Source organism: Amycolatopsis sp. NPDC114505 (assembly GCF_055633615.1).
Genome location: NZ_JBVKDV010000002.1, coordinates 333,081 through 387,964, shown reverse-complemented (window position 1 = coordinate 387,964; position 54,884 = coordinate 333,081). Strand labels below are relative to the sequence as shown.

The following is a 54,884-nucleotide window of genomic DNA, read 5'->3' as shown; positions in this document are numbered from 1 at the left end:
GTCGCCCGCGGCGTTCGCGGGCCCGCGGCGGCTGCACGAGCCGCCGGTGGCGCTGTCGGACGTCGGCCGGGTCGACGCGGTGGTGATCTCGCACGACCACTACGACCACCTGGACCTGGCGACGATCCGCGATCTGGTGACGTCGACGTCGGCGCCCTTCCTGGTGCCGCTCGGCGTGGGCGCGCACCTGGAGCGCTGGCACGTCCCGGCGTCGCGGATCATCGAGCTGGACTGGCACGAAGAGGCGACGGTGGCGGGCGTCCGGTTCGTGGCGACGCCGGCCCAGCACTTCTCCGGCCGCGGCATCTCGAACGACAGCACGCTGTGGACGTCGTGGGCCCTGCTGGGGCCGTCGCACCGGGTGTTCTACAGCGGCGACACGGGGTACTTCGACGGTTTCGCTTCGATCGGCGAACAGCACGGCCCGTTCGACGCGGCCCTGATCCAGATCGGCGCGTACGCCCCGCAGTGGTCCGACATCCACATGACGCCGGAGGAAAGCGTCGCGGCGGGCATCGACGTCCGGGCGAAGCTGCTGGTCCCGGTCCACTGGGCGACGTTCCAGCTGGCGATGCACCCGTGGGGCGAGCCCGCGGACCGGGTGTGGCGCGAGGCGAAGGCGGCGGACCTGGCGCTGGCGATCCCCCGCCCGGGCGAGCGCATCGACGTCGACGAGCCGCCGGCGGTCGACGGGTGGTGGCAGGCGCTGTGACCGGCGAGCACGAGCGGTACGCGCGCTACCTGCTCGAGTTCGCCAACGTCACGGAAGCCGACGAGCCGGAGCTGGTCCGCGCGGTGCTCACCGACCCGGACCGGGTGATGGCCGAGTCGGCGGTCGTGTGCCACCTCGACCTGCGCGCGGCGGCCCTCCTGACCGGCCCCGGCTTCCCCGCGTGGGCGGCCCGGATGAGCGAGCTGGTCGGCGACCGGCGGTTCCCGGCCCGGCGGCTGCGCGAGTGGACGTTGCTGCACGCGGTCACCTCGGGCGAGGATTGGCGGGAAAGCGACCTGACGAGCGCGTCCGACTGGCTGCAGCGGCGGGCGTGCGCCGAACCCGCCGTCCCGGCGGCGCTGACGGTCCTGGCCGAGCAGGGCCGCACGCGGCGCGTCCGGGCGGCGGCGCTGCGAGCACGGGAGCGCGTGTGAAGCTGAAGCTGGACCTCCACGACATCTACAACCGCGGCGGGGAGATCGACCGGGCGTTGCGCGCGATCATCGACGAGGCCGTCGCCAAGAAGGCGCCGCTGGTCGAGATCATCCCCGGCAAGGGGTCGGGTCAGCTGAAGAAGCACGTCCTGCGGTTCCTCGAGCGCAAGGACGTCAAGGCGCTCTACCACCGGATCGAGAAGGACAAGGACAACTTCGGCCGGGTGTTCGTGCACTTCCGCTGGAAGTGATCAGAACCGGCTGTCGTGGCGGGCTTCGGCCCAGGCGCGGTCCCACGCCGCCGAGTGGAGGCGGCTCACCGCGAACCGGCCGATGCCGTACAGGCCGGCCAGCGCGCCCGTGATCGCGACCCACAGCAGGATCGCGGCGAACACCCCGTCGGCCGCCGAGGTGGACGGCGAGAGCGGCTCGTTCGTCAGCTCGCCGCGCTGGTCCAGCCACACGGACACGTGCGTGCCCACCGGGCTGCCCGCGTCGGCGAGGACGTCACCGGTGTGGCGGGCGCCGCGCGCGTCGAACCAGGCGGCCTGGACCGTCGTCTGGTCGGCCGGGGCTCCCGCGCCGTCGGTGCTGTAGGTCTGGCTCGGCGCCGCGGCCAGGGAGACGGCCGTCGCCGGGTGGCGGGTCGTGCGTTCCTGCTCGGCGCGGGCGGTCTGCGACGCGTAGGTTTCGGAGCCGAACGCCGCCGCGAACGGCAGCGCCAGGAGTGCGCCCGCGAAGACCAGCACCAGCAGGGCGGCTTCGACGCGGTCGCCGAGTCTGGTCAGCGGGTTGCGGCCGGGGTGCAACCGGCGCCGGAACCGGGCGATCCGTCCGCTGGGCCCACGCATGCGCGACTCACTCCTCCCAGGAAAACGTCATCTCGATAACAGTGTGCGCTCAGGGGCTCGACTTTCTCTCGTGAATGGGATGCGGCCCACCTGTGAACCCGTCCACAACCACCCGGTCGCGCTAACTCGTCGCGATCGCCGACCACAGCGCGTGAGCGATCTGCGGCCCGCAGACGTCGGTGTGGCCGCGCACGAACCGGTCGGCCCGCAGGTTGTGCGGGACACCCGGCTGCCAGCGATAGGTCCCGTCCACCGGCAGGAGCTCCGCCGTGACGGCTTCGGCGGTCCGTTGCGCGCCGTTGGCGCCGATGCCGCCGTAGGGGCTCGACGCGTCGCCGGCGATCCGGGACGCGATGGCGAAGGCGAGCCCGGCCGCGAGGTCGTTGGCGGTGTGCGTGACGAGGATCGGACCGGTGACGACGCGCTCGTCGAGCACGCCGCGGAACGCGCCGGGCCGGCCGTCGTCCCAGTCCGCGGCGAAGCCGTGGTGCGAGAACGCCGCCTGCAGCAGGGTCAGCGTCGCCACCGACCCGGCCGGCCGCGCGTTCGCGGCCGCCGTCACGAGCCGGCCGCCGAAGCTGTGGCCGACGAGGTGGATCCTCGGCCCGTGGAAGCCGGCCAGCAATGGCGCGAGGCCGCGGACGCCGATCTCGCCGGCGCGGGCCTTCATTTCGTAGTAGGCGAGGAAGTCGAGGAGGTGCGCCGCCGCGTCGGTGAAGCCGGTCGCGCCGAGGCGGTCCATGACGGTGCCGCCGGGGAGGGTGAACAGCTGCGCCGAAGCGTCCTCGCGGTCGTCCGCGCCACGGGCGGCCACCGAGAGCAGCGCGGCGGCGAAGGCGGTGCGCGCGGTCGCGCGGACGGTCAGCGCCGGCACCAGGTCGGCCGCGGCGTCGATGGTGAGCCGCTGGCCGGGAACGAGGTCCCGCAGCAGGTCGAGACGCTCGGCGAGGCCGGCATCCGGTTCCAGGCCGGCGAGCTTCCGCGACGGCCACAGCACGCAGGCGAACCCGATCCGCCGATCGGGCCGGCCACCCATCACCGAGCGCATGGACCCGGCGAGAGCGGAGTAGAGCAGCCGCGCGACGAGGTGGTCGTCGTTCCAGCCGTGGCAGAGGACGACGAGATCGGTGACCGCCGGATCGGCCGCGAGCGCGCGCACGGCCGCCCCCCGGTCCCCGACGAGCTCACCCACCCGGTCGAACTCGACCTCGGCGGCGGGGAACCCGCACAACTGCACGGTGGCCTCCTCGGGCGACGACTCCCGGGAAAGTCGCCCGCGGCGGGGTGGCCGTTACGCGAAGCGGGCGGTCCGTCGACGGTTCGGCCACGGTATGCCGGCTGCGAGGACTGCACCGCCGCCTCAAAGCCGGTCGTCCGGGCGCGGCCAGAGCAGCAGCGAGTCCCGGGCCAGCCCGCAAGCCGGCGCCGCCTCAGAGCCAGTCGTCCGGGCGGGGCCAGGGCATCAGCGCCGCCAAGGCGTCCCGGGCCGGCTCCGTGACCGCGTACCGGCCGCGGTGGAACAGCAACGGCCGGGCCTCCGACGGCTCCCCCAACGCCGTCACCCGGCCGATCACCACGTAATGGTCGCCCGCCTCGTGCACCGCCTCCAGCTCGCAGTCGATCCACGTCAACGCGCCGTCGAGCAACGGCGCTCCCGACGGCGACGATGTCCAGCCGACCCGGGCGAACTTGTCCTCGCCTCGGGCGCCGAACACCGCGCTGATCTCCTGCTGGTGCTCGGCCAGCACGTTGACCGCGAACCGGCCCGCCGCCGCCAGCACCGGCCACGTCCGCGATGTCCGGGCCGGGCAGAACAACACCAGCGGCGGGTCGAGCGAGAGCGCCGCGAACGACTGGCACGCGAACCCGGCCAGTGTGTCGCCGTCGCGGCCGGTCACCACCGTGACGCCCGTGCAGAAGTGCCCGAGCACACTGCGGAACGCGGTCTGGTCGACCGCCACCGAGGTCATGACCCCGGGGGCCGCGCCCCGACCGAGAAGTCGTGGCCCCACAGGGAAACCGCGGTGCTCTCGCGGGCGATCCAGTTCTCGTCGTCGACCTGACGGCCCTCGCAGCCGAACTCGACGTCGAAGCCGCCGGGGGTCTTCATGTAGAACGACAGCATCAGGTCGTTGACGTGCCGGCCGAGCGTCGCCGACATCGGGACCTTGCGCCGGATCGCGCGGTCGAGGCACAGCCCGACGTCGTCGGTGCTCTCCACCTCGACCATCAGGTGCACGATCCCGCTCGGCGTCGGCATCGGCAGGAACGCCAGGCTGTGGTGCCGCGGGTTGCAGCCGAAGAACCGCAGCCACGCGGGCGGGCCGTCGGCGGGCCGGCCGACCATCTGCGGCGGCAGGCGCATCGAGTCGCGCAGCCGGAAGCCCAGGACGTCGCGGTAGAACCGCAGCGACGCCTCGTCGTCCTTTGTGGACAAAACCACATGACCCAGGCCCTGCTCGCCGGTGACGAACTTGTGGCCGTACGGGCTCACCACCCGCCGGTGCTGCAGCGCGACGCCGTGGAAGACCTCCTGGGTGTTGCCGGACGGGTCGTCGAAGCTGATCAGTTCGTCGACGCGCCGGTCGGCCAGCTCCTCGGGCGTGCCCTCCTTGTACGGCACCGACGCACTGTCCAAACGCGACCGCAGCTCGGCCAGCTCGCCCGCGTGCGCGACCTCCCAGCCGGTGACGGCCAGGCGGTCCGCCGAACCGGGCGACACGACCAGGCGCGCCGGAAAGTCGTCCATGCGCAGGTAAAGCGACTCCGGGTCGCCGCCCTTGCCTTCGACCATGCCGAGCACCTTGAGCCCGTACTCGCGCCACGCGGCCATGTCGGTGGCTTCGATGCGGAGGTAGCCCAGTGACCGGATGCCCATCAGGAACTCCCGAGGAAGTCGAGGGCCAGCCGGTTGAACTCGTCGAACTTCTCCAGCTGGGCCCAGTGCCCGCAGCCGCCGAACACGTGCAGCTGCGCGCGCGGAATCGTCTTCAAGGCCACCAAAGCGCCGTCCAGGGGATTGACGCGGTCCTCGCGGCCCCAGATCAGGAGGACGCGCTGGCGCAGCCGGTGGGCTTCGCGCCAGAGCATACCTTCCTCGTACGTGTCGGGTCGCGCGAACGACATGCCCATCGCGCGCATCGCGGCGAGCGACTCGGGCATGTTCGCCGCGGCGAACCGGTCGTCGACCAGCTCGTCGGTGATCAGCCCCTGGTCGTGGACCATGATGCGCAGGAACGCCTCCATGCGCTCGCGCGACGGCTTGGCCGCGAACCGGCCGAGGTTCTTGACGCCCTCGGTCGGGTCGGGCGCGAAGAGGTTGACGCTCAGCCCGCCCGGCCCCATCAGCACCAGCCGGCCGGCGCGCTTGCCGTGGTTCAGCGCGAGCCGGACCGCGGCGCCGCCACCGAGCGAGTTGCCGATGAAGTGCGCGGTTTCGATGCCGAGCGCGTCCATCAGACCCACGACGGCGTCGGCGCTGTGGCGGAAGTACTGCGGGTGCTCGGTCGGCTTGTCCGAACGGCCGAACCCGGGCTGGTCGACGGCGATCGTCCGGTAGTGCTTGGCGAACTCCGGCAGGTTGCGCCCGAAGTTGCTCCACGCCGACGCGCCGGGCCCGCCGCCGTGCAGCAGGATCACCGTCTCGGCGTGTTCCGCACCGGCCTCGTGGTAGTGCAGTTTCAGCGAGCCGGCCTGGACGTACTTGCCTTCGGGAGCGGCCATCAGTACATCGCGTTCTCGACGGGCAGCCCGAAGGCGCCGGTGCCGAACATGACGTACGCGCGTTCGGCGTCGTTGGCCGCGTGGACGCGGCCGGCGTGCGCGTCGCGCCAGAAGCGCTGGATCGGCGTGCCCCGCTGGATCGCGCGGCCGCCGGAGTTCTCGAAGAGCCGGTCGATCGCGCTGATCGCGCGTTCGGTGCCGCGCACCTGGTCACGCCGGACGCGCAGCCGCAGGTCCACGGGCAGCCGCTCTTCGCGCTTGGCCATCTCGTAGAGCTCGTCGATGTTGCGGGTCAGCTGCAGCCACGCGGCGTCGATCTCGCTGGCCGCCTCGGCGATCCGCACCTTGGCGAACGGGTCCTCTTTGGACTGTTCACCGGCGTACGCGGCCCGCACCCGCTTGCCCTGGTGCTCCACGTGCGCGTCGTAGGCGCCCTGCGCCATGCCGATGATCGGCGCGGTGATCGTGCTCGGGTGCACCGAACCGTAGGGCAGCCGGTACAGCGGCCCGGGGTTGACGGCCTGGCCGGGCACCTTGCACTTCGACGTCGCGATGAAGCTCAGCGCGCGGTGCCGAGGGATGAAGACGTCCTCGACGACGATGTCGTTCGACCCGGTGCCGCGCAGGCCGATCGTGTCCCAGACGTCCACGATGGAGTAGTCGGCGATCGGCAGCAGGTAGGTGCAGAAGTCGACCGGCTTGCCGTCCTTGAACGCCGGTCCGCCGAGCAGCACCCACGTGCAGTGGTCGCTGCCGGAGGAGAAGCTCCACCGGCCGGTCAGCCGGTAGCCGCCCTCGACGACCTCGGCCTTGCCCATCGGGGCGTAGGACGACGAGATCCGCACGTCCTGGTCCTCGCCCCAGACCTCCTGCTGCGCCTGCGCGTCGAACAGCGCCACGTGCCACGGGTGGACGCCGAGGATGGAGGCGACCCAGCCGGTGGACCCGCACGCGCTCGCGATCAGCTTGACCGCGGTGTAGAAGCTCACCGGGTCGGTTTCGAGGCCGCCGTGCGACTTCGGCTGCAGCATCTTGAAGAACCCGGTCTCCTGCAGGGCCTTGACGGACTCCTCGGGGACGCACCGCGCGTCCTCGGTGTCCTGGGCCCGTTCCCGCAGGACCGGCAGGAGGTCCCGGACCCCGGCGATCACCTGCTCACTCATGCGCAGTCCTCTCTCGGTTCCACTTCCGAGAAGACTAGAACACGTTCTCGTTTTTGTCGAGAACACCCTGCGCCAGGGCACTGTTGATCCCTGCCCTGCGGCCGGAAAACACGCAGTCGGCCAGGGACAGCCCGCTCACGTACGACCTGGAACAGATTCCCACCGCGGTGCGCCCGGCCGCGTACAGCCCGGCGATCGGCTCCCCCGCCGCGTTCCGCACCGCGCCGGTGTCCTCGTCGACGACCAGGCCGCCGAGGGTGAGCATCGGCGTCGGGTACCCCAGGTTGGGCCGCACGGAGATGTCGATGAGCGAGAACGGCGGGTGCTCCAGCCGGCGCGCGAACTCGGCGGGCTTGCCCATCGGGTCCTCGGCGCCGTGGTAGGCCTCGACGCTCGCGCGCAGCCCCTGGGGGTCGACGCCGGCCTTGCGCGCCGCCTCCTCGACCGTCGCACCGGTGACGCGGCCGCGTCGCAGCAGATAGCGCAGCTGAAGCCCCTGGAACCACTGGCTTTGCGCTTTCGTGTCCCGCCGGGCCGCCGCCACGATCGGCGCGTCGACGAGGAGCCAGCCCTTGCTCCCGTGGCCCTCGATGAGCTTTTCGCCGACCGCGGCGCCGTACCGGGACTCGTCGATGACCCGCCGGCCGCCGGCGTCGACGATGACCCCGCCGAGGAACGCGCTGGGTGGCGTGATGAAGCGCCACGCGGAGATCCGGCCGAGCTCCCCCGTCGCGGCCCCGGCCTCGACGCCGAGCCGGATGCCCGAGCCGTCGTCGGCGGACGTGCCGAGCGGCAGCCCACCGCGGTAGGCCGGCGCGTGCTCGCGGACCAGCTCCCGGTTGGCGATGAACCCGCCCGCGGCGAGCACGACCCCGCGCCGGGCGGTGATCCGCAGCTCACGGGCGTGCGCGCGCTCCAGCCGTTCAACGCGGCGGTGCAGCGACTTGCGTAGCGACGGCACGTAGATGCCGGGCTTCGCGGAGTACTGCGAGAGCCGCCGATGCCGCGCGCGCACCCCCGCGGGCGCGTCCCGCAGCGTGTCGACGACGAGCCCGGTGACGCGGCCGTCCTCCTGGATCAGGGACCGCGCGTTCGTCTGGGTCAGCACCCGGATCTCGCGCTTGCGCACGGCTTCCGCGAGCCGCGTCATCAGCATCTTCCCCGAGGTCCCGGGCCCCTTGACGCGGTGACCGCGCGGGGCGGGCTTCGCCGCGTCCCGGAAACCGCCCGCGGCTTCGCTGCCGGAGTAGTACAGGTAGTGCGCGTCGCTCGGGTACGACGTCTTGTAGGGGCACAGGCTGCCTTCGAACGGCACGCCGTTGCCCTCCAGCCAGGTGATCATCTCGCGGCTGCCTTCGCAGAAGCGCCGCAGGGTCTGCTCGGAGACGACGTCCCCGGCTTCGAGCCGCAGGTAGGCGTACATCGCGTCGACGGAGTCGTCGACGCCCGCGTCGAGCTGCTGGGCGGTGCCGCCGCCCGCGTAGACCACGCCCCCGCTGACCGCGCTCGCGCCGCCGCCGGAGAACCGTTCGACGAGAATGACGTCGGCGCCAGCGTCGGCCGCTTCGAGGGCGGCGCAGGCGCCGGCCGCGCCGAACCCGACAATGATGACGTCCGCGACGAGTGCGTCCATGGGCACCACCCTAGAACTGGAACACGTTCTCGTCTATGGTGAGCGAAAGTGGCTCTCAACTGGATACTCGTCGAGTGGAACACGTTACAAGTGAGGTGGCATGACGGAGCAGTTCGACGTCGTCGTCGTCGGCAGCGGCGCTGCCGGGATGACCGCCGCGCTGGCCGCGGCGAAAGCCGGTCTGAGCGTCGTCGTCCTCGAGAAGGCGGCCTGCTTCGGCGGCTCGACCGCCCGCTCCGGCGGCGGGGTCTGGCTGCCGGGCAACCACGCGCTGCGCGCCGCCGGGATCGACGAACCGCCCGAGTGGGCCCGCGAATACCTGGCCTCGATCGTCGGCGACGTCGTGCCGGCCGTCCGGCGTGACACGTTCCTCGCGCACGGCCCCGAGGTGCTGAAGTTCGTGTGCGACCACACGCCGCTGAAGTTCCGCTGGGTCCGGAACTACAGCGACTACCACCCCGAGGCCCCCGGCGGACGCTCCGGCGGCCGCTCGGTCGAGCCGATGGCCTTCGACGGCAAGCTGCTCGGCGACGACCTCGCCCACCTCGAAGCGCCGTACAGCGCTCCCCCGCTCGGCGTGCCCATCACCCAGGCCGACTACCGCTGGCTGAGCCTGCTCGCGCGACACCCGCGCGGGGTCGTCCGGATGCTGTCGCTGGGCGTCCAGTGGCTGGTCGGGAAGGTCCGCGGACAGCGGCTGCTCAGCATGGGGCAAGCGCTTGCGGCCGGGCTGCGGGTGGGCCTGACCAGGGCGGGCGTCGACGTCCGGCTGAACACGCCGCTGCTGGACCTGCAGTTCGAAGGCGACCGCGTCACCGGGGTCGTCACCGCGGACGGAGTCGTCGGGGCCCGCCGCGGCGTGATTCTCGCCAGCGGCGGGTTCGAGCAGAACCTCGAGATGCGCGAGAAGTACCAGCGCGCGCCGATCGGCATCGACTGGACCGTCGGCGCGGCCGCCAACACCGGCGACGGCATCACCGCCGGCCTCAAGCTCGGCGCCGCGCTCGACCTGATGGACGACGCCTGGTGGGGACCGTCGCTGCCGCTCACCGGCGGCCCGTGGTTCGCCCTCGCCGAGCGCTCGCGGCCGCGCTGCATCATGGTCGACGCCCGCGGCGAGCGGTTCGCCAACGAGTCGGCGCCCTACGTCGAGGCCGTGCACGCGATGTACGGCCCCGGGGACGGGCCGGGCGAGCACATCCCGACCTGGCTCGTGTTCGACCAGAAGTACAAGGACCGGTACATGTTCACCGGCGTCGGGCCGCGTCAGCCGCTGCCCGGCCGCTGGTTCAAGGCCGGGATCGCGGTGAAGTCGTCCACCCTGGCCGGACTGGCCGCGAAGATGGACGTCCCGCCGGACGGCCTGGAAGCCACGGTGACGCGCTTCAACGGCTTCGCGCGCAACGGCGTCGACGAGGACTTCCAGCGCGGCGTCAGCAAGTACGACCACTACTACGGTGACCCGCGCAACAAGCCCAACCCCAGCCTCGGCCCCCTGGACAAGGCGCCGTACTACGCGGTGAAGATCGTGCCGGGCGACCTCGGCACCAAGGGCGGGCTGCGGACCGACGAACAAGCACGAGTCCTGCGCGAGGACGGCTCGGTCGTACCGGGCCTCTACGCCGCGGGCAACGTCAGCGCGGCCGTGATGGGCCGGACGTACGCCGGGCCGGGCGCGACCATCGGTCCCGCCATGGTGTTCGGCTACCTTGCGGCCACGCGGCTGGCGCACGAAGATCAAGGGACCACGGGAGGCGAGCGATGACGCAGGAGTCCGTACGCACCATCTACGCCGGTGAGCCGCCGGCCCGGTTCGCGCGCGGCTGGCACTGCCTCGGCCTGGCCGAGCGGTTCCGCGACGGGAAACCGCACGCGGTCACGGCGTTCGGCACCAAGCTGGTCGTCTGGGCCGACTCGAAGAGCGAGCTGCACGTGCTCGACGGCTACTGCCGGCACATGGGCGGCGACCTCACCCAGGGCAGCGTCAAGGGCGACGAGGTCGCGTGCCCGTTCCACGACTGGCGCTGGAGCGGCAAGGGCAAGTGCGTCTCGATCCCCTACGCCAAGCGGGTTCCGCTGCGCGCGCGGACGCGGTCGTGGACGGCGTCCGAGCAGAACGGCCAGCTCATGGTCTGGCACGACCCGGAGGGCAACCCGCCGCCGGCCGAGCTGGCGATCCCGCACATCGAAGCCGCCGACAGCTCCGAGTGGAGCAACTGGACGTGGGACTCGATCTTCATCGACGGCTCCAACTGCCGCGAGATCATCGACAACGTCGTCGACATGGCGCACTTCTTCTACATCCACTACGCGTACCCGACGTACTTCAAGAACGTGTTCGAGGGCCACATCGCGACGCAGTACCTCAACACCAAGGGCCGCCCGGACATGGGCATGGCGTCCAACTACGGCGGCGAGGACAACCTGCTGCGGTCGGAGGCGTCGTACTTCGGGCCGTCGTACATGATCAACAAGCTGGTGAACTCGTTCCAGGGCTACGAGATCGAGAGCGTGCTCATCAACTGCCACTACCCGGTGACGCCGACGTCGTTCGTGCTGCAGTACGGCATGAAGGTCAAGAAGCAGCACGGGCTGACCGACGAGCACGCGGACAAGATCGCGGCGAAGCTGGCGAAGGGCATCGGCGCCGGGTTCCTGCAGGACGTCGAGATCTGGAAGCACAAGACGCAGATCGACAACCCGCTGCTGTGCGAAGAGGACGGTCCGGTCTACCAGCTTCGCCGGTGGTACCAGCAGTTCTACGTCGACGCCGCCGACGTCACCGACGACATGACCCAGCGGTTCGAGTTCGAAGTGGACACCACGAAGGCCAACGAGGCGTGGGCGGCCGAGGTGGCGGAGAACCTGGCCCGACAGAAGACCGAGGCGGAAGTGTGACCACCGCCGAGACCGTCGAGTTCCTGACCGGCGGGCTGCGGCCGCACGAGTGCCGCAGCTGCGGGACGTGCGTGCTGGTGAAGAAGAACAGCATCCAGCACACGAGCATCCAGTGGACTTCGCGGCCCGCCGAGACGTGCCCGGTGTTCGCCGACGCGGACGGCCCGTCGGCGCTGCTCGACACGTGCCCGAAGCTGGCGGACAGCATCGGCGACGCCGTCCGCGAGGGCTCGCTGGCGGTGGCCGATGGGTGAGCGGGTCTACACGCTGACGGTCGCCGACGTCGTCGTCGAGACGCCGGACGCGCGGTCGGTGGTGTTCGAGATCCCCGCCGAGCACGCGCCGGCCTTCGCCTACTCCGCCGGGCAGTTCCTGACGCTGCGGATCCCCAGCGAGCGGACGGGTTCGGTGGCGCGGTGCTACTCGCTCTCGAGCGCGCCGCACGAGAACCGCGTGCAGGTGACGGTCAAGCGGACCGACGGCGGGTACGGCTCGAGCTGGGTCTGCTCGTCGCTTCGCCCCGGGATGCAGGTCGACGTGCTGGCGCCGGCCGGGGTGTTCTGCCCGACGTCGGTCGACGAGGACTTCCTGCTGTTCGCCGGCGGCAGCGGCATCACGCCGGTGATGGCGATCCTCAAGACGGCGCTGGAGCAGGGGTCCGGCCGGGTCGTGCTGGTCTACGCGAACCGCGACGAGAGCTCCGTGATCTTCGCGGGTGAGCTGGCTTCGCTGGCGAAGCGCTACGGAGACCGCCTGGTCGTGGTGCACTGGCTGGAGAGCGTGCAGGGCCTCCCGGACGTCTCGCAGCTGCGCGGGCTGGCTTCCGTGTACACCTCGTACGAGGCCTTTCTGTGCGGGCCGGCGCCGTTCATGGCCGCCGCGCGGGAGGCGCTCGGGCAGCTCGGGGTGCCGCGGGACCGGGTGCACGTCGAGAAGTTCACGTCGCTGACGGGGAACCCGTTCGAGGCCGCCGTCGCGGAGGAGCCCGAGCCGGAATCGGACGAAGCGCCCGCGTCGCTGACCGTGACGCTCGACGGCGACACGCGGGAGCTGGCCTGGCCGCGGCAGCGGAAGCTCCTCGACCAGCTGCTGGAGGCGGGGATGGACGCGCCGTACTCGTGCCGCGAGGGACAATGCAGTGCGTGCGCGTGCCGGATCACCTCAGGTGAGGTGAAGATGCTGCACAACGAGGTCCTGGACGCCGAGGACATCGCGGACGGCATCGTGCTGGCCTGCCAGTCGCTGCCGGTCACCGACGACGTCACGATCAGCTACGAGTAGGAGTTCCCGCGTGCCCATCGACCCCGCCGTCGCCATCGGAGCCGAGATCGGCGAGGTGCACTTCGCCTGGACGTCGTCGGACGTGCTGCTCTACCACTTGGCTTTGGGTGCCGGCCCGGACGAGCTGCGCTACACCTACGAGCAGGACCTGGTGGTGCTGCCGACGTTCGCGACGGTCGCGGCGAACCTGCGGGTGTTCGACCCGCCGGCGGTGAAGTTCCCCGGGGTCGAGATCGACCTGGCGAAGGTGCTGCACGGCAAGCAGGAGGTCACCGTGCACCGGCCGATCCCGACGTCGGGGAAGGCGGTGGCCCGCTCGCGCATCGCGGACGTGTTCGACAAGGGCAAGGCCGCGGTCGTCGTCCAGGAGGTCGCGGTGACCTCGTCGGCCGGGGATCCACTGTGGACGGCCCGGTCGAGCATCTTCGCCCGCGGTGAGGGCGGCTTCGGCGGTTCACGAGGTCCGTCGGATCGCATCGAGTGGCCGGCGCGCGAGCCGGACGTCGTGCTGGAGACGCCGACGCTGCCGCAGCAGGCGTTGTTGTACCGGCTGTGCGGCGACCGGAACCCGCTGCACGCCGACCCGGCGTTCGCCGCGGCGGCCGGGTTCCCCGCGCCGATCCTGCACGGGCTGTGCACGTACGGGATCGTGGCGCGGGTGCTGGTGAACGAGTTCCTCGACGGCGACCCGGCGCGGGTGGCGTCGTTCGCGACGAAGTTCGCCGGGGTGGTGTTCCCCGGCGAGACGCTGCGGATCAGCGTGTGGCGCGAGGACGGCAGGCTGCTGGTGACGACGACGGCGGTGGAGCGCGACGACGCCCCGGTGCTGGCGGACACGGTATTGGTGCCCACTTCGTGAGAAGGCTCCGGCGATCGCCCGCTAACGTGGAGGGGTGACTTCGGAATACTTCGTGGTGCGGGGCGCGGTCGAACACGGCGACGAGCGAGGCCGTGAGCTGGGCTTTCCGACGGCCAACATCGCGCTGAGCGACCAGTCGGGGTCCGTCGGAGACGGCGTGTGGGCGGGCTGGGTGGGCCGCCCCGACGGCTCCCGCATCCCGGCGGCGATCTCGGTCGGCCGCCGCCCGACGTACTACGGAGCGGACGGGTACCGCCTGCTGGAGGCCCACCTGCTGGACTTCACGGGTGACCTGTACGACGAGACGCTGGTGGTGTGGCTGGGCTCCCACCTGCGCGACCAGCAGGCGTACGCCTCGGCGGAGGACCTGATCACGGCGCTGAAGAACGACATCGCGGCGGCGACCCAGTGGACGGCCGACCACCCGGCGGCCGCGCTCCCGGCCGCCGGGGAAAGCCCCTTGGGCGAGGTCCGCCGAGTCACGGGCTGAGGGTCTGCCGCGGCTTGTCGTGAGTGAGAAACAGTGTTCTAACCCTGTTTCCCACTCACGACCGGTTCGTCACAAGGCCGAGGCCAGCAGCATGTAGCCCATCCCGGCCCCCATCACCGCCCGGCAGACCGCGCGCGACGCCTGCCCGGGTCCGGCCACCGCCACCGCCGATCCGCGCACCACGAGCGCTCCGGACCACACGGCGTCCACCACGAAGTACCCGGCCGCCACCACCGCGACCAGGGGAAGCGCCAGTCTTGAGTCCATTGTGGACATCGTCAGCCACGGTCCGTGCGTCATACCGCCGTGGGGCATCGCCGTCACCATGTAGAGCATCGCCGCCGCTGACAGAGCGTGGTGGGCGCAGCCCGCCCGGCCGCGCCACCACGCGACCGCGAACCAGCCCGCCGTCAGCACCAGCACCGCCTGCCAGCCCGCCGCCGGGATCGGGCCGCCGACCGGGGAGAACATCGCCACCATCGCGACCACCAGCAGCAGTTCGGCCAGGTCACCGTGGCGGACGCCGTCGCCCAGCCGCCCGTAGTCGAGGCGGACGAGCCGCAGGACACACGGCAAAGCCAGCGCCGCGAACACCGCGGTGAGCGCCCAGTCGACCGCCATCGCCAGCCGGCCTCACTCTCCGTCGTGGGTGGTGTCTCCACCGTGACAGCCACGACGGCCGGGCACCAGCCGTCAATGAGGTGACGCCCTAGTCACCCGTCAGGACGAGTCCACTGGTCGGCACGCCCGTCCCCGCCGTGACCAGCACCCGGGACGCACCGCCGACCTGGTTGACCGCCGTCCCGCGGATCTGCCGGACGCCCTCCGCGATGCCGTTCATCCCGTGGATGTACGCCTCGCCGAGCTGGCCGCCGTGCGGGTTCAACGGCAGCACGCCGTCGAGTTCCAGGGCGCCGTCGGCAATGAAGTCCTTCGCTTCCCCGCGACCGCAGAACCCCAGCTCCTCCAGCTGCATCAGGACGTACGGCGTGAAGTGGTCGTACAGCACCGCGACGTCCACATCGGACGGTCCGAGCCCGGACTGCGCCCACAGCTGCCTGCCGACGACGCCCATCTCGGGCAGCGCGGCCAGGTCGTCGCGGTAGTAGCTGGTCATCACGTACTGGTCCGGCCCGCTCCCCTGCGCCGCCGCCGCGATCACCGCCGGCGGCCGCGCGAGCGCACGCGCCCGTTCGACGCTCGTCACGACCAGCGCCACCCCGCCGTCGCTCTCCTGGCAGCAGTCGAGCAGGTGCAGCGGCTCGGCCACCCAGCGCGACGACTGGTGCTCCTCGAGGGTGATCGGCCGCTCGTGGAACCACGCGTTCGGGTTGGTCGCCGCGTGCTTGCGGTCGATCACCGCGACCCGCCCGAAGTCCTCGCTCGTGGCGCCGTAGTCGTGCAGGTAGCGCCGCGCGACCATGGCCACCGTCGCCGCCGGCGTCGCGATGCCCATCGGGTAGTGGAACGCGTTGTCCACTCCGGACGAGTTGACCTGCCCGGCCGCGGCCGAGGACACCTGGCCGAACCGCATGCCCGAGCGTTCGTTGAACGCGCGATACGCGACGACGACGTCCGCGACGCCGGTCGCCACCGCCATCGCGGCCTGCTGCACGGTCGCCGCGGCCGCGCCGCCGCCGTAGTGGATGCGGCTGAAGAACTTCAGCTCGGGGATCCCGAGCTCCCGCGCCACCGCGATCTCGGCGTTGCCGTCCATGGTGAACGACACGAGCCCGTCCACATCGGACGGTGTGAGCCCGGCGTCCGCCAAGGCGTGGGAGATGCATTCGGCCGCCAGCCGCAGTTCGCTGCGCCCGGAGTCCTTCGAGAACTCCGTCGCGCCGATCCCGGCGATGGCGGCCTTGCCCGAGAGCGTCACGGCAGCGTCACCTCCACGGTCCCGGCGACGTGCTCGCCGAGCGAGTCCACACCGGACACCGCCACGACGACGTCGTCGCCGTCACGGGAGACCACGCGGCCGGTGAACGTCAGCGTGTCGTAGGCGTAGCAGGGTACGCCCAGCCGGATCTTGATCGACCGGATCAGCGCCTCCGGGCCGGCCCACGCCGACACGAACCGCTGCACCAGGCCGGTGTCGGTGAGGATGTTGAGGAAGATGTCCTTCGAACCGCGCGCCACCGCCGAGTCCCGGTCGTGGTGCACGTCCTGGAAGTCGCGGGTGGCCAGCGCCGTGCTGACGACGAACGTCGGCGTCGCCTCGATCGTCAGCGGCGGCAGCTCGGTCCCTTCGGTGACGGTCATCGCGCCACCTTCCAGGCCGGCAGCGTCAGGTCGTCGTCGACGCGGACGAACGCCGCCACCACCGGGAGTCCGATGTGGACCTCCTCGGCGGACGCGTCCAGCAGCTCGGCCATCACGCGAACCCCTTCTTCCAGCTCGACCAGGGCCACGACGAACGGCATGTCCTTGCCCGGCACCGGCGGGTGGTGGTGCACGACGTAGGAGAACACGGTCCCGCGGCCGCTGGCGACGACGTAGTCCGGCTTCGTGTCCAGCGCACCGTCGGGCGGCATCGGCCCCGGCGGGTGCCGCAGGGTCTCGCCCCAGCGCTGGATCCGCAGCTCCCCTTCGCGCAGGCCGTCCCAAAAGAACTCCGTGTCGCGGCTGATCACCGGCCGCAGGACCGGCGCCGCCGGCGGTTCCGGCGCGGGCGGGCGGAACTTGAGGACGCGGAACATCATCTCCGCGACGGCCTCGTCCCCGACGTACCAGGTCATCCGCGTGGTGACGAACCAGCCCTCGCCCAACGCGGTCCGCTTCGGGCCGACGACGTTCTCCAGCCGGGTCCGCGCCTCGACCTGCTCGCCGGGCCGCAGGTAGCGGTGGTAGGTCTGCTCCGAGTTCGTCGCGACGACGGACGTGAACCCGGCCTCGTCGAACAGCTCCATCATCAGGCCGAGCGGGTCGTCACTCCCCCGCGGCACGTTCAGGCCGCCCATCGTCCACACCTGCGCCATCGCGGGCGGTGCGACCAGTCCCTTGTGGACACTCTTCGCGGCGAACTCCGGGTCGGTGTATACCGGGTTGTCGTCGCCGATCGCCTCGACCCAGTTGTTGACCATGGCCTGGTTCACCGGGTCGCGCGCCAGGCGTGGCGCGCATTCGCCGCGCGCGATGACCTTCTCGGCGGCTTCGATGATGTCCTTGTCGTTCATCGCGGCACCCTCGGCAGGCCCAGGCCGATCGACGCGATCAGCTCCCGTTGGATTTCGCTGACGCCGCCGCCGAACGTCAGCACGATGTTGCGCTTCGCGGCGACGTCCAGCCACTCCGCCAGCTCGGCGGTGTCCGGATCGGACAGATCGCCGTGGCGCCCGACCAGCTCCTCGAGGTTCCGGCCGATGCGCTGGATGACCTCGGAGCTGAACACCTTGGTCGCCGACGCGTCCCCGACGGCCACCGGCGCGCTCGCCGAGGACACCGCGACCTGCCAGTTCAGCAGCTCGTTCACCCGCGTCACGGCCATGGCCTCGGCCAGCACGGCCCGGACGTCGGCGAGGTCGAGCAGGCCGTGGGCGGCGGCCCAGGCGCGGACGCGGTCGTACAGCCCGCCGATCCGCCCGGCCGGGCCGAGCATGACGCGCTCGTGGTTGAGCTGCGTCGTGATCAGCCGCCAGCCTTCGTTCTCCTTGCCCACCAACCGGTCCACCGGCACGCGAACGTCCGAATAGTACGTCGCGTTGACGTGGTGGGCGCCGTCGCAGGTGATGATCGGCGTCCAGGAGTAGCCGGGGTCGCTCGTGTCCATGATGAGGATCGAGATGCCCTTGTGCCGCGGCGCGTCCGGCGCGGTCCGCACGGCGAGCCAGATGTAGTCGGCGTCGTGGCCGCCGGTGGTGAAGATCTTCTGGCCGTTGACGACGTACTCGTCGCCGTCGCGCACCGCCGTCGTCCGCAGCGCCGCGAGGTCGGTCCCCGCTTCCGGCTCGGTGTAGCCGATCGCGAAGTGGATCTCGCCGGCCAGGATCTTGGGCAGGAAGAAGGACTTCTGCTCGTCGGTGCCGTACTGCTGCAGCGTCGGCCCGACCGTCTGCAGCGTCACCGAGGGCAGCTGGACGTCGGCGCGCACGGCCTCGTCGACGAACAGGTGCTGTTCGATCTCGCCGAAGCCCTGCCCGCCGTACTCGGCGGGCCAGCCGACGCCGAGCCGGCCGTCGCGGCCCATCCGGCGGACGATCTCGCGGAACACCGGCCCGTGCCGCTCGCGCAGCATCGCCTGGCGTTCCGCCGGGCTGATCAGCCCGGCGAAGTATTCGCGCAGTTCGGTGCGCAGTGCTTTCTGCGCCGCGGTCAGTTCGACGTGCATCAGTTCACCGCCACTCGTTCGCCGAGCCGGCCGAGCCGGTGCCCGGCGCCGCCGAGCGCCCGGCCGAGGTCCTTGACCGCCGACGAATACCGGTGCAGCGGGTAGGTTTCGTCGACGCCGACGCCGCCGTGCAGGTGGTGGCAGGTCGCGAGCGCCTTCGGTGCCTCTTCGGCGAGCCAGTAGGCGGCGATGTCCAGTTCGGCGTCCGCGTCCAGGCCGGCCGCGAGCCGCCACACCGCGGACGTCACGGCCAGGTGCACGGTCCGCGAGGCGACGTAGACGTCGGCGATCTGGCCCGCCACCGCCTGGAACGTCGCGAGCGGACGGCCGAACTGCGTGCGCTCGCCCACGTGCTTCACCGTCAGGGCGAGGGCGCCGGCCAGGAGGCCGTCCCCGAGCGCGAGCGCGCCGGCGAGCGCGAACCGGTGCAGCGCCGCGACGGCGCCCCGGTCGAACAGCAGGTCCGCCTCCTCGACGGCGACGCCGGCCAGCCGGACGGTGTACTCCGGCGGCCCGGCCGAGGTCGGCGTCGGGACGAGCGTGACGCCGTCGGCGTGCGGGTCGACCAGGTAGACGGCGGTCCCGTGCCCGGTGCTTACCGGCGTCAGGATGCGGGTGGCTTCGCTCGCGTACGGGACCGCGGTCTTCACGCCGTCGAGCAGCCACTTCCCGTCGCGCGCCCGCGCTGTCGTCGCGGGTTCCGCGACGAGCGGGGCGGACGGCTCGTGCAGGGCCGCGGTGAGCAGCGCGTCTCCCGCGGCGACCGCCGGCAGCAGCTGCGCGCGTTGCTGGGGCGTGCCCAGGGCTTCGATCGGCAGCACGCCCAGCGCGAGGGCGGCGTAGGCGGGCACCGGCGCGGCGGCGCGACCGACCTCGGTCAGGACCTGCGCGACCTCCGCGACGCCCAGGCCGTCACCCTCCAGGTCCGGGGGCAGCGCCAGGGCGAGCAGGCCCGCCGACGCGAGCGCGCGCCACGGATCGTCGACCGCACCCAGCACCTTCGCGGCGAGGGCGGCGATCTCCGTCTGCGTATCGTCAAGGGTGAAGTCCACGCCCGTCCTCCGGATCGGCGCAATACTGAAACCTGTTCTAGTCTTAACCGGAAAGGCCCGGTACGGCAACCCCCGCGGAGGAGTCGAGTGGCGGTGACCGAACGCGGTGGCGCGCGCCGCCGGCGGATCACCGTGCCGCCGACCGCCGGGGTGCCCGACCCGGTCCCGCTCGACCTGCCCGGGCGCGGACGGACCGTGGTCACCGACGTCGGACCGCGGGACGCGCCCGCCATCGTCCTGTTGCATTCGGTGGCCTGCACGGGCCTGCTGACCTGGTATCCGGCCCTCGACCGGCTGGCGCGCGACCACCGCGTCGTCGTGTTCGACCAGCGGTGGCACGGCCGGGGCATCCGTTCGCCGGAGTTCCGGCTCGCCGACTGCGCCGGGGACGTCACCGCCGTGGCGGACGCGCTCGGCCTCGAGCGGTTCGCGCTCGCCGGGTACTCGATGGGCGGGATGGTGGCCCAGCTCGTCGCCCGCGCCGAACCAGAACGTGTTACCGGACTGGTGCTGTGCTCGACCGCGAGCAACTTCCGGCGGGGGCTGCGCCAGAGCGTCGCGCTCGACGTGTTCGGCCGGACGCTGCGGCAGCTGCGCGAGCGCGTGAAGCTGCCCGCCGTGCCCGCCGCCGTCCCGCGCGAGCGCGTCGACGACTACCGGTGGGGTCTGCGGGAGTTCCGGTCGACCACGCCGTGGGAGGTCGCGGTCGCCGTCGACGAGATCGGCCGGTTCGACTCGACGCGCTGGCTCCCTTCCTTGCGGCTGCCCGCGGCCGTCGTCGTGACCACCCGCGACCGGTTCATCGCCCCCGACCACCAGCGGTCCCTCGCCCACCGCATCCCCGGTGCGGCGACCTACGAGGTCGCGGCCGGGCACGCCGCCTGCGTGCTCGCCGCCGACCGCTGGGTGCCCGCCCTGCTCGCCGCGGTCCACTCCCTTTGAGGAAGGAACTCACGATGGGACGTTTCAGCCTGCCCGATGAGAAGCCCGGCGGCCTGGACTCGCCGGTGACGGCGAAGGTCATGAAGTACGGGGCGAAGGCCCAGGTGGCGGTCTTCAAGCTGACCGGCGGCCGCCTCGGCGGCACGTGGCGGGTCGGCGCGGGCTTCCGCAAGCCGGTGCCGACGCTGCTGCTGGAGCACCGCGGGCGCAAGTCCGGCCGGCTGTTCACCACTCCGCTGCTGTACCTGAGCTCCGGAGCGGACGTCGTCATCGTCGGTTCCCAGGGCGGGCTGCCGAAGCACCCGCAGTGGTATCGCAACCTGCTGGCGCACCCCGAGACGCGCATCCACCTCAAGGGCCGGCGGGATGTCCCGGTGACCGCGCGAGTGGCCGGTCCTTCGGAACGCGCCGACCTCTGGCCGCGGCTGGTGGAGCTCTACGCCGACTTCGCGAAGTACCAGGCCTGGACCGAGCGGAAGATCCCGGTCGTGGTGCTCAGCCCGCGGCCTTGAGCAGGTCGGACAGCGCCTCCGGGAGCGCGTCGGCCAGCGGCCACAGGTCCTTGACCAGCTCCTTCGCGCCGAGCAGGCCGACGTGCACCTTGCCGGCGTTGGACAGCACCGTGACGTTCAGCCCGGCGCCGTGGAAGACCGGGCCGAGCGGGTAGAGGCCGGTGATCCGCGCGCCGAGCAGGTACAGCGGCATCGGCGGGCCGGGCACGTTGGAGACGACCAGGTTGTGCACCACCGGGTGCTTCTCGGCCAGGCGCAGCGCCGAGTACGCGCGCACGGCGAGCCCGAACGCCGTCGCGGCCGAGAACTGAGCCCAGTCCTGCAGCATGTCGGCGTCCATGTCGTGGTGGTGGTCCTTCGACAGCCGGTTGGCCTCGGCGAGGAAGAACACCCGCGCGGCCGGGTCGGGCAGGTGCGTCGGCAGGGAGGCGAAGAACGCGGAAACCTTGTTGCTGCCGTGCTCGCGCTCGGTCCGGTCGTGCACCGAGACCGGGACGGTCGCGACCAGCGGGTCGTCCGGCAGTTCGCCGCGCGCTTCGAGGAAGTCCCGCAGCGCCCCGGCGACGAGCGCGAGCACGACGTCGTTGACCGTGACCCCGAAGGCGTTCTTGACTTCCTTGACCTCGTCGAGGTCGAGCTGGGCGAACGCGACGCTGCGGTGGCCGGTGATCGTGCCGTTCAGCGACGTCCGCGGTGCGGTGAACGGGATCGGCATCCCCTTGCCGCGCAAGGCTTTCCCGAACCAGCGCGTGCCGAGCTCCAGCAGGTCCGGCAGCAGCCGCGCGAGCTCGGCAGGACGTTTCGCGACGCTCTCGACGCCGGTGCGGAGCAGGTTCAGCGGCGAGGGCATCGAGGGGTTGCGCGGTTCCTCGATCGCCGGCGCCGGCGCGTCCGGCTCGACGCCGGCGAGGTAGGTGATCAGGCTGGCGCCGCTCACGCCGTCGACGCTGGCGTGGTGCATCTTCAGCAGCACGGCGATCTGGCCGTCGGCCAGGCCTTCGATGACGTGGAGCTGCCAGAGCGGGTGCGCGCGGTCGAGCTGCTGCCCGGCGATGTGCGCGCACAGCTCGGCCAGCTCGGCGCGGTCGCCGGGGGCCGGCACGCCGATGCGGTGCACGTGGTGGTCGAGGTCGAAGTCCTCGTCCTCGACCCACACGGGATGCCCGATGTTCCAGAACGGATTGTGCAGTTTGCGGCGGAACGCCGGAATCAGCCGGACCCGTTCGTCGAGCTTTTCTTGCAGCTTCGCGAAGGTGTAGCCGCCGGGGACGGTCGAGCCGTCGAGGGTGATCAGCCCGCAGACGTGCAGGACCTGCGACGACGTCTCGAGGTAGAGGAAGCTCGCGTCGAGGCCGCTCAGTCTCTGCATGCCGATCAGCGTAAGCCACTTCCGGTGAGCGGCGCGCTACACTACTCGCCGGTATCATCACGCTGGTGCAGCCGAATTTCCTGATCCGTCGCGCGGTCCAGCTCGGCCTCACCGCGAACGCGCTCCGCCCGTTGCGAGCCCGGTCCACGACCATCCCGGCGTTCTTCGCCGGGTGGCTGACCGGGGAGCTCGCGCCCCAGTTCCTGGCGTTGACGGCCGCGGACACTGCGTTGCATGTGGCCAGTCACGGCGTCCGCGACCGGTCGACGCAGGCCGGGCTCGCGATGGCCGCCGCGTCCGCCGCCGGGCTCGCCACGCTGATCCGCACGGGCCACGGCGCCCGCGAGGAGATCGAGAAGGCGCTGACGTCCGCGCTGGGCGAGGACTACGCGTCCGAGCTGGGCCGCTCCGACCTGGGGCTGCCGTGGGGCGAGCTGGCGCTGCCGTTCCGGATGGGCGCGCCGGACGTGCGCGTCGACCGCAACATCGCCTACGCCCCGGGCGGCAAGCGGTTCCTGCTGGACGTGTACCGGCCCGCTGAGCCGGTGACGGGCGCGCCGGTGCTGCTGCAGGTCCACGGCGGCGCGTGGGTGATCGGCAACAAGGAGGAGCAGGGCCGGCCGCTGATGCGCTACCTCGCGCGTCGCGGCTGGGTGTGCGTGGCGATCAACTACCCGCTTTCGCCGACCCATCGCTGGCCCGCGCACATCGTGGCGGCGAAGCAGGCGCTGGCGTGGATCCGCTCTTCGATCGCCTCGTACGGGGGCGACCCGGATTTCGTGGCGGTGACGGGCGGTTCGGCGGGCGGTCACCTGTCGGCGCTGCTGGCGTTGTCGCAGAACGACCCGGCGTTGCAGCCGGAGTTCGAGGACGTCGACACGAGCGTCCAGGCTTGTGTACCGCACTACGGCGTGTACGACTTCGCGGCGACGTCCGGGTCCCGGGCCAGTCAGTACCGTTTGGAGAGCTTGATCGCGCGGCGGGTGTTCGCGGCGGACCGTGATCCGGTGCGGCATCTCGACGACTACATCGCGGCGTCCCCGCTGGACCGGATTTCTTCGGACGCACCACCGTTTTTCGTGATCCACGGGCGCGACGACTCGCTGGTGCCGGTGCGCGAGGCGCGGGAGTTCGTGCGACGGCTCCGGGAGAAGTCCCGGCAGCCGGTGGCTTACGCCGAGCTGGCCGGGGCGCAGCACGCGTTCGACGTGTTCACTTCCGTGCGGAGCGCGCATGTCGTGCGGGGTGTGGCGCGGTTCCTGGACTTCACCTACAACGCTTGGAAGGCCGAGAACCGGTAGCCGCGGCGGCACCGTCAGTACGCGAGGTCGACGGGGCTCGCCGAGGGCGGGCCGTCCAAACGCCACTCGGCTCCCGCACGGATGAAGCGGTACCAGCGGGCGTCACGGCCGTAGCGCAGCTGCAGCTCCCCCTGTGTCAGGCGGTTGCGCCAGACCTTGGGCGTTCCCGGCAGGCCCGCCTCCGTCAGCACCGCCTGGGCCTCCGCCAGTGGGCCCGGCCCCGGCTGCCACGTCTCGCGCACGACCGCCAGGCCCGCGCGGCCGGCTTCGCGCCACGCCTCCGCCCAGAGGACCAGGTCCCGCGCCGGTACCTCGGCCGCGGTCGCCAGCGCCGTGAACTCCGAGCCGGACCGGCTCGCGGCCCGGCGCGCGAGATCCTCTTCGAACGTCAGCTCCGCCGCCGTCGCTCCGGCCGTCAGCAGGTCGCGGGCCAGGGAGGCGGCGTCCGCCGCCAAGCCGGACAGCGCGTCCGCCGTCCAGCCGGTGCTCGGGGGCGGGTCGAGGTCGAGGACCGCCGGTGGGCCGGGCAGCCGTGGTGGCGGGGGCAGGTCGGGGATCGCGCCCGGGCGCCGGGCGTAGGCCGCGCGCGGGGTGAGTCCCTCGTCCACGCGCTTCGGCAGCTTCGGCCGCTCGCCGCGCGCCGGGGCGCGGCGGGACCGCAGCTCGGCCAGGACGTCCGCCCGCGGGCGGCCGCGCAGCAGGAACAGCGTGAACGGGTCGCGGTCCACCTCGTCGGCGACCAGGTAGTACACGGCGGCGACGTGCTTGCACGGGTTCGCCGAGTCCGGGCACGAGCACCGCGGCCGCAGGTCGCCGGGGCCGGGCAGCAGGTCGGCGCCCGCCTCGCGCGCCTGCTCGGCCAGCGCGCCCGGCAGCTCGCCGTCGAGCAGCGCGGCCGCGTGCCCGAGCCGGGTGCCGACCACGCCGAGCAGCGTGTCCCACTCGCCGTCGGTGAAGGTGCGCATGGTGATGGTCACCTGGTACGGCTCAGGCCGGCTGCCCCGCACTCGCGCCGTCATCGCCCCGGCGCCGAAGTGCAGCTCGCTGACCGTGCCCTTGCGCGCGTAGGTCCGCCCGCGGGGCAGCCGGTTGGGGTCGAGCTTCGCGCGCTGCTCCAGCGCGTCGACCCAGGCGCGTCCCCACCACGTCCGGCCGAAGTTCCGCCTCGGGGGCATCAGCCGCTCCCGAGCCGGACCAGGTCGGCGAGCGCGTCGTCGGACAGCTCGGTGATCCAGTCCTCCCCCGCACCGACGATCGACTCGGCCAGCCCGCGCTTCTTTTCGAGCACCTGCGCGATCCGCTCTTCGAGGGTGCCCTCGGCGATCAGCCGGTGGACCTGGACCGGCCGGTCCTGGCCGATGCGGTACGCGCGGTCGGTGGCCTGGTCTTCGACCGCCGGGTTCCACCAGCGGTCGTAGTGGATCACGTGGGTGGCGCGGGTCAGGTTGAGCCCGACGCCGCCTGCCTTGAGCGAGAGCAGGAACACCGGGATCTCGCCTGCCTGGAACCGGTCGACCATGTCCTGGCGTTTCGCGGGCGAGCTTTCGCCCGAGAGCAGCTCGCTGGGCAGGCCCCGGTCTTGGAGCCGGCGTTCGAGCAGCCGGCAGAGCTGGACGTACTGGCTGAAGACGAGCACGCTCTCGCCCTCGTCGAGGATGACGTCGAGCAGCTCCTCGAACGCGGCGAGCTTCCCTGACCGGCCGGTGAGCGCGCTGAGGGGTTCTTTGAGGAACTGGGCCGGATGGTTGCAGATCTGCTTGAGCTCGGTGAGCAGCCGCAAGACCTGCCCGCGCCGCTCGATGCCTTTCTTCTCGCGAATCTCGGCCAGGTTCTCCCGCACGACGGCTTCGTAGAGCGTGGTCTGCTCGGCGGTGAGCGGGACGAACCGATCGGTTTCGGTCTTGGGCGGCAGCTCCGGGGCGATGTCCGGATCGGACTTGCGCCGCCGCAGCAGGAACGGCCGGACGGTGGCGGCCAGCCGTTCGGTGACGGCCTTGTCCCGATCACGTTCGATCGGGCGCGCCACGGTGCGGCGGAAGCGGTCGAGCGGGCCGAGCAGGCCGGGCGTGGTCCAGTCCACAATGGACCAGAGCTCGGTCAGCCGGTTTTCGACCGGGGTGCCGGTGAGGGCGACCTTGGCCCGGGCGGGGATCTTGCGGAGTTCTTTGGCTGTGGCGGAAAGGGGGTTCTTGACGTGCTGGGCCTCGTCCGCGGCGATGAGTCCCCAGTCCACTTCGGACAGTGTCTCGCGGTCCCGGCGGAGGACCCCGTAGGTGGCGAGCACGACCTCGTCGGGGGCGAGGTCGTCGAGGTGCCGGCTGCCGCCGTGGAACCGGCGGACCGGGACGTCCGGGGCGAAGCGGGCGAACTCGCGTTCCCAGTTGCCGAGCAGCGAGGTCGGGCAGAGGACCAGGGTGGGGCCGCCGGTTGAGCCAGGATCCGCGGTGACCTCAGCCGTGGGAGACCGCCCATCGGCCTCAAGCATCTCTCCCACGGGGAGCGCGGCTGCCTGATCCTCCGATACATCGCCCGCGGCGAGGCGTAGGGGCGCCGAGGCGGCCAGGTCTCGGCGGTGCAGATGCAGGGCGATCAGCTGGATCGTCTTGCCGAGCCCCATGTCATCCGCCAGGCAAGCGCCCAACCCGAGATCGGTCATCGTCGCCAGCCATGCCAGCCCCGCCTGCTGGTACGGCCGCAGCATCGCCTGCAGCCCCGGCGGTGGCGCCACCAAAACGCCCTCCCGATCCCGGATGCGCGAAGCCAGCCCGCCCAGTACCGGGGGCGCCGCGAACTCGACGCGTTCGCCGTCCAGTTCCAGCTCGCCCGTCAGTGCCGCCGCCAGGGCCTCGCCCGCGTCCAGCTTGCGGGTTCGGCTCCGGACCCGCGCGAGCAGCTGCGGATCCACCCGCACCCACTGCCCGCGCAACCGGACCAGCGGACGTTTCGCCTCCGCGAGGGCCGCGACCTCCGCCTCCGTCAGCTGCTCGCCGCCCAGGCTGAGCTGCCAGCGGAACTCCAGGAGGCTCTTCAGCGCGAACTCCGCCTCCGTGACGCTCGCCGGCGCCTGGGTCGCGCTCGCCTTCGCCTTCACCTCGCCGGCGAACAGCCCCTTCTCCCACAGCACCTCGATGCCCGCGCCGCCGAGGTCGCGGCTGCCGTCGGTGAGGAGGTCGACGACGTCGTCGTCCGTCAACGGCAGTTCCGCCGGCGTGGCCTGCTCCAAGACCCGGCCCAGCGGCGCCCACGCCCGCGCGCCGCGGCGGAGGCCTAACAGCAGCTGCGTCTCCACCTGGTCGCCGAGCCGGCTCAGCACCGCGTCCGGCGCGTCCCACAGCGTCGACGCCTCGACCACCAGGCTCGCCTCCGCCATGCTGCGCACCGCCAGCACTCCGGCGAACGTGTCTTCGCCCCGGCCCTCGACCCGCAGCAGCACCTGGACGCCGCGTGGTTCGCGGGCCTCCAGCTCGGCCAGCCAGGCCGCGCCGTCCGGGCCGAGCAGGGCCGGTTCGCGCGCCGCGAACGCCGGGTCGCCGGCCCCCACCGGCGCCGCCGGGCTGCGCGCCAGCAGGTCGGCCGTCGCGTCCCAGAGTGCGCGGACCAGGGAGTCCGGCGAGTGCAGGCGGATGCGTTTCAGCCCGGTCAGCGGCAGCGCGTACGCCTCCGGTGGCAGCGCACCGGCCAGACCGCGCAGCAGCTCTTCGTCGGCCGCGTCCAACGGCCCGATCCGCCAGGCTGCCGCCCCGGCCGGCGAGACGGCGGGCCGCAGCCGCCCCCGCGCGACGAGGTTCACCCCCGCGTTGACGGCCGCCGACCACGCCGCGATGGCCGGGCTGGCCTCCTCCCCCAGCGAGAGCAGGCGCGGTAGCGCGCGTTCGAGCGGGACGAGCTCCGCGTCGACCTTCGTCCGCGCGAACTTCCCGCCCCTGGGCAGCACGAGCTCGATCGTGGTCCCGCCGGCCACGTCGTCGCCCCACAAGGCCAGCACGCCCTCCCGCGGGGGATCCGCGGGAAGGTAGGTGGCCTGGGTGTCTGCGCTGAACTCCACGACGGCAACGCTAGAACACACCCCCGACAGTTTCGGCCCGGGCGTCGCGAACGGTCCTTTCGCGCCGCCCGGGCACCCCGGACCCTCGCGCCCGAAGCCGGATCCCGCGTGACCGAGCGGGCATCACGCGTGATTGATCGGGCATCACGCGTGATTGAGCGGGCATCACGCGTGATCAGAGAGGCATCACGCGTGATTGGAGGGGCGACACGCGTGATTCCAGGGGCATCAGCCGCGCGGGAGGCCCAGGAGGCGTTCCGCGGTCAGGGACCGCAGGACCTGCGTGGTGCCGCCCGCGATGGACAGGCAGCGCGTCAGCAGGAACTCGTGCTGCGCCGGGCTGCCCGCCTCCAGCGCACCCACGCCCGCCAGCTCCAGGGCGAACTCCGCGACTTCCTGCCGGTGCTCCACCCCGAGCAGCTTCCGCACGCTCGACTCCGCGCCCGGGTCCTGTCCCTCCAGCCGCCGCAACGCCGCCCGCAGGTCCAGCACCGAACCCGCGACGCCGAACGCCACCAGCGAACCGAGCCGGTCCAGCGCGACGTCGTCCAGCGCGGCAGGGTCCACTGTGGACACCAGGGACTGCACGCTCTCCCCCACCGCGGACCCGCTCCCGAGGGCCACGCGCTCGTTCGCCAACGTCGTGCGCGCCAGCCGCCAGCCGCCGCCCGGGGTGCCGACGACGTCGGCGTCCGGGACGAACACGTCGTCGAGGAACACCTCGTTGAACACGGCTTCACCGGTGATCTCCCGCAGCGGCCGGGTCGTGATGCCCTCGGCGCGCATGTCGACCAGGAAGTACGTGATCCCCTTGTGCTTGGGCACGTCCGGGTCGGTGCGCGCCAGGCAGATCCCCCAGTCGGCTTCGCGGGCGAGCGACGTCCACACCTTCTGCCCGGTCAGCCGCCAGCCGCCGTCGACGCGCCGCGCGGCCGTCCGCAACGCGGCCAGGTCGGACCCCGCGCCCGGCTCGCTGAACAGCTGGCACCACGTGATTTCCCCGCGCAGCGTCGGACGCGCGAACCGGGACCGCTGCTCGTCGTCGCCGTGCTGAAGGATGGTCGGCACCGCCCACGCGCCGATCACCAGGTCCGGACGGCGGACGCCGGCCGCGGCCAGCGCGCCGTCGATCCGCAGCTGCCCGGCGGCGTCCGCGCCCCGCCCGAACGGCGCCGGCCAGTGCGGCGCCAGCAATCCCGCGTCCGCCAGGGCGACTCGCTGCTCGGAGCTGGAAAGGGCGGCGATCCGCGCGACCTCCTCGCGCAAGGCCGGGTCGTCCCCGACGTCGACGCCCAGCGTCCGCTCGGTCCCGGCGAGAGCCAGCGAAGCCGCCTCACGTCGCCACGGCCCGGAGCCGCCGAGCCACTGCCGCAACGCCACGGCCCGCCGCAGGTAGAGGTGCGCGTCGTGCTCCCAGGTGAACCCGATCCCGCCGAGCACCTGGACGCAGTCCTTCGCGTTGGCGACGGCGGCGTCGAGAGCGACGACGGCCGCGCTCGCCACCGAAAGCGGGTGTTGCCCGGAAGCCGCGTCCCAGGCCAGCGCTTCGGCCGCTTCGGCGCGGCACAGCATTTCGGCGCACAGGTGCTTGATCGCTTGGAACCCGCCGATGGGCTTGCCGAACTGTTCGCGGACCTTGGCGTACTCGACGGCGATGGTCAGGCAGCGACGCGCCACCCCCGCCGCCTCGGCCGAAGCCAGCGTCGCCACCAGCGGGGCGACCGGCGGCAGCGTCAGGACGTCGGCACTGCCGGAGAACCGGACGCGCGCCAGCGGGCGCGAGAAGTCGAACGGCGTCAGCGGCTCCACGGTCAACCCGGGTGTCCCGGGCGCGAGCAGCACGTGACCACCCTCGACCGGGACCACCAGCCAGGTCCCGGAGTCCACGCCGGGCACCGGCCCGGAGACGCCGTCGACCAGCTCGTCCAGCAGCACCGCGACCGTGGCTTCCCCTTCGGCGACGGCTTGGAGCAGCTCTTTCGCTTCCGGCACCTCCGCCAGGAGTAGCCCGCCGAGCGTGGTGCTCAGGACGGGCCCGGGAACGAGTTCTTCGGCCGCCGCGGCCAGCCCGGCGGCCAGGTCGGCGAGGCTGCCGTCGGCCCCGCCGGCCGCCGCGGGCAGGGCGACGCCGAACAGGCCCAGGTCGGCGAACCCCGCCGGCACCCCGGCGCTCGCACCGGTTTCCGCCGCGCGCACCGCCTCGCGCGGGTGGTGCGCGGCGGACCAGGCGTGGATCGCCTCGGCCAGCGCGGCCTGTTCCTCGGTGAGCGCGACCGGCATGGGCCCTCCTCGCGGCATGGGACTGTGTCGGCTATTGCCGACCCGGCCGGCAGTCACGGCGGAACGGGTGCCCGTGAGCGGGATGGCTCCGGAACCGTCTCCGCCTGCTTTCGGCCGGATCGGCAACGCTACTCGCGAGTGTAGAACGTGTTACAGTTTTTCGGCCAGTGGGTCAATTGTTGAACGTTTCGCCAGGACAGGTACTCTACGTCGTGAACTGGAACAAGTTCCGAAGGACGGGGGAATGCCGATGCCCGGCAAAGCCAAAGCGCCGGCGAAGGCACGCGGGAACGGCCTGAGCGCGATCGGCGCCGACGAACTCGGCTCGGCCGCCCAGCGCGACCGCCGCCGCCGGATCATCGACGCCACCCTCGCGCTGGCTTCGAAAGGCGGCTACGACGCCGTCCAGATGCGCGCGGTCGCCGAGAAGGCCGACGTCGCGCTCGGCACGCTGTACCGGTACTTCCCGTCCAAGATCCACCTGCTCGTCTCCGGTCTCGCGCGCGAGTTCGAGCGCGCGCAGGAGAAGCTGGAACGCCAGGCCATCCCCGGCGACACGCCCGCCGAGCGGCTGATGTTCGTGCTCGGCCGCAACACCCGCCTGATGCAGCGCGACCCCCACCTGACCGAGGCGATGGTCCGCGCGTTCATGTTCGCCGACACCTCCGCCGCGGCCGAGGTCGAGCAGGTCGGGCGGCTGATGGAGAACATGTTCGCCCAGGCGATGGGCATCTCCGACCCGACCGAGGCCGACCGCGACATCTTCCACGTCGTCGCGGACGTCTGGATGGCGAACCTGGTGGCCTGGGTGACCCGCCGCGCGTCGGCGGCCGACGTCGCCAACCGCCTCGAGCTGTCGGTGCACCTGCTGCTGGACAAGTGATCCCGGCGGCGGCGGTCGCCGAGGCGCACAGCAGGCTGCACCGCGCGCTCGAACCGCTGACCGACGAGCAGGTGTGCGAGCCGTCGCCACTGCCCGGCTGGACGCGCGGGCACGTCCTCGCCCACGTCACCGACGCCGGGCGCGCGCTCGCCGACCTGGTCGAGAACGCCCTGCGCGGCGTGCTGATACCGCTCTACGACCCGAAGACGCACGACCGCGACGCCATCATCGAGGCCACCGCGGGGCGGAGCGCCGAGGAGCACCGGCGGGACCTGCTGCGGCACTCCGTCCGGCTCGAAGACGCGTGGGCCCGCGTGACGGACTGGGACCAGCACGTCGACTACCGCGACGGCAAGCTGTCCAGCACGGTCTTCGCCCGCTGGCGCGAGGTCTGGATCCACGCCGTCGACCTCGACGTCGGCATCGCCATCACCGACTGGCCCGGCGACTTCTGCGGCCACGCCGTGGACTTTCTCCAGGACCGGCTGCCGGACGGCGTGACGGTCCGCGCCGGCGAGCACCGCTGGGGCTCGGGCGACACCGAGGTCGCCGGGTCCGTGCGCGACCTCGCGGCCTGGCTGTCCGGGCGGGCCGCCGGCACCGAGCTGAGCGGCGACCGGCCAGGACTGGGCCCGTGGCCCGTCAGCGGTGGGCGGCGGCGACCTCCGCCAGCTCGTCCAGGGCCTTGAGCGTCTCGGCTTCGGGCAGCGTCTCCAGCAGGAACGTGTAGCGCTCGACGCCCGCCTCGCGGAAGCCGTCGATCACCTTGCCCTTCGTGTCACCGCCGAACACGGCGAACTCGATGTCCGCACGCCCTTGGTCGGCGAGCCAGCCGCGGACGCGCTTCGCCTCGTCGAAGTGCGTGTGACCGCGTAGGAGCCAGCCGTCGCCGTAGCGGACGAGACGCTTCAGCGCCGCTTCGCTCTCGCCGCCGATGTAGATCGGCGGGTGCGGCTTGCGCACCGGCTTCGGCCAGGCGTAGATCGGGTCGAAGTCGACGTGCTCGCCGTGGAACTCGGCCTCGTCCTTGGTCCAGATCTCCTTGAGGGCGGCCAGCTGCTCGTCGATCAGCGCGCCGCGGGTCTTCGGGTCCGTGCCGTGGTTGCGCATCTCCTCGCGGTTCCAGCCGACGCCGACGCCGAACAGCGCGCGCCCGTCGGAGACCAGGTCGAGCGACGCGACCTCCTTGGCGGTGTGGATCAGGTCGCGCTGGATCAGCAGCGCGATGCCGGTGCCGAGCAGCAGCTCCGACGTCGCGGTGGCCGCGGCGGTGAGCGCCACGAACGGGTCGAGCGTGCGCTTGTACTTCTCCGGCAGGTCGCCCCCGCCCGGGTACGGGGTCTCGCGGCTGACGGGGATGTGCGAGTGCTCGGCCAGGAACAACGAGTCGAAGCCGCGTTCCTCCAGGGCCGCACCCAGCACGTCCGGCCGGATGCCCTCGTCGGTCACGAACGTCGAGATCCCGAATTTCATACCCAACCACTACCACCACACCGGCGGTGCGTGCATGATGGAGTGATCTCATCATACGTTGAATAAGGGGGTAGTCATGGACGTGCAGGACATCGACTTCGAAGAGCTTTACCGGGGCAGCACGCCGATGGGCCGGAAGATGCCGTGGGACATCGGCGCGCCGCAGCCCGCGGTCGTCGCGCTGGCCGACGCCGGCGCGTTCACCGGCGAGGTGCTCGACATCGGCTGCGGCCTCGGCGACAACTCGGCGTTCCTCGCCTCGCGCGGCCTGTCGGTCACCGGGCTGGACGGCGCGCCGTCGGCCATCGAGAGGGCTCGCACCCGCACCCCGGACGTCACCTTCGCGGTGGCCGACGCGACGAAGCTCGAAGGCTACGAAGGACGCTTCGACACGGTCCTCGACAGCGCGCTCTACCACTGCCTGAGCGAGGACGAGCGGCACGCGTACCTCGCCGCCCTGACCCGCGCGACCCGGCCGGGCGCGCGGCTGCACCTGTTCGCCTTCTCGCCGCAGGTGCCGGACGCGTTCCCGGCGCCGTACCTGATCAGCGAGGCCAACCTGCGCGAGACGGTCGGGAAGGACTGGACGATCGAGCGGCTCGAACCGGCCGTCTACACGACGTCGATGACCCCGGAGGAGCTGCGGCAGAGCCTCCGGGAGGTGCTGGACGCCGACGCCACCGGCCTGGACGCGCTGGACACCGACGCGGACGGCCGGGTCCTGGTCCCCGTCTGGCAGCTGAAGGCCGTACGTTCGGCCGGGTGATCGTCGAGACGTCGGTGGTCGCGCGCACCGCCGCCGAGCCGTGCGCCGACCGGCTGGTCCTGGGTGCGCACGTGCTCGGCGTCGTCGATGGCGCGACGAAGAAGCCGTGGGACACCGGCCCGGACGGGGCCGAACTCGCCGAAGCCGTCGCCGGGCACCTGGCCGCCACCGCGGCCGGGTGCTCGGCGCGCGAAGCCACCGACAGCGCGACGGCGTTGGTCCGCGAACTGCTGGGCGACACGGCGCAGGGCGCGGGCTCGGCGGTGTCGTTCTGCGTCCTGCACCGGCCGCGCCGCGAAATCTGGCGAGTGGGCGAAGGCCGCGTCCTCGTCGACGGGACGCCGGTGCCGCCGCGCCCGTCCGGCGAGCGGGTCGTGGCCGAAGCCCGGGCCCTCGTGCTGCGCCGGTACCTCGCCGACGGCGTCCCGGAAGCGGAGCTGCTGGCCGGCGACCCGGGTCGCGCGGCCGTGCGAGAACTGCTGCGCGCGCTGGTCGGGCTCCGCAACCGGCCGGACCCGCGCTACGGCTGCGCGGCCGTCGACGGCCAGGTCGTCCCGGACCTGTTCGTCGAGGTGATACCGGTGCCCGACGGCGCGCGAGAGGTCGTCATCACCACCGACGGCTACCCGTCACCCGCGACGACGCTGGCCGAGGCCGAACGGCTGCTGGCCGAGCGGCTGGCGTGTGACCCGCTGATGATCGAGGACCCGCCGGAGACGAAAGGCCTGCGCCCGGCCGCGAACTCCTTCGACGACCGGGCCTACCTGCGGGTGCGGCTCTAGACGTTGCGGCGGTACTGCCCGCCGACCTCGAAGAACGCCTCCGTGATCTGACCCAGCGAGCACACCCGCGCGGCGTCCATCAGCACCCCGAACAGGTTGCCGCCGCGGGTGGCCGCCTCGCGCAGCGCCTTCAGCGCCTGCTGGGCCTCCTCGTGGTGGCGGTGCTGGAAGTCCGCGAGCCGGTCGAGCTGCGACTTCTTCTCGTCCTCGGTCGCGCGCGCCAGCTCGACCTCGATGTCGTCCTCGCCCTCGCGCGGGTTGCGGAAGGTGTTGACGCCGATGATCGGCAGCGAGCCGTCGTGCTTCTTGCGCTCGTACAGGATCGACTCGTCCTGGATCTTGCCGCGCTGGTACCCCGTCTCCATCGCGCCGAGCACGCCGCCGCGCTCGGAGATCCGGTCGAACTCGAGCAGCACGGCCTCTTCGACCAGCTCGGTCAGCTCGTCGATGACGAACGAGCCCTGCAGCGGGTTCTCGTTCTTCGACAGGCCCCACTCCTTGTTGATGATCATCTGGATGGCCATCGCGCGCCGCACCGACGACTCCGACGGCGTCGTGACCGCCTCGTCGAACGCGTTGGTGTGCAAGGAGTTCGCGTTGTCGTACAGCGCGCAGAGCGCCTGCAGCGTCGTGCGGATGTCGTTGAAGCTCATCTCCTGCGCGTGCAGCGACCGCCCGGACGTCTGCACGTGGTACTTGAGCTTCTGCGACCGCTCGTTCGCGCCGTAGCGCTCGCGCATCGCCACGGCCCAGATCCGCCGCGCCACCCGGCCGAGCACCGAGTACTCGGCGTCCATGCCGTTGGAGAAGAAGAACGACAGGTTCGGCGCGAAGTCGTCGATGTCCATGCCGCGCGCCAGGTACGACTCGACGTAGGTGAAGCCGTTCGAGAGCGTGAAAGCCAGCTGCGAGATGGGGTTCGCCCCGGCCTCGGCGATGTGGTAGCCGGAGATCGACACCGAGTAGAAGTTGCGGACGCCGTGCTCGATGAACCACTCCTGGATGTCGGCCATCATCCGGAGGCTGAACTCGGTGGAGAAGATGCAGGTGTTCTGGCCCTGGTCCTCCTTGAGGATGTCGGCCTGCACCGTGCCGCGCACGTTCTTCAGCGCCCACTCGCGCAGCTCGGCGGCCTCGTCCTCGGACGGGTCGCGCCCGTGCTCGGCCTTGAACGCCTCGACGCGCTGGTCGATCGCGGTGTTGAGGAAGTAGGCCAGGATCGTCGGGGCCGGGCCGTTGATCGTCATCGACACCGACGTGTTCGGCGCGGTCAGGTCGAAGCCGTCGTAGAGGACCTTCATATCCTCGAGCGAGGCGATGGAGACGCCGGACGTGCCGACCTTGCCGTAGATGTCCGGGCGGGTGTGCGGGTCGTGGCCGTACAGCGTCACCGAGTCGAACGCGGTCGAGAGGCGCTTGGCCTCGGAGTCGGCCGACAGCATCTTGAACCGGCGGTTGGTGCGGAACGCGTCGCCCTCGCCGGCGAACATCCGGGCCGGGTCCTCACCGTCCCGCTTGAACGGGAAAACGCCCGCGGTGTAAGGGAAGTATCCCGGCAGGTGTTCGCGGCGCAGGAACGACAGCAGCTCACCGGACTCGGCGTAGCGCGGCAGGGCGACGCGCGGGATCCGGTTGCCGGACAGCGTGTCGCGCCACAGCTGCGTGCGCAGCTCCTTGTCGCGGATCTTGACCACCAGCTCGTCCTGGCGGTACTCCTCGGCCAGCTCGCGGAACCGCGCGAGGAGCTTTGTCGACTCGCCATCCACATCGGACTCGGCGGTGGCGAGCAGCCCGTCCAGCGCGTCGGTCGCCGCGTCCACCTTGGACAGTTCCGCCTTGGCCAGCGCCAGTGCCTCGTGCCTGCGGATCGCGGCGACCTGGGCCTCGGTCTTCGCGTGGTAGCCGCGCACGGTCTCGGAGATCTCGGCCAGGTAGCGGGCCCGGTTGCCCGGGATGACCGTCGAAGCGTCGGTCGAGACCTTGCCCTCGACCTGCGGCAGCGTGCCGGCCGAGACGGTCAGCCCGCGCTCGGCGAGCAGGCCGCGCAGGTGCTGGTAGAGCGCGGTGACGCCGTCGTCGTTGAACTTCGCCGCGCTCGTGCCGTACACCGGCATGTCTTCCGGGCCCTGCGAGAACGCCTCGCGGTTGCGCACCAGCTGGCGCGCGACGTCGCGGCGGGCGTCCTCGGCGCCGCGGCGCTCGAACTTGTTGATCGCGACGACGTCGGCGAAGTCGAGCATGTCGATCTTCTCCAGCTGCGACGCGGCGCCGAACTCCGGCGTCATCACGTACAGCGACTCGTCCACGAAGTCGACGATGCCGGCGTCGCCCTGGCCGATGCCGGGCGTCTCGACGATCACCAGGTCGTAGCCGGCGGCCTTGCACGCCTGGATCGCCTCGCTGAGCCCGGCCGGGATCTCGCCCGACGTCGTGCGCGTCGCGAGCGAGCGGAAGTACACCGGGGAGCCGTCGAGGCAGTTCATCCGGATGCGGTCGCCGAGCAGCGCGCCGCCACCCTTGCGCCGCGACGGGTCGACGGCGAGCACCGCGATCCGCAGCTTGTCCTCCTGGTCGAGGCGGAAGCGGCGGATCAGCTCGTCGGTGAGCGACGACTTGCCCGAGCCGCCGGTGCCGGTGATGCCGAGCACCGGTACCTCGCGCTTGCCGGCGGCCTCGGTCATGCCGGTCAGCAGATCGGCGGGCAGCTGCTCCGCCTGGAGCTGGGTGATGACGCGAGAGAGGGCGGCGACGTCGCCGGAAAGCACCTTGTCCAGCGCCGGGGCCTCGGCCGCGAGGTCGACGTCGCAGGCCTTGATCATCAGGTTGATCATGCCCGGCAGGCCCATCTCGTAGCCGTCCTCGGGCGAGAAGATCCGGGCGACGCCGCGCGAGTGCAGCAGGTCGATCTCCTCGCGCACGATCACCCCGCCCCCGCCGCCGAAGACCTTGATGTGGCCGGCGCCGCGCTCGCGCAGCAGCTCGACCAGGTAGGAGAAGTACTCGACGTGCCCGCCCTGGTAAGCAGAGATGGCGACACCCTGGACATCCTCGGCGATGGCCGCGGTGGCGACCTCGTCGACCGACCGGTTGTGGCCGAGGTGGACGACCTCCGCGCCCTGCGACTGCAGGATCCGCCGCATGATGTTGATCGACGCGTCGTGGCCGTCGAAGAGGCTCGACGCCGTGACGAACCGGACGGGGTGCGCGGGGCGGTACAGCTCACTGCTCATCCCCCCAAAATACTTGGACTTCCTACTATTGGAAACCCGAGGTCTCGTGACCCGGCTCTCAGCGCCCCCTAGGAGAAGCTTGACACCGGCCAGCTCGGCGCTATGTTTAACATGTCCGTTAATTAACAAGGTGCTGAAATGACGACTGACCAGTTGAGCCGGACCTTCTCGGCGCTCGCCGACCCGACCCGCCGCGCCATCCTCGCCCGCCTGTCGGCCGGCGAAGCGACCGTGAACGAGCTCGCCGAGCCGTTCACGATGAGCCTCCCCGCGGTCTCGCGGCACCTGAAGGTGCTGGAACGGGCCGGGTTGATCACCCGCGGCCGCACCCGCCAGTGGCGGCCCTGCCGGCTGGAGGCAAAACCCCTCGAGGACGTCGCCGACTGGGTCGCGACCTACCGGCAGTTCTGGGACGGCGGGTTCGACCGCCTCGAGGAACACCTGAGGAGCCTGACCGGCGATGCCTGACCTGGAGATCACCCGCGTCTTCGCGGCGCCGCGCGAACTCGTGTTCGCCGCCTGGACGCACCCGGACCACCTGGCGAGCTGGTTCGGTCCGCACGGCTTCACCTGCTCCGCCGTCACCCTCGACCCGCGCTCCGGCGGCCGCTGGCGGGCCTGCATCCGCTCCCCCGAAGGCGAGGACCACTGGATGCACGGCGTCTACCGCGAGGTCAGCGTCCCCGACCGGCTCGTGTTCACCTTCGCCTGGGAAGCCCAGGGGCAGGAGACGCTCGTGACGATCGGCTTCGCCGACCTCGACGGCAAGACCGAGATGACCTTCACCCAGACCGGCTTCCCGACGGCCGCCGAGCGGGACGGCCACCACGAGGGCTGGACCTCCAGTTTCGACGACCTGACCGGCTTCATCCGAGGAAAGGACGACCGATGACCGCCACCACGCCCCAGATCGTCTCGCCGGAAGAATGGCAGGCCGCGCGCGACGCGCTGCTGGTCAAGGAGAAAGAGCACATGAAGGCGGCCGACCGCCTGGCCGCCGAGCGCCGGCGGCTGCCGATGGTCCGCTTCGACGCGAAGTACCCGTTCGAAAGCGCGGCCGGGCCCGTCAGCCTGCTCGACCTGTTCGAAGACCGCCGTCAGCTGATCGTCTACCACTTCATGCTGCACCCGGGCGAGGAGGCGGGCTGCCCCGGCTGCTCCCTGCTCGTCGACAACATGCCGCACCTGGCGCACCTGCACGCCCGCGACGTCACGCTCAAGGTCGTCGCGCCGGCGACCCTGGCGGAGATCGAGCGGTACAAGGCGCGGATGGGCTGGGACGTGCCGTGGGTGTCGGCGCACGGAACCGGGTTCACCGAGGACTGCGGCGTCGGCATGGGGTTCGGCGTGAGCGTGTTCCTGCGCGACGGCGACGAGGTGTACCGGACGTACTTCACCACGGGCCGGGGCGGCGAGATGTTCCTGTCCTCTCACCGCTACCTCGACGTCACGCCGCTGGGGCGCCAGGAGGCCTGGGAAGAGGACAGCCACGGCGACGACGCGCCGAGCTCGTGGTGGCGCCGCCACGACGAGTACTGAAGGTTTCGGGCGCGCGCACGACCGGGGCCGGTCGATCCCGCGCTTCCCCGCGCGCGATCGACCGGTGTGGTGCACGCCTTGGGGGCGGCTGGTGCCTTTCCGGCACCGTCCGCTCCCGCGGCGTCAGCGGCTCTTGGCCGCCCGCAGTGCGATCCACTGGCGCATCGCGTACTCGACCAGCGTGATCAGCGTTTGCTTCGTCGACTCGCGGTCCCGGGCGTCGCAGCGGACGATCGGGATGTTCGGGTCGATCGACAGCGCCTCGCGCACGTCGTTGATGTCGTGCTCCAGCACGCCGTCGAACGTGTTGACGCCCACGATGTACGGCAGGCCGCGGTCTTCGAAGAAGTCGATCGGGGCGAACGAGTCGGCCAGCCGGCGGGTGTCCGCCAGCACGACCGCGCCGATCGCGCCGCGGACCAGGTCGTCCCACATGAACCAGAACCGCTGCTGCCCGGGCGTGCCGAACAGGTAGAGGATCAGGTCCGCGTCCAGCGACACCCGGCCGAAGTCCATCGCCACGGTGGTCGTCGACTTGCCCGGCGTGTGGTCGAGGTTGTCGACGCCGACGCTCGCGTCGGTCATCATCGCCTCGGTGGTGAGCGGCACGATCTCCGAAACCGACCCGACGAAGGTCGTCTTCCCCGCTCCGAAACCGCCAGCCACCACGATCTTGGCTGATGTCATGGTCGGGGGCGCGGTGTCCCGCGGTGCCTTAAAGCCGACGGAGTCCACTCAAAACCCTTTCCATCAACACCAGATGTGCCTCGGCGCCGTCATTGCCCGATATCGTCTTGTGCACCGTGACCAGCCCCGCGTCGGCCGCGTCGCTGATCAGCACCCTTGCCACGCCCAAAGGCACCCGCAGGGCCGACACGAGCTCGGCGACCGAACGGGGGGTCCGGCACTCTTCCATGATCGAGATGCACTCGATCTGCTCCGCGGCCACCTCGGGGAAGCCACCGGTGGCAGCATAATCCTTCGCGGAGATCAGTGTCTCCAGCTCCAGGGCGTAGTTCGCCCGGGTGCGGCCGCCGGTCAAAGCGTACGGCCGGACGATCGCCGTCTGATCTTCGGGCGCGAGTGGCTGTTCGAAGACCGCGGGCATGACGAACTCGCCGCTGGGCGGCCCCGGATCGAACAGCCCACCTGGTCTGGGGGCGTCCCCATCGGTACTGCCGGGTGGAGAGACTAAAGAGGTCACTCGATCTCCTTGGTCGGCCGACGGCGCGGGCGCCGGCGGTTCCGCGGCCGCGTGCGCACCGGCGGACGGGGGTGGCGGGGACTCCTTGCTCTTCTTGCGCTTCCGGCGGGCACGGCCGGAATCCAGGGTGAACCCGTTGAGGACGTCGGCGAACGTGCCGTCGTCCCCTGCGCCGGAAGCGGTGTTCCCCGCCTCCGGAGGCTCCCCGAAAGATCCGGACCCCGTGCTCATCGCGCCATCATCCCACCGGTTCGCCGATCAGCGACCCACCCGATCCCTGGAGCTGGGCGCGCAGCTCCGGGGTCAGGATCTGGCCGACCCGATCGACGAGCATCGTCATCTCGTAGGCGACCTGGCCGATGTCGCAGTTCGGGGCGGCGAGCACGGCCAGGCAGGACCCGTCGCTGATCGACATCAGCACCATGATCCCCAGCTCCATCTCGACGACGGTCTCGTTGACCGCCCCCGCCTCGAAGCACCGGGCGGCGCCCTGGGTGAGGCTGACCAGGCCCGAGGCGACCGCGGCGAGCTGGTCCGCCCGGTCGAGCGGCAGCCGGTTGGAAGCGCTCAGCAGCAGGCCGTCCGCCGAGACGACCACGGCGTGGGCCACGCCGGGCACGCGCTCCGCGAAGTCGTTGATCAGCCAGCCGAACTGATTCTGCGGCGGCTGTGCGCTACTCGGCGAGGTCATTCGCCCTCCAGTGTCTCGTGGTTGGTCTCGGCCCGCGCGGTGCGGTGACGCCCGCGTTCGATGCCCTGCTGGAAGCTTCGCAGGCGGCCGCGCACGTCGTGTGCGTCCCGTTGTGGTCGGGGGGCCGTGGCCCCGGTGGGCGGTCCGGCGCTGCCCGGGAGCAGCTGTTCCCCGCGACGGCGCCGGGGCAATCCTGCCGAAGTGAACGTGGCGGGTGCCGACTGGGACACCGCTTGCACGGCTTTCCAGCCTTCATCGGTACCGAAGTTCCATTCGGCGGTGGCCTCCACCGCGGACTCTTCCTGCCGCGGCGCGGGCGTCTCCGGCGCGACGGGGCCCCGCCGGGAGGGCAGTTCCGACGGCGGCTCCCCGGGACGGCCGGTGGCGGCCGGGTCCAGGAAGGCCGGGAAGGACTGCTCAGGGCCTCCGAAGGCGGACGGCCGAGGCGACGGCCGCGGTTGGCGGCTCGGCAGCGGCCCAGGCTCTTGCGGAGCGGCGGGCTCGGACTCGGCCGGGGCACCCTGCTGACCGGGCTCGTGAAGGGCGGCGGGCTGGGCTGGGACGCCTTGTTGACCGGGCTGCGCGAGATCGCCGGGCTGACCAGGCTGCTGGAAGGCACCCGGCTGAGCCGGGGCACCTTGCTGACCAGGCTGCACGAGATCGCCAGGCTGAGCCGCGACACCCTGCTGCCCAGGCTGGAAGGCACCGGGCTGAGCCGGAGCGCCCTGCTGACCAGGCTGCTGGACGGCACCGGGCTGCACCGGCCCACCCTGCTGCCCAGGCTGCACGAGATCGCCAGGCTGACCAGGCTGCTGGAAGGCACCCGGCTGAGCTGCCGGTGCCTGGCCCGGTTGCAGGCCGTCCGGCTGGAAGGCGGCCGGCTGCTGCGGTGCCTGCGCGCCCGGGCGGGGTGCCGGGGTACGCCTGTTCGGCTGCGGGACACCGTTCGGCTGGGCCACGCCGGGCTGCGGTGCGGGTCCCGGCCGGCCAGGCCGCGGCAAGCCGTTCTGCTGGAACGCCGCACCCTGCTGCGACCCGGGCGCGGCCGGCTGCGCTCCGGGCTGCGTGCCCGGGTCGAGCCTCTGGGCGAACGACTGCTGCTGAGCAGCCGTCCCCGGTGCCTGCGACGAGGTGTCGGCAGCGGGAACCCCAGGCTGGAACGCGGCTCCTGGCTGCGCCGCACCCGGCGTCTGCGGGTTCGCCGCTGTCCGGCGCGTCTGCTGGCGCCCCCGGGTCACTCCCTGCTGGAAGCTGCTCAGCCGCCCGCGCACGTCCGCCGGGTCGCGGACCGGGAGGTCCGACCGCACCGGGGCCGGGGTCGCGGGGATCGACGGCGTCGGGGTCGCGCTGCCCGGCATGAGCTGCTCGCCGCGGCGGCGGCGGGGCAGCCCCGCCTCGGTGAACGCCGTCGGTTCCGACTTCGTGACCGCCTGGACCGTGCGGAAGTTCTCGTCGCTCGCGAAGTCCCAGCTGCGGGCTTCCTGCGGCTCGGCGGCCGGCTTCTCCGGAGCCTCGGCGACCGGCTCCGCGTCCGCGGCCTCCGCGACCGGGGCCGGCTTCTCGGCGGGCTTGTCCTCGCGGAACCACGCCGACAGCATCTCGTCGAAGATCGGCGTCGTCTCCGAGCGGTCCGGGGCCGGGGTGGGCGCCGGGGCCGGTTCCGCGGTCGCCTGCTGCCACCAGTCGCTCAGCGTGGTTTCGTTGGCGGAGAACAGGTCCTTGCCCGCCGGCAGGTCGTCGGCGCGCGGCGGGACCGGCACCGGCAGCACCGTGGGCACCGGTGGCAGCGTCGGGCGCGGCGGCGGGGCCGGGTCGTCCTTCGGCAGCGGCGCGAACAGGTCCGTCCCGGAGATCTCCAGGTCCGACGGCGGACGGACGCCGGAAGGCCCGTGGCCGTTCGTCAGCCCGGCGAGGTCGCTCGCCGACGGCCAGCGCTCCTCCCCCATCGCCGGCTGCTCCGGGACCAGCGGCCGCGGCCGGGAGTTGCCGTTGACCTGGCGTCGCGGCAGCGGGTTGCCCGCCGGGGGGCTCGCCAGTGGCTGCCGCGGGCCGCCGATCGGGCCCGTCAGCGGGCCGTCGGTCACCGCCATCACCAGCTCCGCCGGGACGACGACCGTGGCGCGGACGCCGACGATGTCCTTGCCGCCGTGCAGCGACACCCCGATCCGGTGCCGGCTGGCCAGCCGGCCGACGACGAACAGGCCCATCCGGCGCGACGTCGCCAGGTCGATCGACCCGGCCTCGGTCAGCCGGGTGTTCGCCTCGGCGACCTCGGCCTCGTTCATGCCGATGCCCTTGTCGAGGATGTCGACGTTGAGCGAGCCGTCCTCGCCCAGCCGCGACGCGACGGTCACGCTGGTCTCCGGCGCGGAGAACGCCGTCGCGTTGTCCAGCAGCTCGGCGACCAGGCGCATGAGGTCGCTCGCGGCGTAGCCGACGATCCGGGCCGGGGGCGGCGGCTGGACCTGGACCCGCTGGTACTGCTCGATCTCCGACACCGCGGCGCGGAGCATGTCGTTGGTGCCGACCGGCTTGCCGGAGCGGCGGCCCGGCTCGGCGCCGGAGAGCACCATCAGGTTCTCGTTGTTGCGCCGCATCCGGGTGGCGAGGTGGTCGAGCTGGAACAGCGTGGCGAGCTGGTCGGCGTCCTCCTCGTCCCGCTCGAGCTGCTCGATCAGCTGCAGCTGCCGCTGCACCAGGCTCTGGCTGCGCCGCGAGAGGTTGACGAAGACGCTGCCGAAGCCGGTGCGCATCGCGGCCTGCTCGGTCGCCAGCCGCAGCGCCTGGTGGTGCACCTTGTCGAAGGCGCGGGCGACCTCGCCGACCTCGTCCTCGGTCTGCACCGGCACCGGCACGACGTCCGTGCCCTGCGCGCGGCCTTCCTGGATGTTGCGGACCGCTTCGGGCAGCGCGGTCTCGGCGACGTCGAGGGCGCTGCGCCGCAACGCTTTCAGTGAGCGCAGCAGCTGCCGGGTGATGAGGAAGACGACCGCGACGGCGAGCACCATCGCGGCGAACAGCAGCACCGCGAGCAGACCGGCGCCGCTGCTGGCGTCGTTGACCAGCTGGGCCGAGGTGGCCGCCGCCGACGCGCCGAGCCGGTCGGCGACCTGGCTGATCTGCGTCCGCATCGCCGCGGACGCGGTGGCCCAGTCGGCCGCCGACAGGGCGCGGAACGCGTCGTCGAGCGTGTTGCCCTGCGCGTTCAGCACGGACTCGACCATCCGGGCGCGGCTCTGCGCCTGCGTGCCCTCGGCGATCGCCGCGAAGTCGCGCTGCAGCGTGTCGCCCGCCGCGGAGCGGAAGTCGACGAGCCGGTCGGCCAGCCGCAGCTCGGCGGCGCGCAGCGTGGCCAGCTCGCTCGGCGACAGCGCGGCGCGGGCGATGCCGTAGGAGACCAGCGCCTGGCTGACCGACACCTGTTCGCCCGCGACGAGCAGCTCGTGCAGCCCGGCGGGCGTGCCGCCGAGGGTGCCGTCGCCCGCTCCCGCGGTGCCCGCGGTGTCGAGGCCGATCAGCGAACCGGTGATGCCGGAGTAGGCGTTGACGGCCTGGGCCGGGTCGAGCTGGCCGCCGTCGACCTGGCGGCGGAGGAAGCCGAGGTTGTTGACCTGCGCGGTGGCCGCGCCGGCGGCCCCGGCCACGCCGGGCTCGACGTCGGACGCGCGGGACTGCGCCGCGGTGAACGGGCCGACCACGGCGTCGGTGGCCTTGCGGGCCGCGGCCAGCGCGGGCGTGCCGCCGACGGTGCCGTCGGTCAGCATCGCCGCGGTGACCGTGCGCTCCTGCTGCAGCGCGCCGGTGAGCGCGCGGGTCTGGCCGCCGAGCGCGACGAGCCGGTCGAGCCGCTGGTACTCGTCCGAGCGGCCGACCTGGCCGGCGATCGTCGTGATGCCGAGGACCAGCGCGAGCACGATGGGGACGACGGTGACGGCCGAAAGCTTGACGGGCAGGCTCCAGTCGCGCCAGCGCACGAGGGCGCGCCACACGTCCTTCCCCTTGGACCGCCGGGGCGCTCGGCCGAGCAGCTCCCCCACGGGCACCTGACCTTCTCCTGCAACGGTCACGTGAGTGACTCCCTGTCCGGCGTCATGGATCCGCGTCGGCGGCGCGGCGTTCCGGCTCGCGGCGGGCCGCCGGACGGTCGTGCCGCCGGTGCCCTGCCGCGTCGCCGGTGCCCTCGCTCGTCCCCGGCCGCCCGGCCGACCGCGCACCCGCGCAAGTGCTCTCCCGCCGTCCCGTGCAAGGGACTGTGCACGTGCACGGCGCAAGTTGCGGTCTGCACGGTCGTCGAGATCAACTTAATCGGTGCCAATCGATCGCTGCGGTCAGCTGGGCCAAAGAATCGTACCCCCGGCACCCGGACGGTCAATTTTGTTCCCCACTCGGGCGCTGACCTGCGAAAAGTTCTTTGCGGGCCGAGAACTGCCCCCGACATTCGCCCTCACGGCACCCGAAGGGGGAATTCCGGTTACCGGATGCGTCTCACCCAAGCATCCGGCCGTCACCCGATTAGCCCATGCAGGGCAGCATACTAGCTCGGACGATCTACACTCAGTACCCCCAACGGGTGGGTCAAGTCTCAAGATGTGCCCGATGTTGTGGCGTTGGACCGCACCATGACCCGACCTGGTGATTTCTTTCGAGACTGCCTGCTGACCAGTGGATCTTCGCCACCACGCCCGTAGCCGGGCGACACCCTCCGGGGCGATGTGAGCGTTCACGGACACCCTGCGTGATCAGCGCGGATCGACCCCCGACCGGATTAGCTCGTTCGCCGCAGTGTCCGCCGGATGCGACAACGTGGCGTCACAATTCTTTTCATCATGACGGGTGATCTGCCCGTGATCATGCAGCACTACTCCATTCGACGCTTTCGACGAGAAATCGAATACCTCGCCTTCCGCGAACCCTGGACCGACCGGCCGCCCGCGATGTCCGCCGGACGGCGTAGTTACGATGTTCCTCTCGCAGTCCGCAAGGGCGGCCCGGCATCCTGTCCGCAGGCGCCCGGGGCCCCGCCGCCACGGAGGCACACTGCCGGAGGCAACCCACATGTACGACGTCGCGCGCCCCGCGGCGGGCAACCCCCTCGAAGAGACCGGCCAGATGCCGGCCCTGTTCACCGGGGACCGCCCGCCCGCCGCCGCCCAGCACCGCCGGCCCGCTCCCCGCCCGGGTCCCGACTACCCCGCGATCCAGGACAGCCGCGAGTTCGTCTCGCTGCGGCGGCGGTTCCGGGCCTTCGTCTTCCCGATGAGCTTCGCCTTCTTCGCCTGGTACATGACCTACGTGCTGCTGGCCGCCTACGCGCACGACTTCATGAGCACCAAGGTGTTCGGCCAGGTCAACGTCGGCATCCTGCTCGGCATCGGCCAGTTCGCGAGCACCGCGCTGGTCACCTGGCTCTACCTGCGGTACGCGCGCCGCCACCTCGACCCCCGCGTGGCCGAGCTGCGGGCCCGCGCGGGCCTGCCGGAAGGGACCAGCCGATGACCGCGCTCGCCGACGGCGGCACGCCCGCCAGCAACCCGCTGGTCAACACCGCCGTGTTCGCCCTGTTCGTGGCGATCACGCTCTACGTCGTCTACCGGGCCAGCAGCCGGAACTCCTCGACGGCCGACTACTACGCCGCGGGCAGCGCGTTCACCGGCCGCCAGAACGGCATCGCGCTGTCCGGCGACTTCCTGTCGGCGGCGTCGTTCCTCGGCATCGCCGGCGCCATCGCGATGCACGGCTACGACGGCTTCCTCTACTCGATCGGCTTCCTCGTCGCCTGGCTGGTCGACCTCCTGCTGATCGCCGAGCTGCTGCGCAACACCGGCCGCTTCACGATGGGCGACGTCCTGAGCTTCCGGATGAAGCAGCGCCCGGTCCGCGCGGCGGCGGCGACGTCGACGCTGGTGATCTCCTTCTTCTACATGCTGGCGCAGATGGCAGGCGCCGGCGGCCTGGTGGCGCTGCTGCTGAACGTCCACTCCAAGCTCGGCCAGGCGCTGGTGATCGGCGTCGTCGGCCTGGTCATGGTGCTGTACGTGCTGGTCGGCGGGATGAAGGGCACCACGTGGGTGCAGATCATCAAGGCGACCATCCTGCTGCTGTGCGGCGCGCTGCTCACGGTGTTCCTGTTCGGCAAGTTCGGCTTTTCCTTCTCGAACCTGCTCTCCTCGGCCGCGGAGCACAGCCCGCTCGGCGACAAGCTCCTCGAACCGGGCGGCTCGTACGGCAAGAACGCCACCACGAAGCTCGACTTCGTCTCCCTGGCCCTGGCACTGGTGCTCGGCGCGGCGGCCCTGCCGCACGTCCTGATGCGCTTCTACACGGTGCCGAACTCCCGTGAAGCGCGGCGAAGCGTCGTCTGGGCGACGGCGTGCATGTTCCTGTTCTACCTGTGCACGCTGATCATCGGCTTCGGCGCGGCCGCGCTGGTCGGCGCCGACGAGATCAAGGCCGCGCCCGGCGGGGAGAACTCGGCGGCCCCGCTGCTGGCCCTGCACGTCGGCGGGACGCTGCTGCTGGGCATCATCGCCGCGGTGGCGTTCGCGACGATCCTCGCGGTGGTGGCCGGGCTGACGATCACCGCGTCGGCGTCCTTCGCCCACGACGTCTACGCGAACATCTTCAAGCGCGGCAAGGCGGAGCCGGCGGACGAGGTCCGGGTGGCGCGGCTTACCGCGATCGCGGTCGGGGCGCTGGCCATCGTCGGCGGCGTGCTGGCGAACGGGCAGAACATCGCGTTCCTCGTCGCGCTGGCGTTCGCGGTCGCGGCGTCGGCGAACCTCTCGACGCTGCTGTTCTCGCTGTTCTGGAAGCGGTTCAACACGACGGGCACGCTGTGGGGCATCTACGGCGGCCTGGCCGCGAGCCTGCTCCTGGTGCTCTTCTCCCCGGTCGTCTCGGGCGCCCCGGACGCGATCTTCAAGGGCATCGACTTCGCCTGGTTCCCGCTGAAGAACCCGGGCCTGATCTCGATCCCGTTCTCGTTCCTGTGCGGGTTCGTCGGCACCCTCGTGGGCAAGCCGAAGGCGGACCTCGAGAAGCAGGCCGAGATGGAGGTCCGGTCCCTCACCGGGATCGGCAGCTGACCCGCCGACCGACCCGGACGGCCTGCGTCACGCGCGCAGGCCGTCCAGGATCACGCTCAACACCCGTTTCCCGTCCTCCGGGCTGCAGTTGCGCACCGCCATGCCGGCGCCGTGCCCCAGCCGCAGGACGTCCGCGCCGACGACGTCCGCCCGGACCAGCCCGGCCTCCTGCGCCGCCGCGACGAGCACTCCCGTCGCGTCGCGCAGCCGTTTCTGGCAGTACTGGAAGGTCTCCGAGCCGGAGTCGATCGACTCCTTGAGGATCGTCGCGAGCTTGTGCCGCTCGACGACCCAGGTGACCTGCTCGATCAGCCACGCCTCGAGCGCCTCCCACGGCGGCAGCTCGTCGTGCAGCACGTACGCACGGTCGGCGAGCACCGCGATCTCGTCGCGGTAGACCGCTTCGAACAGCTTCTCGCGGGTCGGGAAGTGCCGGTAGAGCGTGCCCGCTCCGACGCCCGCCTTCTTGGCGACGTCGTCGAGCGGCACGTCGGCGCCGTACGCGGTGAAGAGCTCGTTCGCCGTCGCGACGATGCGCTCGTAGTTGCGCCGCGCGTCCGCCCGCATCGGACGCTCCGAGCCCGCTTCCGGCATCCCGGCCTCCTCGCCACTTAACCGGAGAGATTCTCCGAATTCACTTGCGCATCCGGAGACGCTCTCCATATTATCGGATCGCACCAAGTGGAGAACATCTCCGCTTCTTCTCTTACTCCTCGGGGGAGTATCTCTTGTCCCAGCAAACGATCCATCGTGCGGTCGAGCCTGCCCCGGCCCGCCGCGGCGGGCTGGTCCTCGCGATCATCCTGACCTGCCAGCTCATGCTCATCCTCGACGCGACGGTCATGAACGTCGCGCTCCCGCGCATCCAGGCCGACCTGGGGTTTTCGGCCACCGGCCTGTCCTGGGTGATGACGGCCTACAGCCTGGTCTTCGGCGGCCTGCTGCTGCTCGGCGGCCGGGCCGGCGACCTGTTCGGCCGGCGCCGGATGTTCGTCGCGGGCACCGCCCTGTTCACCCTCGCGTCGCTGGCCGGCGGCCTCGCCGGCTCGGCCACGCTGCTCATCGCCGCCCGCGTCCTGCAGGGCGTCGGCGCCGCCATGGCCGGGCCGAGCACCCTGGCCCTGGTCACGACCACGTTCTCCGAGGCCAAGGCCCGCGTCCGGGCGCTGGCGCTGTTCTCCGCCATGTCCAGCGGCGGGTTCGCGATCGGCCTGATCGTCGGCGGCCTGCTCACCGAGTGGATCTCGTGGCGCGCGGCGCTGTTCATCAACGTCCCGTTCGGCCTGGCGATCGTGCTGCTCGCGCCGCGGTTCGTGCCCGAGCCGGCGCGCCGGCCCGCGCGTCTCGACCTGCCCGGCGCGATCACCGGCACCCTCGGCGTCGGCTCGCTCGTGTTCGCCTTCACCCACGCGGCGTCCGACGGCTGGGGCAACCCCGTCACGCTCGGCTCGCTCGCCGGCGGCCTCGCGCTGCTGACCGCGTTCGTCGCGATCGAGGCGCGCACCGCGATGCCGCTGGTCCCGCTCCGGCTGTTCGCCGACCGCAACCGCAGCGCGGCCTACGTCAACTTCTTCCTCGGCCCGATGGCCATGATGTCGATGTTCTTCTTCCTCACCCAGTTCATGCAGGACATCCGGCACTTCGCCGCGCTGGCCACCGGCTTCGCGTTCCTGCCGATGGCGGCGCTGATCTTCACGATGAGCCGGCTCGTGCCGCGGCTGCTCCCGCGCTACGGCCCGAAGCCGCTGGCCATCACGGGGTCGCTGCTGATGGTCTCCGGCGTCGCGTGGCTCGCGCTGCTCACGACGGACAGCACGTACTTCCCCGCGTTGCTGGGCCCGCTGCTGCTGATGGGCCTCGGCGGCGGGCTCGCGTTCGCGCCGCTCAACGTGATCGTGATGGCCACCGTGCCCACCGAGGACGCGGGCGCGGCGGGCGGCGTGCTGCAGACGATGCAGCAGGTCGGCAGCACGCTCGGCCTGGGCGTCCTGATCACGGTGTTCGGGTCGGCGACCCGCTCGTCGAGCGCGACGGGAGCCCAGCTCGTCGTCGACGGCATGACTTCGGCGTTCGCCACGGCCGCGGTGTTCGCGGCCTGCACGTTCCTGGTGGCGCTGACGTTCCGGCGGGTTACAGCTTCTGCCCGGCCTTGACCCGGTGCGTCACCCGGCGCTCGACGAGGAACGAGACGAACGGGACGCAGCCGGCCAGCAGCACCAGCACGGTGCCCTTGATCGACCAGCGGGCCTTGATCGCCAGGTCGATGGTCAGCACCAGGTAGATCATGTACAGCACACCGTGGATCGGCGAGTAGACCGCCGACGGCGTGGGGTTGTCGAAGCCGTACCGCAGCACCATCACGAAGCAGAGGCCGAGCAGGCCGACGCCGGTGACGTAGGCGGCGGTGCGGAACCGGACCAGGGGGCCGGTGAGCGGCACCGCGGTCTGGGCGGCACCTTCGGTGCTGGTGGTCATCGGGACGTCCTCACTCTGCGGCCTCACTCGGCGGCCTGCTGGTCGCGGGCGTTCAGCTCGCGCAGGTAACGGTTGTACGCGGCCAGCTCCTCGTCCTCGTCCGTCGGCCGCACGTCGGGCCGGGGACGGGGAGCGGGCACCTCGGCGACGGGGGCCGGCTTCGGGCGGTCGTCCGCGGTGCCGTCGGCCTCGGCCTTCTGACGGAGCTTGCGGATCCGCCAGAACATGAAGGCCGGGAACAGGCCGAACAGGGGCCACTGCAGGACGTAGCCGAGGTTCTGGAAGGTGCCGTTCGCCGAGGTGAAGCGGTCCCACTGCCACCAGGCGAGCCCGCAGCAGACGAGCAGGCTCACCAGGCACGTCGCGGCGATCGCGATCCGGCGTCCCCAGGGGGAAGCCGCCGGCGAAGGGGAAGCTGGCACGGATCGACGCTAGCACTGGGCCGCTGAGGGGCCGTGGCCGACCGCGTCCCGGGTGGCGCCGCTCTCAGCCCTGTTTACGCACCGATTGGGCGCCCTTGGCGTACCCGTCGGCCAGGCCGAAGACCTTCTGCGCGTACTCCGTCGAGTTGTTGTACGACAGGATCCCGGCCCACCAGCCCGACGGGCTCGCCATGTCGCGTCCGCCCGCGCACAGGTAGCGGGCCGCCGCCAGGGCCGCGTCGTCGATCTGCTGGGGGTCGCCGAGGCCGTCGCCGTTGCCGTCCGAGGCCCACTTGCGCCACGTGCTCGGGATGAACTGCATCGGCCCGACCGCGCGATCCACGCCGGCGTCGCCGTCGTAGCGGCCACCGTCGGTGTCACCGATCGCCTGGACGCCCGACGAACCGTCGAGCGGGACGCCGATGATCGGCTTGGACGGGCGGCCGTCGGCGCCGAGCACCGCGCCCGCGTACTGGCCGTGGTTGGACTCGATCCGGCCGATGCCGGCGAGTGTCGCCCACGAGATCTGGCACTTCGGCTGGTCCGCGCGCATTGCCAGCTCGGCGTTGCCGTACGCCTGCAATGCCCGGGCAGGGACGCTGGTCGCCCCGGCGACCTGGCTCGCCCACTGGGACAGCGTCGCCGGACCCGTGCTGCGGGCCTGCTGGGGAGACGTCTGCTGCTCGGCCCCGCCCGCGACCGCACCGCCGGCCGGCGCGACCGACCCCGGGCGGACGTCGGCCGCCTTGACCTGCAGGGCGGGGATTTCGGTGGTGAGTGGGCTCGCCTCGGGCGTCGACGCGCGGGTGACGAGCCAGATCCCGCCGCCGGCCACGGCCAGCACGGCGAGGACCACGATCAGCCGGGTGAGCACCGCGACGCTCGCGGAGCGCGGCGCCGGTGCCGGTGCGGCGGGGGCGGCTTCCTCGACGCTCGCGTCGACGGGGTCGTCCTCGTTCTTTCCGGTCCTGGTGCGCACGTAACTCCGGTTCTCCAGTGTGGTGTCGACGAAGTGTCAACGAGCCCGCGCAGGTTAGCGTTACGCGGGTCGTCTCGATCGTCTCACCACACCGGTTCACCCGGCCGTGTGGAAGGGTCAGGCGGACTTCTGCTGCCGCGCGAGGCGCGCGACGCACCAGGCCGGGGCACTGCCGCGGCGGAGGTGCTGCAGGACGGTCATCGGCCCGAGCCGTCGGCTCAGGTCGGACGGCGCGAGGCCGGCCGCCCGGTAGTCGAGGGCCCGCTGGTCGAGCGGGCTGAGCCCGGCGTCCCACCACTCCTCGGCCTCGGCGACGCCGCCGACCATCTGCCACCAGCCCGCGGCGGCGGTGAGGAGCTCTTCGGGCACTTCCGGCAGGCGACGGCGCATCGCGTCGAGGTAGCCGGGATCGGCCGACTCGACGGGGACGAACCGCTGCTGCCCGGACCGGGCACGCTGGCCGGGGATACCCGGAGCCTGCGCTGGCGCGTCGGCCAGCCACGCGGACGCGATGCGGTCGACCTCCTGCTCTTCGGGGGTCTGCTCGCGCTCGGCGGCCCATTGCCGGATCAGCGCGTCCACTCCGGGATCTCCGGTCATCCCTGCCTCCTTGTAGGTCCCCGACGGACAGGCCCTGACACCTGTCCCACGCGGTGGTGCCGCACGCACCAACCTGCACCTTGCTGAGTGGAAACTGCCTGCGTACCGGGGTTCTCCGGGGGGATGGCGAACCACCCGATCACGCAATGTGAGCACCGTAGGGCCGGGGTGGTCTTCTTCGCCAGACCCCGGCAGGCACGAATTCGCCGACCTGCGCGTTTTCGGCTGCAATCCACCCGGATGGTCGAGCGTTCGGTCCGAATTCCGGGATTCGTGACACTCAGTGATTTACCGTCCGATAACACACAGGGTGACGGCCGGCGCCGCCCGTCGCGGTGCCGGTCAGAGCGGTTTCCGGTGGTCAGGAGAAGAGCGACCGGAAGAAGGTCACGATCGCTTCGGCGCCGTCCTTGAGCCAGCCGAGCACGCGGTGCACGAAGTCGGCGGACTGGGTCGGCTGGGTGATCAGGAAGAAGAGCACGAGCGCCACCACCCCGACGATGAGAACTTTCTTCATGCCGCTCGACATGCGCTTCCTCCCCGGCTCGCCGTCCCCGTCCTGGGAGTGGCCACGCCAATACTGTAGGGAAGGCGTGCCCCGAAGACACCCCGATCAACCCCCGATCACCCCCACCGGCCCCTGACCGACCTCGAGGAGCGGCGATGACCCGGAACGTGCTGGTCGAACGGGACGGCGAGGTGACGACGGTCACCATCGACCGCCCGGCCGCCCGCAACGCCGTCGACGGACCGACCGCGGCCGAGCTCGCCGAGGCGTTCCGGGAGTTCGACGCGGACCCCGGCGCCGCCGTCGCGGTCCTCACCGGATCGGGTGGCGCCTTCTGCGCCGGCGCCGATCTCAAGGCGATCGGCACCGACCGGATGAACCGCACTCACCCGGACGGGGACGGCCCGATGGGCCCGACCCGGATGCGGCTCGGCAAGCCGGTGATCGCGGCCGTGCACGGGCCGGCCGTCGCGGGCGGGCTGGAGCTGGCGCTGTGGTGCGACCTGCGGGTCGCCGACGCGACGGCGGTGTTCGGGGTGTTCTGCCGCCGCTGGGGCGTGCCGCTGATCGACGGCGGCACCGTCCGGCTGCCGCGGCTGATCGGCCAGTCGCGGGCGATGGACCTGATCCTTACCGGACGGCCGGTCGAAGCGGACGAAGCGTTCTCGATGGGCCTGGCCAACCGTCTGGTGCCGGCCGGCGAAGCGGTTTCGGCCGCGCAGGAGCTGGCGCGGCAGCTCGCGGCGTTCCCGCAGGCGTGTATGCGCGGCGACCGGCTCTCGGCGCTCGAGCAGTGGGGCCAGTCCGAAGAGGACGCGCTCGCGGCCGAGTTCCGGGCAGCGATGGGCGCGGGAGTGCTGGCAGCGGAGGCGGTCGACGGCGCGGCCCGCTTCGCAAGCGGCGAGGGCCGCCACGGCACCTTCACGTGACCAGCCAGGCATCACCCGTGCTTGAAGAGGCATCTCGCGTGATCAGCGGGGCATCACGCGTGATCCGAGAGGCATCACGTGTGATTGAAGGGGCATCGCGCCGATGCCCGCCTGATCACACGTGATGCCCCTCCAGTTACGCGTGATGCCCCTCCAGTCACGCGTGATGCCCGTCTGATCACGGGTGATGCCCGCCCGCGCACGGGGTTTCGGTGGGTTACCGGGCGTGCCTCGACCGGGTGGATCGCGTGGCGGCGGGGTTGTTCCGGTCAAGCGGCCGATAAGGTCGCCCGATGGACGACGATGGTCCCGGAGTCGTGCTCCGGCCCGTGGCCGAAGGCGATCTCGACCTGCTGGAACGGCTGACCAACGATCCCGTCGCGGCCGGGGCGCACCAGTGGTTCGGCTGGCACGATCCCAGCTACCTGCGCCGCCGCTGGCAGGAAACCGGCATGCTCACCACCGAGACCGGCATGCTCGTGCCGACGCTCGGCGGGCGCGTCCTCGGGCTCGTCTCCTGGCACCGCAGCCGGACCGGGCCGACGTCCTACTGCTGGAACGTGGGCCTCGTCCTGGCGCCGGAAGCGCGCGGCCACGGCTACGGCACCGAAGCCCAGCGCCTGCTCGCCGAGTACCTCTTCGCCCACACCCAGCTCAACCGGGTCGAAGCGACGACCGAGGTCGGCAACCGCGCCGAACAGCGCTCGCTCGAGAAGGCCGGCTTCACGCGCGAAGGCGTCCTTCGCGGCTACGGCTTCCGTGACGGCGAGTGGCGCGACAGCGTCGTCTACTCGGTCGTGCGCTCCGACCTCGCGGAGACCTAGCGGGAGACCTAGACGATCGCGCCCGCCGAACGCAGCGCGTCGAGGTCCGTGACGCCGAGCTCGGCGAGCACCGCTTCGGTGTCGGATCCCTTGGTGTGCGGGGCTTCCGGCGTCTCCGGCGGAGTGCGGTCGAACCGCGGCGCAGGCGCTGGCTGGACCAGGCCGCCGATCTCGACGAACGTCCCGCGCGCCGCGTTGTGCGGGTGCGACGCGGCTTCGCCGGGCGCGAGCACCGGGGTCAAGCACGCGTCCGTGCCCTCGGCTCGCGCGACGAGGTCGTCGCGCGTGTACTTGCCGATCGCCCCCGCCAGGATCTCGCGCAGACGCGGCCACTGCGTCTTGTCCACGTGCAGCGGCAGCGAATCCGGGTCCAGCTCGAGGACCTTCACCAGGTCGCCCCAGAACCGCATCTCGATCGCGCCGACGGCGACGTACTTGCCGTCCGCGGTCTCGTAGGTGTCGTAGAACGGGGCGCCGCCGTCGAGCATGTTGTCCCCGCGCCCACCGCCCCAGAGCCCGGCCGCGGCCATGCCGTGCAGGCTCGTGGTGAGCAGCGCCGCCCCGTCGACCATCGACGCGTCGACGACCTGGCCCTTCCCGGACGTGTTCCGTTCGTACAGCG

At 71.8% G+C, this 54,884-nt stretch carries 54 protein-coding genes (2 of these 54 cut by a window edge); 24 read left to right on the top strand and 30 right to left on the bottom strand.

Annotated elements, in window-relative coordinates:
* The 3 genes in view from ACZ7OU_RS19875 to ACZ7OU_RS19865 are tightly spaced (each overlapping or abutting the next) and all read left to right on the top strand, a layout consistent with a single transcriptional unit that may run on beyond the window.
* Positions 1–712, top strand: the 3' portion of a protein-coding gene (locus tag ACZ7OU_RS19875) for an MBL fold metallo-hydrolase (RefSeq protein WP_470256175.1). Its footprint begins 350 nt before the window's first position; 712 of the gene's 1,062 nt are visible here — the last part of the coding sequence; its start codon lies beyond the left edge, outside the window; its stop codon occupies positions 710–712.
* A complete protein-coding gene (locus tag ACZ7OU_RS19870) occupies positions 709–1,146 on the top strand; it encodes a hypothetical protein (RefSeq protein ID WP_470256174.1) in 438 nt (145 codons plus the stop codon). The genes ACZ7OU_RS19875 and ACZ7OU_RS19870 overlap by 4 nt, the downstream gene beginning before the upstream one ends.
* Positions 1,143–1,397: a Smr/MutS family protein gene (locus ACZ7OU_RS19865; RefSeq protein WP_364276168.1), complete on the top strand. Its 255-nt coding sequence runs from the start codon at positions 1,143–1,145 to the stop codon at positions 1,395–1,397. The genes ACZ7OU_RS19870 and ACZ7OU_RS19865 overlap by 4 nt, the downstream gene beginning before the upstream one ends.
* Here ACZ7OU_RS19865 and ACZ7OU_RS19860 read toward each other — a convergent pair whose 3' ends face one another.
* From ACZ7OU_RS19860 to ACZ7OU_RS19830, 7 genes are all read right to left on the bottom strand, one after another.
* Entirely contained in the window at positions 1,398–1,997 is a 600-nt protein-coding gene (locus ACZ7OU_RS19860) for an Rv1733c family protein (protein ID WP_470238593.1), read from the bottom strand. It abuts the gene before it with no gap.
* A gap of 121 nt (positions 1,998–2,118) precedes the next feature.
* Positions 2,119–3,234 (bottom strand): alpha/beta fold hydrolase, encoded by a 1,116-nt coding sequence (locus ACZ7OU_RS19855; RefSeq protein ID WP_470256173.1) that lies wholly within the window; start codon positions 3,232–3,234, stop codon positions 2,119–2,121.
* Positions 3,235–3,427: 193 nt separating this feature from the next.
* Entirely contained in the window at positions 3,428–3,967 is a 540-nt protein-coding gene (gene hsaB, locus ACZ7OU_RS19850; RefSeq protein WP_470256172.1) for a 3-hydroxy-9,10-secoandrosta-1,3,5(10)-triene-9,17-dione monooxygenase reductase subunit, read from the bottom strand.
* Positions 3,964–4,875 carry an iron-dependent extradiol dioxygenase HsaC gene (hsaC, locus tag ACZ7OU_RS19845; RefSeq protein WP_470256171.1) on the bottom strand — a complete coding sequence of 304 codons (912 nt, stop codon included), beginning with the start codon at positions 4,873–4,875 and terminating at the stop codon, positions 3,964–3,966. The genes hsaB and hsaC overlap by 4 nt, the downstream gene beginning before the upstream one ends.
* Positions 4,875–5,720: a 4,5:9,10-diseco-3-hydroxy-5,9,17-trioxoandrosta-1(10),2-diene-4-oate hydrolase gene (gene hsaD, locus ACZ7OU_RS19840; RefSeq protein ID WP_470256170.1), complete on the bottom strand. Its 846-nt coding sequence runs from the start codon at positions 5,718–5,720 to the stop codon at positions 4,875–4,877. The genes hsaC and hsaD overlap by 1 nt, the downstream gene beginning before the upstream one ends.
* Positions 5,720–6,883 carry a 3-hydroxy-9,10-secoandrosta-1,3,5(10)-triene-9,17-dione monooxygenase oxygenase subunit gene (gene hsaA / locus ACZ7OU_RS19835; protein WP_470238598.1) on the bottom strand — a complete coding sequence of 388 codons (1,164 nt, stop codon included), beginning with the start codon at positions 6,881–6,883 and terminating at the stop codon, positions 5,720–5,722. The genes hsaD and hsaA overlap by 1 nt, the downstream gene beginning before the upstream one ends.
* A gap of 34 nt (positions 6,884–6,917) precedes the next feature.
* The gene (locus ACZ7OU_RS19830) at positions 6,918–8,516 is read right to left on the bottom strand and encodes an FAD-binding protein (RefSeq protein ID WP_470238599.1); all 1,599 of its coding nucleotides are present in this window, start codon (positions 8,514–8,516) and stop codon (positions 6,918–6,920) included.
* 100 nt (positions 8,517–8,616) lie between these two features.
* On the opposite strand from ACZ7OU_RS19830, the gene kstD reads away from it, so the two are divergent.
* Genes kstD through ACZ7OU_RS19800 form a run of 6 tightly spaced genes read left to right on the top strand, consistent with a single transcriptional unit; the run spans position 8,617 to position 14,044 of the window.
* Positions 8,617–10,281: a 3-oxosteroid 1-dehydrogenase gene (kstD, locus tag ACZ7OU_RS19825; RefSeq protein ID WP_470238600.1), complete on the top strand. Its 1,665-nt coding sequence runs from the start codon at positions 8,617–8,619 to the stop codon at positions 10,279–10,281.
* Positions 10,278–11,414 (top strand): 3-ketosteroid-9-alpha-monooxygenase, oxygenase component, encoded by a 1,137-nt coding sequence (locus tag ACZ7OU_RS19820; RefSeq protein ID WP_470238601.1) that lies wholly within the window; start codon positions 10,278–10,280, stop codon positions 11,412–11,414. Before kstD ends, ACZ7OU_RS19820 begins: the two co-directional genes overlap by 4 nt.
* Positions 11,411–11,668, top strand: a complete 258-nt coding sequence (locus ACZ7OU_RS19815) for a hypothetical protein (protein ID WP_470238602.1) — start codon at positions 11,411–11,413, stop codon at positions 11,666–11,668. Before ACZ7OU_RS19820 ends, ACZ7OU_RS19815 begins: the two co-directional genes overlap by 4 nt.
* Positions 11,661–12,695: a 2Fe-2S iron-sulfur cluster-binding protein gene (locus ACZ7OU_RS19810; protein ID WP_470238603.1), complete on the top strand. Its 1,035-nt coding sequence runs from the start codon at positions 11,661–11,663 to the stop codon at positions 12,693–12,695. The genes ACZ7OU_RS19815 and ACZ7OU_RS19810 overlap by 8 nt, the downstream gene beginning before the upstream one ends.
* A 10-nt stretch (positions 12,696–12,705) precedes the next feature.
* Positions 12,706–13,554 carry a MaoC/PaaZ C-terminal domain-containing protein gene (locus tag ACZ7OU_RS19805; protein ID WP_470256169.1) on the top strand — a complete coding sequence of 283 codons (849 nt, stop codon included), beginning with the start codon at positions 12,706–12,708 and terminating at the stop codon, positions 13,552–13,554.
* 34 nt (positions 13,555–13,588) lie between these two features.
* Positions 13,589–14,044: a riboflavin kinase gene (locus tag ACZ7OU_RS19800; RefSeq protein WP_470256168.1), complete on the top strand. Its 456-nt coding sequence runs from the start codon at positions 13,589–13,591 to the stop codon at positions 14,042–14,044.
* Between the two features lie 69 nt (positions 14,045–14,113).
* On the opposite strand, the gene ACZ7OU_RS19795 is transcribed toward ACZ7OU_RS19800, so the two are convergent.
* From ACZ7OU_RS19795 to ACZ7OU_RS19770, 6 genes are all read right to left on the bottom strand, one after another.
* Positions 14,114–14,665: a DUF5134 domain-containing protein gene (locus ACZ7OU_RS19795; RefSeq protein ID WP_470238606.1), complete on the bottom strand. Its 552-nt coding sequence runs from the start codon at positions 14,663–14,665 to the stop codon at positions 14,114–14,116.
* A gap of 88 nt (positions 14,666–14,753) precedes the next feature.
* Complete coding sequence (locus ACZ7OU_RS19790; protein ID WP_470256167.1) at positions 14,754–15,923, bottom strand: lipid-transfer protein; 1,170 nt, start codon at positions 15,921–15,923, stop codon at positions 14,754–14,756.
* Positions 15,920–16,306 carry a MaoC family dehydratase gene (locus tag ACZ7OU_RS19785; RefSeq protein WP_470256166.1) on the bottom strand — a complete coding sequence of 129 codons (387 nt, stop codon included), beginning with the start codon at positions 16,304–16,306 and terminating at the stop codon, positions 15,920–15,922. Before ACZ7OU_RS19785 ends, ACZ7OU_RS19790 begins: the two co-directional genes overlap by 4 nt.
* Positions 16,303–17,220, bottom strand: coding sequence for a bifunctional MaoC family dehydratase N-terminal/OB-fold nucleic acid binding domain-containing protein (locus tag ACZ7OU_RS19780; RefSeq protein ID WP_470256165.1), 918 nt, complete (start codon positions 17,218–17,220; stop codon positions 16,303–16,305). The genes ACZ7OU_RS19785 and ACZ7OU_RS19780 overlap by 4 nt, the downstream gene beginning before the upstream one ends.
* Positions 17,217–18,371 carry an acyl-CoA dehydrogenase family protein gene (locus ACZ7OU_RS19775; protein WP_470256164.1) on the bottom strand — a complete coding sequence of 385 codons (1,155 nt, stop codon included), beginning with the start codon at positions 18,369–18,371 and terminating at the stop codon, positions 17,217–17,219. The genes ACZ7OU_RS19780 and ACZ7OU_RS19775 overlap by 4 nt, the downstream gene beginning before the upstream one ends.
* Positions 18,371–19,423 carry an acyl-CoA dehydrogenase family protein gene (locus ACZ7OU_RS19770; protein ID WP_470256163.1) on the bottom strand — a complete coding sequence of 351 codons (1,053 nt, stop codon included), beginning with the start codon at positions 19,421–19,423 and terminating at the stop codon, positions 18,371–18,373. Before ACZ7OU_RS19770 ends, ACZ7OU_RS19775 begins: the two co-directional genes overlap by 1 nt.
* Before the next feature lie 93 nt (positions 19,424–19,516).
* Here ACZ7OU_RS19770 and ACZ7OU_RS19765 point away from each other — a divergent pair, with 93 nt between their 5' ends.
* Both ACZ7OU_RS19765 and ACZ7OU_RS19760 read left to right on the top strand, forming a co-directional pair.
* Positions 19,517–20,365 (top strand): alpha/beta fold hydrolase, encoded by an 849-nt coding sequence (locus ACZ7OU_RS19765; protein ID WP_470256162.1) that lies wholly within the window; start codon positions 19,517–19,519, stop codon positions 20,363–20,365.
* 14 nt (positions 20,366–20,379) lie between these two features.
* The gene (locus ACZ7OU_RS19760) at positions 20,380–20,877 is read left to right on the top strand and encodes a nitroreductase family deazaflavin-dependent oxidoreductase (RefSeq protein WP_470256161.1); all 498 of its coding nucleotides are present in this window, start codon (positions 20,380–20,382) and stop codon (positions 20,875–20,877) included.
* Here the strand turns inward: ACZ7OU_RS19760 and ACZ7OU_RS19755 are convergent.
* Positions 20,861–22,246 (bottom strand): WS/DGAT/MGAT family O-acyltransferase, encoded by a 1,386-nt coding sequence (locus ACZ7OU_RS19755; protein WP_470256160.1) that lies wholly within the window; start codon positions 22,244–22,246, stop codon positions 20,861–20,863. The genes ACZ7OU_RS19760 and ACZ7OU_RS19755 overlap by 17 nt on opposite strands.
* 65 nt (positions 22,247–22,311) lie before the next feature.
* Between ACZ7OU_RS19755 and ACZ7OU_RS19750 the strand changes: the two genes are divergently transcribed.
* Entirely contained in the window at positions 22,312–23,547 is a 1,236-nt protein-coding gene (locus tag ACZ7OU_RS19750; RefSeq protein WP_470256159.1) for an alpha/beta hydrolase, read from the top strand.
* Positions 23,548–23,561: 14 nt separating this feature from the next.
* Here ACZ7OU_RS19750 and ACZ7OU_RS19745 read toward each other — a convergent pair whose 3' ends face one another.
* From ACZ7OU_RS19745 to ACZ7OU_RS19735, 3 genes are all read right to left on the bottom strand, one after another.
* Positions 23,562–24,722 carry an SWIM zinc finger family protein gene (locus tag ACZ7OU_RS19745; RefSeq protein WP_470256158.1) on the bottom strand — a complete coding sequence of 387 codons (1,161 nt, stop codon included), beginning with the start codon at positions 24,720–24,722 and terminating at the stop codon, positions 23,562–23,564.
* Positions 24,722–27,592: a DEAD/DEAH box helicase gene (locus tag ACZ7OU_RS19740; RefSeq protein ID WP_470256157.1), complete on the bottom strand. Its 2,871-nt coding sequence runs from the start codon at positions 27,590–27,592 to the stop codon at positions 24,722–24,724. The genes ACZ7OU_RS19745 and ACZ7OU_RS19740 overlap by 1 nt, the downstream gene beginning before the upstream one ends.
* A gap of 228 nt (positions 27,593–27,820) precedes the next feature.
* The gene (locus ACZ7OU_RS19735) at positions 27,821–29,872 is read right to left on the bottom strand and encodes an acyl-CoA dehydrogenase family protein (protein WP_470256156.1); all 2,052 of its coding nucleotides are present in this window, start codon (positions 29,870–29,872) and stop codon (positions 27,821–27,823) included.
* Positions 29,873–30,116: 244 nt separating this feature from the next.
* Between ACZ7OU_RS19735 and kstR the strand changes: the two genes are divergently transcribed.
* Complete coding sequence (gene kstR, locus ACZ7OU_RS19730) at positions 30,117–30,755, top strand: cholesterol catabolism transcriptional regulator KstR (RefSeq protein ID WP_470238619.1); 639 nt, start codon at positions 30,117–30,119, stop codon at positions 30,753–30,755.
* Positions 30,752–31,444 carry a maleylpyruvate isomerase family mycothiol-dependent enzyme gene (locus ACZ7OU_RS19725; protein ID WP_470256155.1) on the top strand — a complete coding sequence of 231 codons (693 nt, stop codon included), beginning with the start codon at positions 30,752–30,754 and terminating at the stop codon, positions 31,442–31,444. Before kstR ends, ACZ7OU_RS19725 begins: the two co-directional genes overlap by 4 nt.
* On the opposite strand, the gene ACZ7OU_RS19720 is transcribed toward ACZ7OU_RS19725, so the two are convergent.
* Positions 31,398–32,228 carry an LLM class F420-dependent oxidoreductase gene (locus ACZ7OU_RS19720; protein ID WP_470256154.1) on the bottom strand — a complete coding sequence of 277 codons (831 nt, stop codon included), beginning with the start codon at positions 32,226–32,228 and terminating at the stop codon, positions 31,398–31,400. The genes ACZ7OU_RS19725 and ACZ7OU_RS19720 overlap by 47 nt on opposite strands.
* 76 nt (positions 32,229–32,304) lie before the next feature.
* On the opposite strand from ACZ7OU_RS19720, the gene ACZ7OU_RS19715 reads away from it, so the two are divergent.
* Together ACZ7OU_RS19715 and ACZ7OU_RS19710 are read left to right on the top strand one after the other, a co-directional pair.
* On the top strand, positions 32,305–32,994 hold the full coding sequence (locus ACZ7OU_RS19715) for a class I SAM-dependent methyltransferase (RefSeq protein WP_470256153.1): 690 nt from the start codon (positions 32,305–32,307) through the stop codon (positions 32,992–32,994).
* Positions 32,991–33,776 carry a hypothetical protein gene (locus ACZ7OU_RS19710; RefSeq protein ID WP_470256152.1) on the top strand — a complete coding sequence of 262 codons (786 nt, stop codon included), beginning with the start codon at positions 32,991–32,993 and terminating at the stop codon, positions 33,774–33,776. The genes ACZ7OU_RS19715 and ACZ7OU_RS19710 overlap by 4 nt, the downstream gene beginning before the upstream one ends.
* Here ACZ7OU_RS19710 and icmF read toward each other — a convergent pair.
* On the bottom strand, positions 33,773–37,006 hold the full coding sequence (icmF, locus tag ACZ7OU_RS19705) for a fused isobutyryl-CoA mutase/GTPase IcmF (RefSeq protein ID WP_470256151.1): 3,234 nt from the start codon (positions 37,004–37,006) through the stop codon (positions 33,773–33,775). The genes ACZ7OU_RS19710 and icmF overlap by 4 nt on opposite strands.
* Positions 37,007–37,144: 138 nt before the next feature.
* Here icmF and ACZ7OU_RS19700 point away from each other — a divergent pair, with 138 nt between their 5' ends.
* From ACZ7OU_RS19700 to ACZ7OU_RS19690, 3 genes are read left to right on the top strand one after another with little or no spacing between them, the layout of a single operon-like run.
* Complete coding sequence (locus ACZ7OU_RS19700; protein WP_470256150.1) at positions 37,145–37,474, top strand: ArsR/SmtB family transcription factor; 330 nt, start codon at positions 37,145–37,147, stop codon at positions 37,472–37,474.
* Positions 37,467–37,898: an SRPBCC family protein gene (locus ACZ7OU_RS19695; RefSeq protein ID WP_470256149.1), complete on the top strand. Its 432-nt coding sequence runs from the start codon at positions 37,467–37,469 to the stop codon at positions 37,896–37,898. The genes ACZ7OU_RS19700 and ACZ7OU_RS19695 overlap by 8 nt, the downstream gene beginning before the upstream one ends.
* On the top strand, positions 37,895–38,545 hold the full coding sequence (locus tag ACZ7OU_RS19690; RefSeq protein WP_470256148.1) for a DUF899 domain-containing protein: 651 nt from the start codon (positions 37,895–37,897) through the stop codon (positions 38,543–38,545). Before ACZ7OU_RS19695 ends, ACZ7OU_RS19690 begins: the two co-directional genes overlap by 4 nt.
* 123 nt (positions 38,546–38,668) lie before the next feature.
* On the opposite strand, the gene ACZ7OU_RS19685 is transcribed toward ACZ7OU_RS19690, so the two are convergent.
* Genes ACZ7OU_RS19685 through ACZ7OU_RS19670 form a run of 4 tightly spaced genes read right to left on the bottom strand, consistent with a single transcriptional unit; the run spans position 38,669 to position 44,483 of the window.
* Entirely contained in the window at positions 38,669–39,232 is a 564-nt protein-coding gene (locus ACZ7OU_RS19685) for a GTP-binding protein (RefSeq protein ID WP_155542172.1), read from the bottom strand.
* A 28-nt stretch (positions 39,233–39,260) separates the two neighbouring features.
* Entirely contained in the window at positions 39,261–39,980 is a 720-nt protein-coding gene (locus tag ACZ7OU_RS19680; protein WP_470238628.1) for a DUF742 domain-containing protein, read from the bottom strand.
* A 7-nt stretch (positions 39,981–39,987) separates the two neighbouring features.
* The gene (locus tag ACZ7OU_RS19675) at positions 39,988–40,440 is read right to left on the bottom strand and encodes a roadblock/LC7 domain-containing protein (protein ID WP_155542171.1); all 453 of its coding nucleotides are present in this window, start codon (positions 40,438–40,440) and stop codon (positions 39,988–39,990) included.
* Positions 40,437–44,483 carry a nitrate- and nitrite sensing domain-containing protein gene (locus ACZ7OU_RS19670; RefSeq protein WP_470257626.1) on the bottom strand — a complete coding sequence of 1,349 codons (4,047 nt, stop codon included), beginning with the start codon at positions 44,481–44,483 and terminating at the stop codon, positions 40,437–40,439. The genes ACZ7OU_RS19675 and ACZ7OU_RS19670 overlap by 4 nt, the downstream gene beginning before the upstream one ends.
* A gap of 1,012 nt (positions 44,484–45,495) precedes the next feature.
* Here ACZ7OU_RS19670 and ACZ7OU_RS19665 point away from each other — a divergent pair.
* Positions 45,496–45,936 carry a DUF485 domain-containing protein gene (locus ACZ7OU_RS19665; RefSeq protein WP_470238629.1) on the top strand — a complete coding sequence of 147 codons (441 nt, stop codon included), beginning with the start codon at positions 45,496–45,498 and terminating at the stop codon, positions 45,934–45,936.
* Entirely contained in the window at positions 45,933–47,525 is a 1,593-nt protein-coding gene (locus tag ACZ7OU_RS19660) for a solute symporter family protein (RefSeq protein ID WP_470238630.1), read from the top strand. Before ACZ7OU_RS19665 ends, ACZ7OU_RS19660 begins: the two co-directional genes overlap by 4 nt.
* Before the next feature lie 27 nt (positions 47,526–47,552).
* Here ACZ7OU_RS19660 and ACZ7OU_RS19655 read toward each other — a convergent pair whose 3' ends face one another.
* Entirely contained in the window at positions 47,553–48,119 is a 567-nt protein-coding gene (locus tag ACZ7OU_RS19655; protein WP_470238631.1) for a TetR/AcrR family transcriptional regulator, read from the bottom strand.
* Positions 48,120–48,253: 134 nt separating this feature from the next.
* On the opposite strand from ACZ7OU_RS19655, the gene ACZ7OU_RS19650 reads away from it, so the two are divergent.
* On the top strand, positions 48,254–49,678 hold the full coding sequence (locus tag ACZ7OU_RS19650; protein WP_470256147.1) for an MFS transporter: 1,425 nt from the start codon (positions 48,254–48,256) through the stop codon (positions 49,676–49,678).
* Here the strand turns inward: ACZ7OU_RS19650 and ACZ7OU_RS19645 are convergent.
* The 5 genes from ACZ7OU_RS19645 to ACZ7OU_RS19625 all read right to left on the bottom strand — a co-directional run bounded on the left by ACZ7OU_RS19645 (position 49,656) and on the right by ACZ7OU_RS19625 (position 52,518).
* On the bottom strand, positions 49,656–50,000 hold the full coding sequence (locus ACZ7OU_RS19645) for a DUF3817 domain-containing protein (RefSeq protein WP_360679176.1): 345 nt from the start codon (positions 49,998–50,000) through the stop codon (positions 49,656–49,658). The two genes, ACZ7OU_RS19650 and ACZ7OU_RS19645, sit on opposite strands and share 23 nt — an antisense overlap.
* Before the next feature lie 23 nt (positions 50,001–50,023).
* The gene (locus tag ACZ7OU_RS19640; protein ID WP_196425249.1) at positions 50,024–50,422 is read right to left on the bottom strand and encodes a hypothetical protein; all 399 of its coding nucleotides are present in this window, start codon (positions 50,420–50,422) and stop codon (positions 50,024–50,026) included.
* A gap of 64 nt (positions 50,423–50,486) precedes the next feature.
* A complete protein-coding gene (locus tag ACZ7OU_RS19635) occupies positions 50,487–51,401 on the bottom strand; it encodes a lytic transglycosylase domain-containing protein (protein ID WP_470238634.1) in 915 nt (304 codons plus the stop codon).
* 117 nt (positions 51,402–51,518) lie between these two features.
* Entirely contained in the window at positions 51,519–52,001 is a 483-nt protein-coding gene (locus tag ACZ7OU_RS19630) for a helix-turn-helix transcriptional regulator (RefSeq protein WP_285483327.1), read from the bottom strand.
* Between the two features lie 361 nt (positions 52,002–52,362).
* Positions 52,363–52,518, bottom strand: coding sequence for a hypothetical protein (locus ACZ7OU_RS19625; protein WP_285483651.1), 156 nt, complete (start codon positions 52,516–52,518; stop codon positions 52,363–52,365).
* A 146-nt stretch (positions 52,519–52,664) separates the two neighbouring features.
* On the opposite strand from ACZ7OU_RS19625, the gene ACZ7OU_RS19620 reads away from it, so the two are divergent.
* Both ACZ7OU_RS19620 and ACZ7OU_RS19615 read left to right on the top strand, forming a co-directional pair.
* Positions 52,665–53,438 (top strand): crotonase/enoyl-CoA hydratase family protein, encoded by a 774-nt coding sequence (locus tag ACZ7OU_RS19620; protein ID WP_470256146.1) that lies wholly within the window; start codon positions 52,665–52,667, stop codon positions 53,436–53,438.
* A 293-nt stretch (positions 53,439–53,731) separates the two neighbouring features.
* Complete coding sequence (locus ACZ7OU_RS19615) at positions 53,732–54,262, top strand: GNAT family N-acetyltransferase (RefSeq protein WP_470256145.1); 531 nt, start codon at positions 53,732–53,734, stop codon at positions 54,260–54,262.
* 8 nt (positions 54,263–54,270) lie between these two features.
* Here ACZ7OU_RS19615 and ACZ7OU_RS19610 read toward each other — a convergent pair whose 3' ends face one another.
* On the bottom strand, positions 54,271–54,884 hold the 3' portion of the coding sequence (locus ACZ7OU_RS19610; protein ID WP_470256144.1) for a CaiB/BaiF CoA transferase family protein. It continues 523 nt past the right edge of the window; the window shows 614 of its 1,137 coding nt (coding positions 524–1,137); the start codon falls outside the window, past its right edge; the stop codon is at positions 54,271–54,273.

Bases quoted from the DNA above. Each gene is read 5' to 3' on its own strand.
- ACZ7OU_RS19775 (WP_470256164.1), bottom strand. From the start codon at position 18,371: ATGCACGTCGAACTGACCGCGGCGCAGAAAGCACTGCGCACCGAACTG.
- ACZ7OU_RS19695 (WP_470256149.1), top strand. From the start codon at position 37,467: ATGCCTGACCTGGAGATCACCCGCGTCTTCGCGGCGCCGCGCGAACTC.
- ACZ7OU_RS19620 (WP_470256146.1), top strand. From the start codon at position 52,665: ATGACCCGGAACGTGCTGGTCGAACGGGACGGCGAGGTGACGACGGTC.
- ACZ7OU_RS19780 (WP_470256165.1), bottom strand. From the start codon at position 17,220: ATGAACGACAAGGACATCATCGAAGCCGCCGAGAAGGTCATCGCGCGC.
- ACZ7OU_RS19715 (WP_470256153.1), top strand. From the start codon at position 32,305: ATGGACGTGCAGGACATCGACTTCGAAGAGCTTTACCGGGGCAGCACG.
- hsaD (WP_470256170.1), bottom strand. From the start codon at position 5,720: ATGGCCGCTCCCGAAGGCAAGTACGTCCAGGCCGGCTCGCTGAAACTG.
- ACZ7OU_RS19820 (WP_470238601.1), top strand. From the start codon at position 10,278: ATGACGCAGGAGTCCGTACGCACCATCTACGCCGGTGAGCCGCCGGCC.
- ACZ7OU_RS19645 (WP_360679176.1), bottom strand. From the start codon at position 50,000: ATGACCACCAGCACCGAAGGTGCCGCCCAGACCGCGGTGCCGCTCACC.
- ACZ7OU_RS19860 (WP_470238593.1), bottom strand. From the start codon at position 1,997: ATGCGTGGGCCCAGCGGACGGATCGCCCGGTTCCGGCGCCGGTTGCAC.
- ACZ7OU_RS19690 (WP_470256148.1), top strand. From the start codon at position 37,895: ATGACCGCCACCACGCCCCAGATCGTCTCGCCGGAAGAATGGCAGGCC.
- hsaC (WP_470256171.1), bottom strand. From the start codon at position 4,875: ATGGGCATCCGGTCACTGGGCTACCTCCGCATCGAAGCCACCGACATG.
- ACZ7OU_RS19625 (WP_285483651.1), bottom strand. From the start codon at position 52,518: ATGAAGAAAGTTCTCATCGTCGGGGTGGTGGCGCTCGTGCTCTTCTTC.
- hsaB (WP_470256172.1), bottom strand. From the start codon at position 3,967: ATGACCTCGGTGGCGGTCGACCAGACCGCGTTCCGCAGTGTGCTCGGG.
- ACZ7OU_RS19680 (WP_470238628.1), bottom strand. From the start codon at position 39,980: ATGAGCACGGGGTCCGGATCTTTCGGGGAGCCTCCGGAGGCGGGGAAC.
- ACZ7OU_RS19615 (WP_470256145.1), top strand. From the start codon at position 53,732: ATGGACGACGATGGTCCCGGAGTCGTGCTCCGGCCCGTGGCCGAAGGC.
- ACZ7OU_RS19745 (WP_470256158.1), bottom strand. From the start codon at position 24,722: ATGCCCCCGAGGCGGAACTTCGGCCGGACGTGGTGGGGACGCGCCTGG.
- ACZ7OU_RS19795 (WP_470238606.1), bottom strand. From the start codon at position 14,665: ATGGCGGTCGACTGGGCGCTCACCGCGGTGTTCGCGGCGCTGGCTTTG.
- ACZ7OU_RS19660 (WP_470238630.1), top strand. From the start codon at position 45,933: ATGACCGCGCTCGCCGACGGCGGCACGCCCGCCAGCAACCCGCTGGTC.
- icmF (WP_470256151.1), bottom strand. From the start codon at position 37,006: ATGAGCAGTGAGCTGTACCGCCCCGCGCACCCCGTCCGGTTCGTCACG.
- ACZ7OU_RS19685 (WP_155542172.1), bottom strand. From the start codon at position 39,232: ATGACATCAGCCAAGATCGTGGTGGCTGGCGGTTTCGGAGCGGGGAAG.
- ACZ7OU_RS19785 (WP_470256166.1), bottom strand. From the start codon at position 16,306: ATGACCGTCACCGAAGGGACCGAGCTGCCGCCGCTGACGATCGAGGCG.
- ACZ7OU_RS19830 (WP_470238599.1), bottom strand. From the start codon at position 8,516: ATGGACGCACTCGTCGCGGACGTCATCATTGTCGGGTTCGGCGCGGCC.
- hsaA (WP_470238598.1), bottom strand. From the start codon at position 6,883: ATGAGTGAGCAGGTGATCGCCGGGGTCCGGGACCTCCTGCCGGTCCTG.
- kstR (WP_470238619.1), top strand. From the start codon at position 30,117: ATGCCGATGCCCGGCAAAGCCAAAGCGCCGGCGAAGGCACGCGGGAAC.
- ACZ7OU_RS19810 (WP_470238603.1), top strand. From the start codon at position 11,661: ATGGGTGAGCGGGTCTACACGCTGACGGTCGCCGACGTCGTCGTCGAG.
- ACZ7OU_RS19655 (WP_470238631.1), bottom strand. From the start codon at position 48,119: ATGCCGGAAGCGGGCTCGGAGCGTCCGATGCGGGCGGACGCGCGGCGC.
- ACZ7OU_RS19675 (WP_155542171.1), bottom strand. From the start codon at position 40,440: ATGACCTCGCCGAGTAGCGCACAGCCGCCGCAGAATCAGTTCGGCTGG.
- ACZ7OU_RS19700 (WP_470256150.1), top strand. From the start codon at position 37,145: ATGACGACTGACCAGTTGAGCCGGACCTTCTCGGCGCTCGCCGACCCG.
- ACZ7OU_RS19755 (WP_470256160.1), bottom strand. From the start codon at position 22,246: ATGCAGAGACTGAGCGGCCTCGACGCGAGCTTCCTCTACCTCGAGACG.
- kstD (WP_470238600.1), top strand. From the start codon at position 8,617: ATGACGGAGCAGTTCGACGTCGTCGTCGTCGGCAGCGGCGCTGCCGGG.
- ACZ7OU_RS19630 (WP_285483327.1), bottom strand. From the start codon at position 52,001: ATGACCGGAGATCCCGGAGTGGACGCGCTGATCCGGCAATGGGCCGCC.
- ACZ7OU_RS19720 (WP_470256154.1), bottom strand. From the start codon at position 32,228: ATGAAATTCGGGATCTCGACGTTCGTGACCGACGAGGGCATCCGGCCG.
- ACZ7OU_RS19735 (WP_470256156.1), bottom strand. From the start codon at position 29,872: ATGCCGGTCGCGCTCACCGAGGAACAGGCCGCGCTGGCCGAGGCGATC.
- ACZ7OU_RS19760 (WP_470256161.1), top strand. From the start codon at position 20,380: ATGGGACGTTTCAGCCTGCCCGATGAGAAGCCCGGCGGCCTGGACTCG.
- ACZ7OU_RS19665 (WP_470238629.1), top strand. From the start codon at position 45,496: ATGTACGACGTCGCGCGCCCCGCGGCGGGCAACCCCCTCGAAGAGACC.